The sequence below is a fragment of the Bacteroidota bacterium genome (genome assembly GCA_016195025.1).
Taxonomy (GTDB): Bacteria; Bacteroidota; Bacteroidia; order Palsa-948; family Palsa-948; genus Palsa-948.
In genome coordinates this window covers 1-57,671 of sequence record JACQAL010000017.1, presented here as the reverse complement: position 1 = coordinate 57,671, position 57,671 = coordinate 1, and the positions used below count along the sequence as shown (strand labels likewise).

Genomic DNA, 57,671 nt, shown 5'->3' with positions numbered 1-57,671 from the left:
TTATACCCGGTATTTTTCTCTCTCACCAACTGCCAAAAAACATTTTCAGCTTCAGTTGGAACATTTCTATGTGTGGTAACAAATTCTTTTAGCAGTTTATACATCATCGGGTCGGCAGTTTCGTAACCAAAACCCTCTGTGTTCCCCCCTTCGGGGGGAGGGGGGGCAGCGTGAAACCAATAGATATCTCCGCTCACAACGCTTTTGGGTTTATACAATCCGAAACTTTCCGGAAACACTTTCATGATTTCATCCGGGTCGGGAAGAATGGAGCGCTGAATTATTTTTGCGTAGTTAATGCTGTCGGTGATTTCTTTATTTATTTCTTCAATCTTTTGTTTTTGCGCTTCGGCTTCTTCTTTTTGTCTGCTGATGATGATGTTCGCTTTTTTCTTGGCAATGTAACTTCTGAAAGCAAGAAATAAAAGCGTGAGCGCAATAAGAATTCCAATAATGAGAATGGTGGTAACAATTTTCTGATTATGTTCTTTTTCTTCTGCAATGGCTTTGCGTTTGTCTTCTTCCAGTTTCAGGAGTTTCATTTTTTCTTCAAACGCTCCCTGCAATTCTTCGCGCGAATTTTTTTCAATGGCGCTGCGGTTGGTGATGCTGTCTTTCACCGACATTAATTTCTTGAAATAGAAAAGCGCTTTGGCATTGTTGCCGGTTTTTTCATACGCTTCGCCCAGCCATTCCACGGCATACTTCACACGCTCCCACGATTTTGTTTTCAGCGCGAGCGAATACGCTTCTTTCCCGTAGGAATCGAGCAAGTCCTTTCGCCCTTCCATCGCATACATATAAGCAAGGTTCACCGCACCCACCGAAATTGCCGATACGGCATTTTTCTTCTTCTGAATTTCGTATGCTTTCGTGTAATAGTCAATTGACTTTTTATTTTCTTTCGTGTAATAAAACACATCGCCCATGTCGGTATATACCTGCGCAATGCCATCCGAATCTTTGATGGCGGAAAAAAGTTCGAGCGCTTTGGTTGAATATTCCACGCTCTTGCCGTATTGTTTTCTTCCTGCGTAGACCTCATTCATGCTGCGGTAATAATCGGCAATGTTGGAAGTATCTTTAGCGAAAAGCGCAAACGCGCGCGAAAGAGTATAATATATTTCTGCCGAGTCGAGGTTTCTTAATTCTTTTCGCGTAAAAATATGCCCGATGCCGGAATAAATGCGGTAAAGCAATCCGTTGTCTTTTAATTCACCGCTCAAAGATTTTGCTTTCTTAAACCAGAGAAATGATTCATCGTAATTTCCTTTATCAAAAAATGCTTCGGCAACATTCACCGTGATTTCCATTTTCAGATGCGCATCGGAAATGTTTTTTGCCGCTTCATACGCTTTGCGGAAATAAAAAACTTCTTTATCGGCATCATCCATGTCGTCATAAATGAGTCCGATTTTCTGGTAGGACTTTGCAATATGAAGCGTATCTTTTTGCCGGTGGCTTGCTTCGGCAGCCAGAAACGCATAGTTCAGCGCTGAATCGGAATTTGTTTTCAATACGTTTTCACTTCTGGAAAGAAGCGCATCTATGTTCTGTGAAAAAGAACAGGGAGCGGAAAATAAAAAGCAGAGAGAAAGAAAAAATAGTTGAGTGAAGCGAAGCATGGAAACCCGAATGTATGAATTATCATTATACGCAGGGAAATTTCCATCCTGTTATCTGAACCTTTTTATTATATTCGCGCCTCAAATTTAAAAAACATGTCACAGATTTGCCAAATCACCGGAAAGCGCGCATTGGTGGGAAACAATGTTTCGCACGCCAACAACAAGCGCAAGCGCATTTTTATTCCTAACCTGAGAGTGCAGCGTTTCTTTTTGCAGGAAGAAAACAAATGGATTACGCTGAAGGTTTCTGCTGCCGGATTGAAACATATTCATAAGAAAGGTTTATACGCCTGCGTGAAAGAAGCGCGCGAAAACGGCTGGCTGCCCCGCCCTAAAGGGTGATAAAGCAAAAGCGAAATGTTTCTCATCCTTCCTAAAGCGCTGACAAAAAATGTCAGGGCTTTTTTATTTTCATCAGTACTTCTGATTTTATTTACTCCCTTCAGGGCAGGGGCTCAGAATAGTTACGACATAGATTTACTCACCAAAGAATTTCATTCCGGCAGAAGAGATGCGCTCAGAAAATTAATGGACGATAGTTCCGTGGCGGTATTTTTTTCCGCAACCATCAAGAACCGCTCGAACGATGTGGATTACGAATTTCATCAGGACCCGAACTTTTATTATTTAACAGGACTGAATGAAGAAAATGCACTGCTGCTGGTTTTCAAAAATGATGTGCAGATTGGCAGCGCAGCAGCAAATGAGTTTTTATTTCTTGAAGACAGAGACCCGAAAACAGAAAGATGGACGGGAAAGAAGATGGGAATTGACGGAGCAAAAACAATTCTTGGAATTCAGAATGCTTTTTCTTCTTCTTCATTTGCAGATTTCAAAATTGATTTATCCCGATTCAAAAAGGTTTACTGCCTGAAAGAAAACGAAACACAACTATTCACGGGTTTCCTGTCAACTATTCTTTCGCTGACAACGCTCGATTCATACGCCACCAAAGAAATGACGGCAAAACTCCGCGAACTGAAAACAAAAGAAGAACTTGATTTAATGCGCAAGGCAATTTCAATTACCTGCGATGGAATTAAAGAAGCAATGAAAGCCCTTGAGCCGGGAATGTATGAATACAATGCCGAAGCAATTGGCGAATATGTTTTCAAAAGCAAAGGCGCGGAAGATGTCGGTTATCCTTCAATTGTTGGGGGCGGAGAAAACTCCTGCATTCTTCACTATGAAACCAACCGCAAAAAACTTTCTGCGAAAGATATGCTGGTGTGCGATATTGGCGCGGAATATCACGGCTACAGCGCGGATGTTACGCGTACTTTTCCCGTGAGCGGAAAATTTTCTGATGAGCAGAAAACAATTTACAACATCGTTCTTGAAGCGCAGCAGGCAGGAATTGCTAAATGCAGGGCGGGAGAGGACTTCCGCGCACCGCATAAAGAAGCAACTGCCATCATTCAGAAAAGATTGCTTGAACTCGGAATAATAAAACAACCGAATGAAGTAAATAAATATTTTTTTCACGGCACTTCGCATTATCTCGGGTTGGATGTTCACGATGTGGGAATATATGGAAAACTAAAACCGAATTCTGTCATCACCGTTGAGCCGGGCATTTACATTCCCTTCGGCTCTGATTGCGATGAAAAATGGTGGAACATCGGCATCAGAATTGAAGACGATGTGCTCATCACGGAAACTGAGCCGGATGTTCTTTCTTCCTGCGTTCCAAAAACCACAGAAGAAATTGAAGCGCTGATGAAGCAGGAAAGTTTGTTCAACCTGATGAAGAAGTAATTTATGCCGGTAACGGAAACTTAATTATCTTCGCACTCCTTAAAACGAAACACTATGGCAAAGAAAAAAGGCAACCGCATACAAGTGATTCTTGAATGCACCGAACACGCAGCATCCGGCAAACCCGGAACTTCGCGTTACATTACTACGAAGAACCGCAAGAATGACCCTGAAAGAATGGAACTGAAAAAGTATAATCCCATTCTCAGGAAAATGACTGTGCACAAAGAAATTAAATAACAAGTATTAAGTACAAAGTACAACGTATTACGAAATTCATTGTACTTGCTACTCGATACATAATACTTCTAACAAATGGCAAAAAAAGTAGTTGCAACATTGAAAACCGGCAAAGGCAAGGACTTTACCCGCGTAATTAAAATGGTGAAATCACCCAAGACAGGCGCGTATTCATTCAGAGAACAAGTGGTGCACTCTTCGCACGTGCAGGATTTCATGAAGCAGAAATAAGAAGGTATAAGGAATAAGGAATAGGGTATAGGGAAAAACCTTATACCCTTTTTCATTTCCTTATTCGCAGATTCGTAAAGATCAGTTATCCGCACTATGGGAATCTTCGACCTCTTCGCAAAGAAAAAACTGGACAGCGGCTTGCTGCGCACGCGCGAAGGATTTCTTTCCCGCCTGGGAAAAATTATTACAGGCAAAACTGTGGTTGATGAGGAAGTGCTCGCTCAGTTGGAGGAAACATTAATCACTGCCGATGTAGGAACCGAAACAACGCTGAAAATTATTTCGAACATTCAGAAAAGAATTGAGAAAGAAAAAAACCTGCCTGCCGGCAGGCAGGGATTGGTTACAGGTCGCCTGCATGAAATTCTGAAAGAAGAAATTTCTTCGCTGCTGATTGATAATCCGGTTAAAGATTTCGTTTCTCTTTCGGAAAAGCCGCATGTGATTTTAGTGGTAGGCGTGAACGGAGTAGGGAAGACCACTACCATCGGCAAACTCGCGCATAACTTCAGGAAGGCAGGAAAGAATGTTTTGCTGGGCGCGGCAGATACTTTCCGTGCGGCAGCAGTGGAGCAGTTGGGAATCTGGGCGAAGCGCGCAGAGGTGCAAATCATTTCTCAGGGAGCGAATGCAGACCCTGCATCGGTTGCATTTGATACGGTGAATTCCGCTGTGTCGAAAAATACAGATATTGTTTTAATTGATACTGCGGGGCGCCTGCACAACAAAACAAATTTAATGAACGAACTTTCAAAAATAAAGCGCGTGATTCAAAAAGTAATTCCCGATGCACCGCACGAAGTGTTGCTGGTGCTCGATGCAAGCACCGGGCAAAATGCAATGGAGCAGTGCAAACAATTCACCGAAGTAACAAACGTTACAGGGCTTGCGCTCACCAAACTTGACGGCACTGCAAAAGGCGGAGTGGTGATAGGAATTTCTGACCGCTTCAAAATACCCGTGAAGTTTATCGGAGTGGGCGAGGGCATTGATGATTTGCAGTTGTTCGACAAAGAAGCGTTTGCCGATTCGTTGTTCACTCAGAATAATTAATTTAGCGCAACATTATTTTTCTGCGCCATGCGGAATAAGAGAACTTTCAAAAACAGGATGGATGGAAGAGTGGAAGAATGGATGAATGGAACAACCATCCAATCATCCAGCCATCCAACCATCCTATTGCTTGTTTGCCTTTTCTGCAGTTCAGCAACAATTCTTTTTTCACAAAACGGAACGTGGCTGCGCAAAGCGGACTTCCGCGGCTCTGCGCGCTTAGGCGCTATTGGCTTTTCGGCAGGCAATAAAGGATACATTACCGGAGGAATGGACACTGCGAATCTTCTGAAGAATGATTTGTGGGAGTTCGACCCGCAGGCAAATTCATGGGCGCAGAAAGCAAGTTTTCCGGGCAATGCGCGGCAGTCCGCAGTGGTGTTTTCCATCGGCACGAAAGCATACATCACCACCGGCTACGATGCGAGGCGCGCTAAAAAAGATACGTGGGAATACGATGCGCAGGAAAATTACTGGACGCAGAAAAAGGACTTTGGCGGTGTTGAGCGATTCTCCGCAGTGGCGTTTTCCATAGGAGAAAAAGGATATGTAACAACCGGATTCAAAGAGCCCAACTCCTTCAAAGACCTGTGGGAGTATGACCCTGCCGCTGATGCGTGGACGCAGAAAGCTGACTTTGCCGGCAAAGCAAGAAGCGGAGCCGTTGCTTTTTCCATAGGGAAAAAAGGATATGTGGGCATGGGTTGGAAAGACCCGAACATACTGAAAGATTTATGGGAATACTCACCGGAGAATAATTCATGGACGCAGAAAGCCAACCTCACGGGCACTGCGCGCTACGGAGCGGTGGCTTTTTCCGCGGGCGATAAAGGATATGTATGCGCAGGCGATGACGGAGAAGAATATAAAAACGATGCATGGCAGTACGACCCCGCCACTGATTCGTGGGCAGCCATGAGCGCGTTTACTGACTTGGGAAGATGGGGAGCTGTGGGATTTTCGGTGGGCGAGAAGGGATACATTGGCACGGGATTCATAGGGAGAAGGCGAAAAGAAATTTCGCTGCGCGACTTCTGGGAATTTCAGCCGCCCGCCAAGGCGTCATTCATTGCCAAGAAAAGAAATGCATGCACCGGAAAAATTTTATACAGCACCTGCTCGAAAGAAGGTCCCGCGAAGGTGAAAATTCTGCTGCTGAACGGGAGCGATTCGCTGCTGCAAACATCTTCCACCGATTCTGCCGGAATGTTCCGCTTTGAAAAACTATCGCCCGATGAATCCTACACACTCCGCATTGAAGACAACGACTCGCTGCTGATTAACCAGAAAAAATTATTTCTTGCCGACAGCGCAGGGCGCATTGTGCGCAGCGTTCGCAAAGGCGCGGGAAGGAATTTCAGTTTCGCGCATCTGCCTTCTGACCTTGCGCAACTCACTTCATTTTCCGAAATAGACCCCTCGCTGAAGAACTTTTCCATGGCGGGAAACTTTTACATTGGCGCTGACATGGCTCCGTTTGAAAATGCGCGCGTGAACCTGCTGAATGAAAAGGGAGAAATAATCCGCAAAGCCGTTACCAATCCTTTCGGTTCATTTGTGTTTGCCAATTTGCCCAGCGACCAGAATTTTTCGGTGGCGCTGGATGAAACCGACCCGCAACTGCTGGCGCAGATGGTTTATTTCACCAGCAAAAACGGGGTGGTGCTGTACAAAGGAGAAATGAAAATGTTTCGCTTTGCCATTCTTGCCTCCGATGCGCAAACGCTTGCAACGCTTACGGTGGATGACAACGAACTTATTGCTGATTTGCACGGCAAATTATTTTCTTCTGTGGGTTCGGATTTAAAATCCGAACCAGCGCCTTTGCGCAACGTAAAAATTGCGCTGCTCAACGAGAGGTGCGAAGTGGAAACCGTTGATTCAACCGATGCGGATGGAAATTTTACGCTCGAAGGAATTCCTGCCACCCATCTTTATTTAACGCTGCTGCAGAAAGGCGATGCTTCTGTTGTTGGCAAAAATGTTTTTCTTGCCAGCAGCGATAAAACTATTCTCGGCATTCTGAAATCATCTGCCGGAAAACTTTTCCGCTATGAAATTTTGCCGGTGGAAGAAAACAATCTCGCCTCCATTTATTTCAACGACCCGTGGCTGATGGTGGCGCAGATGAATTCGCAGAAGAAAAAAGACAGCGTGCTGGTGATAAGCGAAAATATTTATTACGAAACCAACAAATGGAATGTGCTGCCTTCGGCCGTGCCGGTGCTCAACAAGGTGGCGGAGTTGATGAAAAAGAATTCCCTGCTGCGCATTGAAATTATTTCGCACACCGATTGCCGCGGCACCAGCGAACATAATTTAACGCTGAGCGAAAAGCGCGCGCAAACTGCCGTGAAATATATCTGCACAAAGGGCGTTGACAAAGCGCGGCTCAGCGCCACGGGCATGGGCGAAACCAAACCGGTGAACCGCTGCAAAGATGGCGTGGACTGCACGGAAGAAGAGTTGGCAAAAAACAGAAGAACGGAATTTAAAATCAGGTAAACCAATGATACAGGACTTACGCTCCGACTGCCTTCGGCTGTACGGAGTCCGTATTCCATCGGACAGAAGTTTAGTGAGTAGTGTCATTTCGACCATAGGGAGAAATCTCGTATGTTTGGCACAAAGGAGATTCCTCGCTTCGCTCGGAATGACACCGTTTTGCGTAAGTTCAATGATAATAGGATATAAATGAAAACCACCCTTCAAGAATTAAATCAATTGTTCGGCTTAAAGAGCACTGATTTCAAGACCATTAAAAAAGGGCTTGTGAACAAAATTAAAGTGGTTGACGCTGATAACGTGGAGGTAACAGACGAAGGCGTAAAAGAACTTCTTGAAAAATTCAGAAACGGAGGCGCGTGTGATGCAGAAGAAGCAGCCAAACTTTTTCACATTTCAAAAGGAAAAATTTTGGAACTTGCAAAAAAGCGGCTCATTCCGAGTTATGAATTGCATGCATCGAAGGGAAGCAAAACATTATTTCTGAAAGCGGAACTTGAAAAAGAAAATACCCTGCGGCTTGTTCATTATAATAGACAGAACTATGAAAAGTTTGCTGAGTTTTTAAAAAATATTTTTTCCAACATAGCGAAAGAACGGCAATTCGACCAGAGGAAATTTGAAATGTACAGAATGCATTATTTCGAGTACCTCACGCTCGAGGAAATTGCCAGCGAAATGGGTATTACACGAGAAAGAGTGCGCGCTTGCACTGAGTACATCCGCAGAAAAATTATCAGCGCCATGAGCCATTACGAAACGGTGTATAAAAGAAATAAAGAACTTGAAATACTGAACGCAGAGTTGCAAAACTTTATTGAGAAACAACTTAAGATAAACAAATTTTTCCTTTTCACCGAAGAGGATATTGCCCGCCTGAAACAAAATGTTTTCCTGAGCGAAGCCCAGATTGAGCACCTGAAACAAACGGGTTTTTTCACCCAAGAGCAGATTGCCCTGCTGATAGAAAGCGCTGGCAAGATAGAAGCCGAAGCAGCAGCGAGGGCAGCATCGCCAAAAATCATTGACATGGATATATCTGTTCGCATACTGAATTGCCTTAAAGCAGCCGACATTGAAACACTCTATGATTTGCGGAAATATAAAAAAGAGGATATGCTAAAGTTCAGAAACATCGGCAAAAAATCCTTAGCCGAATTAACAGAAGTGATGAGAAGATACGGCATAGAGTGGTAGGCAGCAGGGCGCTGTTCATTATATTTCTGGCTGGCAACGCGCTGGTAACGAATTAACGAATCACTTTACGAATGTAACGAATAACAGCAGCATTCGTAAAATTTGTAATAAGATTCGTTCATTCGTTACCAGTCAAGTCAAGCCGCAGGCGCGCTCGTTTCATCCTGCAGGTTCACATCCACTTTAATGGACGGAGAAGGGTCTCCCAATTTGCCGGTTGAACTTTCGTAACGCGCAATATACCACGCCCACATTTTCACATTGGGGTCAAGACCGAGGTCGGAAAAATGGCTGAGCGCTTTTCCGCGTTTGGCATTCGCCACAAAAATATAATCGTCAATGCTGGAGGGCGGCTTGGTGCCGATGAAGCGGTACACTTTCAAAAATTTCATTCCTTTGGGAATGGCTTTGCTTTTTTCCTTGTCGTTGTTGGTGGCGCGCAGCAAATGTTCGCCCACATTGTTTTTGCGCACGCTGAGCACGGGAATGAGTGTGCCCGTATCTCCGCTGGTTTTGGTAACGCTTTTTGCCAGCGCGGTGCCGCGCTTCACCCGAAAGGTTTCGCAATCGCTGGTGGTGCCATTGAGCGCAACTTTATCGAGCAGGTGATGCCCGCTCAGTTTATCGTGGTCGTATGCTTTCACATTCTTGATGAGAATTTTCATCTGGTCTTTTAAATCGCTCGTTGATTTTTTCTTGTCGCTCACCTGCTGAAAAAGTTTATCGCTCTGCTTGCGGAAGGCGGTCCACTGCGCGCTTTCGGCTGCCGTCCAGCCAAACTTCTGAAAGTTCTGCGCGGGCGGAGGGGCGGGGTTGGCTGCCAGTTGAAGGTCATCGGTGTTGTCCATGTAAGGAGCAAACTGTTCCGGTCGGGTAGGGATGCGGGTTCCTGCGGGCATAGTAGTAAAGTTTAAGGGTTAAGGTTGTTGGTGTAGGGTGAAGGATGAAATTATTTCTGAAATTGAAGTTTGGTGTGGCGCAACAGAGGGAAAAACTCTTTTCCCCTTTGGTTCATTTAGTGTGCGTGAGGGAAAATTCAGTTTCCCCTTCACTTCATTTGCTGTAACGGAGGGAAGAATAAATTTCCCCTTCGCTTGCGCTGCGTTTCCCTTCGTTTCATTTGCTGTAACGGAGGGAAAAATAAGTTTCCCCTTCGTTTCATTTGCTGTGCGTGAGGGAAAAATAAGTTTCCCCTTATGCTGAGTACTTGTTTTGCTGCTGAACATACTTGTGTATGACTTACGCAGTTTCGCCACTAAAACACTAAAGCACCAAATCCCACTAAACTTTGGTGTGTATTTTTTTGTGCTTTTGTGCTTTTGTGGCATTGCTTTTTGTTTTTGCGTAAGTCCTATTGTCAATAAAGAGAGCAAATATATCTGCCTTCGCATCCTTGTCAAGCAAAAGGGGTTAGTATTAATACTAAAAAGTAAAAATACTTTCTTAGTTATATTGCCGGTGCAATCAATACCTGCTGTTCATGAAAGCGCTGAAAATATATTTGCCGAATGCGGACGAGAAAAAAATAATTCTGCACTCCGCCTGTGGAAAAAGCGATGGCGAGATTGCCGATGAACTGGATGAGAACGGGCAGTGGCTTGCTCCGCTCAGGCCGGGCGAAAAACGAAACACGCTTCTCTATGAACTGCACAGCAAGAATAAAAAATGGATAACCAACACCACTGCCGCGCTCTATGATAAAATGGATTTGCACAACATGAAAGAAGTGATAGCGGTTTGCCTGCTAAGCGGATTCATCACCGAAAAAGATTTTCAGGCGCTTGGCGAAAATGCAATTTGCCTGGCGGCAGAACTACTGCGCGCGTTATGCGCTCAGGGAAATAAAAAATAAAAGTAATTTTGTGGAAAACAATGCAACGCTGGGCAGCAACTTTGCAGATTAATAGTGGACATTATTCAAAATAAGAAACTATGTGTATGTTGTCATTTCGACCGAAGGGAGAAATCTCCTCATTCAGGGGGAGATTTCTCACCCTCAAAGCAGGGTTCGAAATGACAAACCTATATAAACATCTAATCTGAATAATGTCTAGTATGAAAAAACTTTTACTCGGTTCGGCAGTTGCTTTCATCGTGACAGTTTCTCCCTCTTGTTTCCTCCGCATACCCATAAAAGTTGAAAGAGAATATTACCGATCAGGCAATATAAAAATAAAGCATTGGTATTATGCGCACGGAGTGAGAGAGAGGGTAAGATACTATTCTGACAATAAAACCCGCACCAAAACCAAAAAGGGGAAAATAGTATATCAGCAAAAGCCCGAGAAGAAGTAATCAGGAAAGTTACCAATGACCAATTTAGGACTTACGCAAAAACAAAAAGCAATGCCACAAAAGCACAAAAGCACAAAAAAATACACACCAAAGTTTAGTGGGATTTGGTGCTTTAGTGTTTTAGTGGCGAAACTGCGTAAGTCCTACAATTAACACTTTAAATCACAACTCAACACACTAAGAGAAAAACGGCAATGCAGCGATGGTTTGCCCATTATAGTTCAACAATCTTAACTCCAATGAAAAAAGAAAAAAACCTTAGCGATAAGGAAGTAATCGAATCCCTGACAGAATTTTCTGAACAACTCTTGAGCGAGATACACGCTTTTCCAAAAGAAGAAATTGATTTCCTGCAAAAATTATTTAAAGAAGAAGGAGAAGCGCGGGATCGTAACAAAACAGGTTTTCTCTCTCTTCATGTAAAAACGCTGCAAGGCAAAGCCACCGCAGATGAAATTAAACAAGTGAATGCGGTGCGGAAAAAAATAAAGGACTTTGATTATAAAATTAACCGGCTTTGGAACTATTTTGAAGTGAAGATAATGTTTATGGCATATACGAAAGGATATAAAATTGAAGATGCTTTTAATGCTGTTGCCAACGACCTTCCGTTGAATAAAATGAGGAAAGATAATAAAGGCATTCCCAATTAGCGGTTGCTGCTTTCACTTCACCGCCATCACCGATATTTCCACATTCACTTTTTTAGGCAGCGCGCTCACCTGCACGGTTTCGCGCGCGGGCGGGTTCTCGGGAAAATAAGTGCCGTACACGGCATTCATCTTCGCAAAGTTGTTCATGTCGGTAAGGTAAATGGTAACTTTCACCACATCATTCATTTTCATTCCGGCCGCCTCAACAATTGCTTTAATGTTTTCCATCACCTGTTTTGTTTCGTTCTCAATGGAAGAAGAATCCACCGCGCCTGTGGCGGGATTAATTCCCACCTGCCCCGAAACAAACAGCGCATTGCCGCGCATCACCGCCTGCGAATACGGACCAATGGGCTTGGGCGCTTTTTCTGTAAAAATAATTTTTGTGCTTTGCATGGCTTTGTGTTTTGAAAAGTAAATATAAAAAGTGAAGGCAACAATAACGAAACAACCAATGACGAAAAAGATTTGCTTCATGCCGCGAAGATAAAAGGAATAAGCAATTGACTTACGCAGAAGTTTAGTGAGTATTGTCATTTCGACCAGAGGGAGAAATCTCCTATGTTTAGCACAAAGGAGATTCCTCGCTTCGCTCGGAATGACACCGTTTTGCGTAAGTCCTAAAGCAAATAAAATGAAAGTGAAACAAGGAGAAAGTGTGAAAGTGAGACAAGGAGAAAGTGAGAAAGGGGGCTGTTTCGCTCACCTGCTCACTTTCCCGCTTTCACACCTGCTCACTTTCACTGTTGTTTACTTGGCTTTTCTCGTAGGAAACATTTTGCGCAGCACTGACATTTCTGCGTTTGTCTTGGTGAACACGCCCTTGCTCACTCCGCGAATGTCTTCAATGGAATAAAAAATATCCGGCTCGTGCTTTTCAATGAGCGCGGTAACTTCTTCCAGATTTTTGCGCTTCACCACAATTAAAATGATTTGCACGGGTCCTTTTGCTCCCTGTGCATTCAGCAGTGTGGTGCCGTGGTTTGCTTTCTGCATAGCGTTGAGCAATGCGGTGCAGTCGCGGTTAGTAATCATGCGGATGAGTTGCATTCCGAAGGCGAGTTTTTCCTCTATGAGCAGCCCCACGTAAGAGCCCGTTGCAAACCCGCCCGCCCAGGCAATATAGCAGGCAACGTTGTTCAGTTGCTTCATCACCTGGCTCACCACCACAATCCAGATGAGCACTTCAAAAAAACCCAGCACCGGAACCAGGCGCGTGTTGCCGCGCGCCATCAGCACATGCCGCAGCGTGCCCAGCGTTACATCGCAGATGCGCGAAAAGAAAATAATCAGCGGAAGAATGAGCCAGTTATAGTAATCGAAGCCGTTCACAAAGGTCTATCTGCTCAAAATTATTTTTTTAGTCACTGTCATTTCACCGGTTGTAATTCTGAGTTCATACAATCCTTCGCCCAGAGAAGAAACATCAATGGAAGAATGAGCAACGGAAGAAGAAACCGAGCGGTACACTTCTTTTCCGAACATATCATACATTCTTATTTCTCCGGAAGAAGGAGAGGGCAAAGCAAGTTCAATGAACAGTTGCGATTTTGCAGGAACAGGATACACGCGCAGTAAATTGTTTTCACTCATTGCGTTTATTCCTGTTGCATTCTGCACGGTAATGGTATCACACTTTTTGCAGTTGTTGGCATCGGTAACGCAAATGGTATACGTGCCGGGAACAAGCCCCGTGGCAGTTTGAGTGGTTGCTCCCCCGGGCGACCATGCATACGTGTAGGTAGGCATTCCGGTGGTAACATACACGGTGGCGCTTCCGTTGGGGCAACTGCTGCACGTGGCGGGATACGAAGTCATGCTGTCAATCTTGAATTGCGCGGAGCCGTTCACAGTTATGGGCGACTTAATGGCGGTGCATCCGCTGGCATCGGTTACCTGCACCGAGTATTGCCCTGCCGAGCACAATCCCGTGCAGGCGCTCTTTGTGCATCCGTTGCTCCATAAATAGGTATAAGGAGTGGTTCCGCCAATCACATTGGCGCTCATGCTTCCGTTGCACGAGCAGGCGGTGGTAACCGCAGAGGTGTTGGTTGAAAACACCTGCAGTGTTGCGGGCGAATTAATGGTGCAGGTGGTTTGCTTGGTGCAGCCATCGGCATCGGTTATTGTAAGCGAATACGTTGCCGCGCATAAACCGGAAACAGAGGAAGTGGTTGCGCCATTGCTCCACGAATACGTGTACGGAGAATTTCCTCCCGTAATAGTCACTGCAGTGCTTCCATCGCAAAGCCCGTTGCACGAAACAGAAATGCAGGTTGTGCTGACATTCATTGGCGCGGGAAGAATGGAAACCGTATTGGTCAGGGAACATCCTTTGCTGTCGGTAACGGTAATGGAATAAGTAGTGCCTCCGCATAAGCCGGTAACTGCCGAAGTTGTTTTTCCTCCGGGAGACCATGCATACGTATACGCAGGCGTTCCGCCCGAAGGAGAAATGCTTGCCGAGCCATCGCAGGTGCACACATTCGATGCGTTGGCAGAAGTGAGCGAAGCGGTGAGCGCGGTTGGCTGCGTAACGGTGGCGGTGTTGGTGTTGGAGCATCCTTTCGAGTCGGAAATTTTTATGGTGTACGTTCCCGCGCAAAGCCCCGTGGCAGTGGTGGTGGAACTCACGCTCGGTGTCCAAACGTAGGTATAAGGCGGAGTGGCGCCCGATGCCGATACATTAATTTTTCCATTGCACATTGAATTGCACGAAGCGTTGGTAATGGTGGTAACTGTTCCCACAAGAGCAGTGGGCTGCGTAACGGTAACGGTGGCGGTTTTGCTGCAGCCGCCTGCATCATTCACAGTTACTGTATAATTTCCCGCAGCAATAGTTGAAATGGCGGAAGTAGTTCCTCCCGTGTTCCACGAATAAGTAAAAGGCGAAGTGCCGTTGGAGGTTGTAACAAAAGCAGAGCCGTTGCTTCCTCCGTTGCACGAGGGCGAAGTGGGAGTGATGGTGGCGCTTAAACTGCATAAGTCATACATGTACCAGGTGTTTACCTGGCTGCCGGAAGCATAACCCATTCCGCAGTAACCGTAATTTCCTATAGCGAAACCGTTCGTATAACTTGCCGGAAAGCCAATGAAGTTTGCAATGGCGCTCCACGAATTGCCGGCAGGGTCATACTTGTAGAAGTTATTGTATAATGTTGCATTGTTTGCCGATTCGCCTGTGCCAACATAACCAAAACTATTAATGACAAAAGCCGATGCGCCCGCACGTGCGGCTCCTGTGTAACTTGTCTTTGCAGTCCAACTGTTTCCGGTTGGGTTGTATTGATACATGGTATTGTAATAAGTGGAAGAAGTAGCATTTTTTCCCAGCGCAAAATATCCCATTCCGCTCACGGCAAAACCGGTGGCTCCGCAGCGCGCTGTTCCTGTGAAACTGGTTTTTGTTGTCCATGCATCGCCAACAGGGTCGTATTGATAAAAATCAGTGTAGGTATTAGTTCCATCGGTGCCGGTTCCCACGTAAGCATAACTTCCAATGACAAAGGCGGCTGCTAATTCGCGCGCTGTGCCGGGAAAGTTTGCAACAGGAGTCCATGAGTTGCCTGCCGGGTCGTATTTATAAAAATCATTTACATAAGGACCCGCCCCGTCAAAGCCCAAACCCATATATCCATAGCCGTTCACTGAAAATCCGGTTGCTCCGGAGCGTGCCGTGCCGGGGAAATTTACTATTTGTGTCCACGTGTTGGCAACAGGGTCATATTTCCAGAAATCATTTTTCTGGGTGCCGTTATATCCTGTTCCTATATAACCGTAGCCGTTTAATTCAAACCCTGCCGCCTGGCTTCTTGCGTCTGTAGTTATGCCAAGGTTCGCTTTCTGATACCATGTTCCCTGCGCACAGAGGAATACAGAAAGCAGAAGGCAGAAGGTGAGGAGAAGTTTTTTCATAAAATAAAATTTATTCTAACTGTTTTTTATTCGAATAGTCGCAGAATATTTGTTATCCGCATTGCAACAAATATAAGATAACTTCTGAAAGAAAAAGGTTGTATTTATACCCGCTTATTTTACCCGCGTGTAGGAATAATTCTCAAACTTCATAATTCCCACTCCTTTATTTTCGTAACCGCTTGCAATATCCGATTGAACGAAGTTAAATTCGGTTTGAATTCCTTTTTGTTTCAGTTCAGGAAGTTTTGATTGAAGAGCGGTTCCGTATTTCTGCAAGCCGCTTAAATAAAAATACCCCGCATCAAATCCTGAAAACACATAGCGCGTGGGCTCGGTTTTATAATCGCTTCGGTAGTTGAGAATAATCTTTTTCGTTTGCGGATTATTGTAATCAACCAATTCATAGGAAGAAATGATGACGTGCAGTGCATTCAGATAGCCAAAATCCAAACTTTCTATTTCCTGAAAGTTGCTCATGCCAAGCACGATTATGCTGTCCCCATTCTGCTGCGTATAGAGAAATAATTTATTCACCGCTTCCGTTACAATGGACGGATTGGTAGAAGGAATCACCACAATGTTCGGCTTTGCGCTCAGCACCTTGAATGTTTTTATTTCCTTGTTCGGATTGGGCTGCGTTTCGGCATGAATGAGAAAATCCTTGAGCGTGGTGAACGTAACTTCTTTCACCGTGTCGGCATTTGCTTTTTTCAGCAGCGGGTTAATCGTTTTTCGGAACATGTTTATATACGGCTTGTCCTTCGCGCTTGCGCTGTTGAACAGAATAATATTTTGCCCGGCAAATTTTTCTGCCGCGTATTTTGCCAGCGCTTCCGCCTGCGTGGCATACGAGGGAGTTGTTTTGCTCACATTCGGATTTCCGAGGAGAATAGTATTTCCCTGCAGAGTGGGGGAGACGATGTTGATTTTATTTTCTCTGGCAATCTTCAGCACGGCTTCAAACTTTTTTGACGAAAGCGGACCGATGAACAAATTCATTGTCTTCAGTTCAGGTTTGGAAAGAAGTTTCGCCATTCCCGCTGAGTCAACGCCTGCATCGTAAATATGCAGATGACCTTTGAAGCCCTGCTTCTTCAGTGAATCGTATGCCATTTTTATTCCTTCGTAGAACTCAATTCCCATTTTTGTTTCTTCGGGAAAATTTTCCGCGTTCCTGTTTTCCATAGCGGAAAGGGAAAGCGGAAGAAAAACCGCCACGTGAATGTCTGCGATGGGTTTCACAACGGTGTCTTTGTTCTGAAGGGGAATAGTGGGAATAGTGGAAGCAGTGGAAACAGGGTGAATAATGTTTTCCTTTATATCTTTTATTGCCGTTATTTCCTTCTTCGCTTCAGCAAGGAAAGGAATTTTTAATTTATCTCCGGCTTTCAATCCGTCAATGGCATCGGGATTGTTTGAGAGAACAATGTCAACGGTTGTTCCATATGTTTTGGCAATAGAGTAGAGGGTTTGACTTTTTTCTACGTGATGGATGTAAAATTTTTTTCCGTCAATGGTTTCTATCTTCTCTGATTTTTTTATTGGAGTTGGCTGGAATTGCTGTGAAAAAGATGCTTCGACTCCACTCAGCATGACAGCCAAAAGCAAAAAACAATTTATAATTTTTAATTTATAATTTATAATTTCCATTTACTCCCATTCAATTGTTGCGGGCGGTTTTGAACTTATATCGTACACCACGCGGTTCACGCCTTTTACTTTATTAATTATTTCGCTCGAAACTTTTGCAAGAAACTCATAGGGAAGATGGCACCAATCGGCAGTCATTCCATCGGTGGAAGTTACCGCGCGCAGCGCAACCACATTTTCATACGTGCGTTCATCGCCCATCACCCCAACGCTTTTGATAGGAGTAAGAATTGTACCCGCCTGCCAAACATTATTATAAAGCCCTGCTGTTTTTAATCCGTCAATAAAAATGTGGTCAACCTCTTGCAAGATGCGTACTTTTTCTTCCGTTACTTCTCCCAATATTCTGATTCCGAGGCCGGGACCGGGGAAGGGATGCCTGCCAAGTATAAATCCTTCAATGCCAAGTTCCTTTCCAACTCTTCTTACTTCATCCTTGAATAGTGTGTTCAGCGGTTCAACAACCTTCATTTTCATTTTCTTGGGAAGCCCGCCAACGTTGTGATGCGATTTAATGGTTGCCGAAGGACCTTTTACAGAAATGCTTTCAATCACATCGGGATAAATGGTGCCTTGCCCGAGCCAGTTTACATTTTTTATTTTATGCGCTTCTTTGTCGAACACTTCAATGAAAGTTTTTCCGATTGCTTTGCGTTTTGCTTCCGGGTCTTTTTTCCCTTTGAGCGCTTTGTAAAAAAGTTTCTTCGCTTCCACTCCTTTTATGTTTAAGCCCATGTCCTTGTAAGAGTGCAGCACGTTTTTGAATTCATCTTTGCGCAGAAGTCCGTTATCCACAAAAATGCAGAAGAGATGTTTGCCGATGGCTTTGTGCAGCAGCATTGCCGCCACCGTGGAATCCACTCCGCCTGAAAGCGCCATCACCACTTTATCCTCTCCGAGTTTCAGTTGTAATTCTTCAACGGTGGTTTCAATGAAAGAAGAAGGAGTCCATGATTGCGAACATTTACAAATATCAACTACAAAGTTTTTCAGCAGCGTTAATCCTTCCGTGGTGTGATACACTTCGGGATGAAATTGTATGCCGTACGTTTTTTCTCCTTGAATGTGAAAGCCCGCATACTTCACGTCATTTGTATTTGCAACTATTTCAAAATTCTCAGGCGCGCTGATAATGGTATCGGCATGGCTCATCCATACCTGCGAGTGGAGGGAAATATTTTTGAACAGAAGCGAATCATTATTCACGAACGAAAGATTTGCTCTTCCGTATTCACGGTGCTTCGATGGCTGAACTTCTCCGCCACACTGATGGGCGAGCAATTGCGCGCCATAACAAACTCCGAGCACGGGAATCTTTCCTCTGAGCAAATTCAAATCGGGTTGGGGAGAATTTTTCTGGCGAACCGAGAAAGGGCTGCCGGATAAAATTATTCCTTTGTAATTTGTTATTTGGAAATTGTGATTTTCAACAAAGTTGAATGGATGAATTTCGCAATACACATTCAACTCGCGCACCTTGCGCGCAATCAACTGCGTGTATTGAGAACCGAAATCAAGAATGAGAATGGTTTGCTGCATAGGGTGCGATGCTTGGGCAAAGATAGAAATAGTTAACGAAGGCGCCCGCAATTCAATCTCTACTCCCTTTATAGAGTTAAGCGATATTTTCCGTTCACTCATCTATATTTTTTCTTCACCCGTCTAAATTCCCAAAACCAATGCAACCTTTTTTCAAAACGGGCGTTCTACAGGGAAAGTAATTGTTACGAACCCCATCATGTTGTTGTTGAATGTAAAATTTTTTGCTGTAAACCGGAGCGTAATTCTTCAGGGAGTATGGAAGCAAACGAAAACACAACGCTGGTGCGCTACCTGCACAAAGAGGCAGAACGGCTGCAGCAGGCAATAACCAAAGCCGAAAAAGAAGAACAGTACGGCAGAGCGGCACATCATAAGTTATCTCTGCGCGCCTATCAGAAATTTTTAGAAAACATTTCCACCGCTTCCGGCAAAGCAGCATTTTTCTTTTTCAACCCTATTGCACTCGCCCTGCTTTTGCTTTTATCCTGTTCTTCCGTTTCGGTGAAAGAAGACCCTGCGCTTTCGGGAAAAATCTTCAGCGTTGAACTCTTTCAAAAAGGAAAAGAAGCCCCCGGGCAGCAGCTTCCTTACCTGCTCTTTTTCAAGAACGGAAAATTATATTCACAGCCCGATTCTGAAAAAAAGAAGGAAGCGCTCATCACCGGCTTTTTGCCCGGCTGCTATTCGCGCATGGTAGATTCTTCAGGAGTAGAAACAACAATCATTTTTGCCGCCATGAGTAAAAAACGAAACGGAGAAACATTGCTCTGGCAGGGGTCAATCACCGGTGAAAAAATACAAGGCGCCCTGCACTGGGCAGCCGGACAACACTATAAAATATTTTCTTTTAACGGCACGCTCAAATACCTCAACAGTTCCTACGGCAAATTTTAACACGCATTATATAATGTATATGGCAGAAGATAAAAACACGCGCGAAGAACTCAAAGACAAATTCTATGAAATGGAAACAAAGTTTCATAAAATAGAAAACATATTTTACGAACTCGAGCGCAAAATTCACGAGCCCCATGCCGGCTTCCAAAAAGACGAAACCATGTTTTTAGCCCTTAAAAATTTGTTCACCCGAATGGAAATCATGTTTGAAAGCACCGAAAAAATGTTTCACGAATTTGAAAAAATGAATAAAGAGGTATGACAAAGAAAACAAAAAATGAAAACAATCAGCGCATCTGAACAAAAACAAATTTATGACGAGTTCATCAGCGGCACACACTGGAAAACACTCGCGCAGAAACATCAATTAACCGCAGATGAACTTGCCGACATCATTCGCAGGCAAATAAACAAAGAGAACAAAAACAAGTAAACCAGTGAACATGCGTAAGAAAAAAAAACAACCGGTGAACTACTTTACCAAAGAAGAGGAAAAAGAAGTTTACGACTTATTCATTCTCAACATAAGCCGCAAAACAATCATGCGCAAATATAAATTAACCTTTCAGCAGTTCAGCGATATTATCAAACACGGGATAGAAAGAGAAAACGATGAAAAAGAAAAATCACAAAAACCAACACCATGAGCAACAATCCGGTTCTTGAAGCCATTGAACAATCCATCAACCACGTGCAAGAAAAACTGCAGAAGCAAAGCAAGAATTACGGCAGCACAGACGGCAGCGAAACCCTGCGCGAGTGGCTGAAATGCCTGCATGAAAAGCGCAATGAATTGTTAAAGCAGCAACACGAAACAATACACGAAGACGCAACCCCATGAAGCAACTTCACCAACATACCAAACGCTTCAGCCAATTCGCGCAACCCTCTGCCGAACATGCCAGAGGTCTTGGCGAACATGCCGAAGGTTTTGGCGAACATGCCAGATGTCTTGGCGAACATGCCAGAGGTCTTGGCAAACATGCCAAAGGTCTTGGCGAACATGCCAAAGGTCTTGGCAAACATCCCAAATGCCCAAAAGTGCAAAAATCATACTATACCGAAGGTAGTCAGGTTTCCGAAAATGGGACAAGGGACATGGGGCAAGTGGCAAGGGAAATTCACCCGTCCCCTGTCCTCTGTCACTTGTCCCTCCGTTCGCAAAGCCGATTTGCTTTGGTATATATATTAACCTTTAAAACATAAACACCATGTCAAAAAACAAAAAACCACAACAGGAAGAATGGCTCAAAGGCACCGATGCCCAGTTTGATTCAGGTCAAAAGGGCTTCATGAACCTTGTAAACGCCAACTACGTGGCATGGGGCATTACCCCGGGCGATGTAAGCAACCTCCAAACCCTGCAAGCAAACTGGAACACCGCCTATACCGCAGGCGGAAGCGGGCAAAAAGCCACCCGCAACGAAGGCGACACCAAAACCAAGCAGGATGCCCGCAGGGATTATGTAAAAGCCATCCGCCAGTTCATTGCCCAATGGCTGAAAAAAAATAAATCGGTCACCGATGCGCAGCGCAAACTCCTTCGCATTACCGTGCCCGACCTTACCAAAACCAAACACAAAGACGGCATTAAGGCAGATATTTTTTACCGCGAGAAAAACATGGGCGGAGGCAAGCACGAATTCACCTGCAACACCTTTAAAGACCCCACCAAAGCCAGCACTGCCGAAGGAGCCGATGGCGTAATCATTTCCTATTCCATAGTAGATAAAAGAGGGCTGCAGGCAAGAGCCGATACGCTGGCAGAAGAAACGCAGGAAAATCCCACGGCAAAAACAAACAAACAAATAACCGATGCGCTGACGCAAATGAACCCGCCTGCCGGACCCGATGAATGCGACAAACAGAAAACATTTTCAGGAGCAAAATTTATTCTTGACCTCAAAAGCGCCAACATCGGCAAAACGCTCTATGCCTTTTTACAATGGAACGACAGCAAAAACCCCGGACGCGTGAGCGCCCCGGGCAGTTTGATAACGATTGTGATATAATTGGAAGTCCCGATAACTATCGGGAGGAAGATTGAAATAAAAAAACGCTGCATCCGGGATGGTGAAACAGCGGCTGAATGAAAAGAGCACGACAGCCGGTCTCGGGGAAATGAGGGTTTCCCATCCCCATGCAGCACAACGCCAACTGAAAATGAACCGCGAAGAACTCATGCAAGGGATAAGAGAAAATGATGCGGTATATGAAACTGTCAATTTATTAACGCAAGTTGCTACCTTCAATAATGGTCATTTATATGGATAACATCATGCGAAAAATGCGAATGTATGCGAACACTGCGAACAAAAATTCGCGGTGTTCGCATTTGTTCGCGGCATTTGCATTATTTTATCAACATAAACATTCTAAATCATACTATATATGTACACCAAAGAAAGCACCCACAGCAGCCGCTCCACCCACGCGCTCATAGTGGCATACATTGCGCTGGGCTTGGCACTTTTTATTTTATATTATATTTTTATATGAATAACTCTTGTAAAATGTATGAATAAAATAAAAACACTTGCCGCAGTTCTCACCCTTCTTCTTCTGACAGTAACTTCTTTTGCGCAAAAAAACCTCAACATGCAATTTGTAATTCAGCCCGGCAACTCCTTCATCAGCGGGCAGTGGAGAAACCTTGCGGCTTACAATGCGCCACCCTTCAAGCGAGGCATCACGCCCGCCCTCGATGCAGGCATCACCACCGGCTTTAAGTTCAAAGGAAAGGCGGGGAAAAAAGTAGTGTACGATGATATGTACGAATCGGGTTTTTACCTTGCCGATAAAATAGGAATCAGCACAGGGCTGTTTTATTCTTTCTGCGGAGAGAACTATAAAAAAATGCAGCAGCAGGAGATTGCCTGGCAGCGAAACCTCCGCCTGCAATATCTCAAAGTTCCGCTGCGCGTTGAATTCATCAAAGGGAAAAAAGAAGAGAACCAACTTATCTACACTCTCGGATTTTATGCAGCATACCTCACGTGGTACAAAGAAACAAACACCGTTACCAGCAAGGATGAGCAATCTTCCGCAGTAACAAAAGGCACTTCCACGGTTGTTACCTATACGGCAACAGGCATTCCGCCCGCATCGGCTTATTACAACTTGCAAAGCAAACCTTACAACCCTTTTGACTATGGCGCATTGCTGGGAGTGGGCATGCAGAAAAAATTAAACTCCGACTGGCAATTGCAACTCATGGTAATGGGGCAAAAAGGATTTGCAGATATAAAAAATAAAAATGCGCAGTACAGCAATGGCAGCAACAGCGAACTCTACTTTCCCGCCAATGTAAATAATACTATCAGCCATACCAATTCATTTATTGAAGTAATGGTGGGAATGAAAAAAACTTTTCAGTACACGCCCAAACCAAAAGAAGAACGCAAACGATGGAGAATATTCAGGTTAAAACTATAAAAGAACAGGAAGCAGGAAAAGCATTCAAACAGTTACAAACAAAAAAGTGTTCGCAAATTCATCTACATAACTATCTCTTTCATCGGAGAAAACAGTAGTTTGGTCGAAAACTACATAATAAGGTAGGAATTAACAAAACATTGTTCGTATTATTGTATTAATAAGTGAAACAAAATCAACCCTAACGAAGTAAAAACTACAAAAGCCGCTCTTACTTTTTTGCTTATGAAAAGAAAAAAAACAAACAGAAGTTTTCTTTCAGGCACGGGTGTATTCCTGCGCCTCGTTTTCTTTTTTTGTTTTCTCCTGCTGAGTGAAAAAGGTTTTTCCGCCACCTATTACGCTATAGAAACCGGTTCCGGGTTATGGAGCGACCCCACTGCATGGTCAGCCGTTTCCTCTACGGGCGCATCGTGCGGATGCGTTCCCGCAGCAACGGATAACGTAATTATTGAAGGCAAGAACGTGAATAATACCATGACGGTGGATGGAGTTTTTTCCATCACCGATGTAACCATCGGAAGCGGTGGCGGCAACGATAAAAAGTTTGCAACGCTCACCGTGAATGCAGCCGCTTCGCTCACCATGACCGGTGATTTGCAAATAAACGTTGGCAACTCAGGACAAACATATATTCTTGATGCAGGCGGAGGAACCATTAATGTAAACGGAACTTTTTCTTATTGGGGAACAGGAGGACAGGATAATATTACTATTTCCACCGGCACCATCACATTTGTTCCCGTTGTAAACCTTACCGGTGGCGGGCAGAATATTATTTTCAGCGGGGCGGGAATCATAAATTTCAATAATGATTTTACTTACGCGCTTGACCAGACCAGTTTTGTTACCGTGGCGGGCTCCACCGTAAATTTTGCCGGCAACTACACGCAGAACTCCAAGAACATGACCTTTAATGCTGCGTCAATTGAAAACTTTACGGTCACAGGAAAAACAATTACTCCCAATAAAAATATTTTCTTTGGAATCGTGAACATTGCAAGCAGCGTAACTACCACGCTTGCTTCCGCTGCGGGGCAAACAGAAGTTCAGGGCAACTTCACGCTTAATTCAAGTGCAGCATTCACCGCCAACGCATGGACCACTTGCGCAGGAGGCAATGCGCTGAAATGTTTTTATGTGCTGGGAGATGTTACGCTGAACTCCGGTTCCACTTTCACGCTGAATGAAAACATGAAAATAGCCGGCAACTGGACAAACAATGGCGCAACTTTTTCCGGAGGAGGAAATGAAGTTACGTTTGAGGGCTTCGGAATTTCTATTGGAGGAACTTCTGCCACCACTTTTCCCACACTGAATATTGGAGACAAGGTAAACAATATTAACGTAACGCTTAACCAGAATTGCACCTGCTCTTACCTGGTGATGGATGCGGATAACAGCGTACGAACATTAACCTTTGGTCCTTCCAATCCCACCATGACGGTAACCAATGATGTTACCATTAATCAGCCCACAGGGGGATTTACTGATTTACTGGATGTGGCGGGAGGAACGCTTACGGTGAACGGCAATCTTGTTTTTGCGGGGAACAATAATACTACTAACCGCATAGGCAAATTAAATGTATCAAGCGGCACTTTCACGCTCAGCGGAAATGTAACCTGGATGGCAAATGCAGTGGAAGCCACCGAAGTAATTTCTCTCGGAAGCGGAAGCATGACCTTTGCCAATTCGCTGAGCATGCCGCAGCAATCAGGAACGTTTAACATTACCGGAAGCGGAACAGTAAACTTTAACGGAGCCGCTGCGCCATCTTTCGATTTAAATCAAACGAGCGGAGGAGTTCCCAATGCTGTATTCAGCAACTCATTCGGTTCAACAATTAATTTTAATAACGGATTCAGAAATGCGAATGCAGCAGTGGTTCTTGCCGATGGAAGCACTGCCGTATTTACCGGCAGCGGAACGGTTACTCCTTCAGCCGCCATCACGTTCGGCAATGTTCAAATCAATGCAGCGTCAACAGTAACACTTGCAGGAAATATTTCTGTAACCGATAACTGGACTAATCTCGGAGGAACATTTACTCCCGGAACAAACACAGTTACATTTAACGGAACTGCCGCGCAAACAATTACCAAAGCAGGAGGAGAAATATTTTACAGCGTTACATCAAATTGCACAGGTCCGGTCACACTTGCTAATGACGTAACGGTTACCAATACGCTCACCATGACTGCGGGCAATTACAATTTGAACGGAAAAACTCTTACGCTTGGCAATGCGGCTGCTTCTTCAACACTGTCTTATACTAATGGTATTGCGTATGGAGGCACATTCCGCAGGTCGTGGGTTTCAGGAACAGCAGTTACCAGCACCAACTATGGTTTATTTCCTGTTGGAACTTCCACCGATTACAGGCCTGTTAAAATTTACAGCGGCACTCCAACGGCTAACGCATATATATCGGCTACGCATACGGATGCCATTTCTTCCACCGATGTTTCTTTCAACGAACCGCCTTTGGTGATGCGTGTACACAATATGAAATCCACCCTTTCTTATTCGGCAAATCCCGGAGGCACCTATAGTATAGATGTTTATTTTACCGCATTATCCAGTATAGGAACTACCTCCGATATGCGCCTGATGACCTATACCGGAGCAGTTGTTGGAGCAAAAGGAACGCATGCCGCTGCCGGTGGAACTGTTTCCGCTCCTATTGGAAAAAGAACTTCACTGGCGGGCGCTGATTTGCAAAACGACTGGGTGATTGGAACCATTAACAGCGACCCTGTTACAGGAACTCCGCTTCGTCAGCCCTATTACTCAATAAAACCTTCGGGCAACTGGAGCGATGCTACTCCAGGCAATGCAACATGGTCGTTTACTTACGGTGGTCCGAGTTGCGATTGTATGCCTACACCTGGAGCATTAGTAGTTGTTACAACAGGAAATCCGGTTATACTTAATGTTGCTGCATCTCCAGATTATCTCATTATAGAAAATGGTTCTAACTTGGTAGGCACATCAAACCTTACTGTGAATTACGATTTGCAGGTTCAGGGCACAGGATATTTTGCACCCACAGGCGGAACATGGGCGGTTACGAAGAATTTGACTTTTACAGGTGGAAGTTCGTCAACAACCACTCCTGCGGCAACCATGACGGTAGGGCAGGAATTAACTATGCCGGTGGGATCCACATTGACTCTCGGTCAAAATTTTTCGGTGAGCGGAAGCGTACTACTTGATGGAACCATTGCAGGCGGAACAAGAACCATCACGCTGAATGGAGTTTCAAAAAACATTAGCGGTGCAGGAAGCGTAACCGGAAGCGGAACCATCAGCGTTACAGGAGATAAAAGTATTCTTTCCGGCTCCATCTTAACATTTGGAAGTTCCACATCTTCTGCCTTTTCAATTGCAGATGCAGTAACCACTGTTACTAATAATGGAACTGTTACCTTATCTGGCAATCTGACCGGAAATGCAGCCGGTTCTACCTGGACGAATGCTGCCAACTCCACATTAAATATTGCGCGTGCATTACTAGCAACGGGCACGCTTGATGCTTCGGCATCGCCCAATACTGTTAATTATAATGGAAGTGTTGCCCAAACAATTAAAAATTCTTCGACCTATTATAATCTTATTGCATCCAATGCAGCAACAAAAACTTCTTCCGGTACGCTCACAGTTAATAACGGTACCGTAACAATAACAGGGGCTGCTAACTTATCAGATAATGGAGGAACAATAACAGGAACAGCCAGTTTGACAATGAATGGTACGGGTATATTTTTTATTGGAAGCGGTGGGAATCCTGGACTCAACTTATCGGGCACCTACAACCTCACAAGCGGAACAGTTAATTATAATCGGGCTGGTAACCAAAATGTAAGAAGCGTAGGAGTAAATGGTCCTGCCCCTTCTGCCTATTATAATGTTACCTTTTCAGGTTCGGGGCTTAAAACTTTATATCTGGGTGGTATTACCGTTCAAAAAGATTTACTTATTTCAGGAACAGCACAACTTGATGCAAGCGGATCAAACTATCCGATTTCCCTGTATGGAAACTGGACAGCAACAAGCACCAATGCAAATCCCTTTGTAGAACGCAGCGGAACAGTATCGTTATTAGGTTCTGCCCAGCAAACTGTTTCCACTGTTCTTGCGGGAGGAGAAACATTTTATAATCTTATAACAAACAATTCAACTCCTGCGCAGGCAATTCAATTATCTTCTCCTGTTACAGTTTCAAAGAATTTAAATCTCACCGATGGGCATATTCTCACTACTTCAACTAATTTACTTACGATGGATGCTGGCTCTACTGTTACACTGGGTTCAACTCCACAAGACAGCAGTTTTGTAAAAGGTCCCATGGCGTATACTGTTAACTCAAGCATTGGAACTACTAAAACTTTTCCAGTTGGAAAAAATAATGATTACCGGCCAATACAAGTATTCATTGACCAATCAAATAATAATGTAACCACCTACACTGCTGAAATGTTTAACAGTTCGGCAAGAACTTTTGGTTATACATTGCCCGGCACACTCACATGGGTTTCTGATGTGAGATACCACACCGTTACGCAATCGCCAGCCACGGCTTTGGACCCGAATCAGCAAGTAAGAATGTATTATCAATGCACTCAGAACACTGATTTTGTGCAAGACCCACCTAATCTTCGCATCGCGCAATGGGATGGAGCAACTGCATGGATTGACAGGGCAGGAGTCGTAGGCGGGCCTCCGGGGTTATGCAACGGAACGGATTATGCTGGAGATATTTTATCCGGAACTTTTAACACATACAACGGAAATAAATTTACTTTGGCAAATGCTACCGGAGGAACAAATCCTCTTCCCATTGAACTGCTCTCATTCGATGCAAAGCCGAATGGAAATGTGGTGGACGTTACCTGGAAAACTTCTTCTGAAACAAACAGCGATTATTTTATGGTGCAGCGCTCGAAAGATGGAAATGCTTTTGAAGATGTGGAAAAAATTAAGGCGGCTGGCAACAGCACCACTACCCGAAATTATTCTTCTACCGATTATGACCCTTATAGCGGTGTTTCCTATTACAGGTTAAAACAGGTTGATAAAGACGGAAAGTATAAATATAGTATAATGATTGCCGTTAATTTTTCCGCAAGCAATGGCATTGCAGTATATCCTAATCCTTCCAGCGGCCCGTTCAATGTAAGCGTAAGAGCCAATGCTGGCGATGAAATTCTTATTGTTGTTCGTGATGTGCTTGGAAAAGAATTTTATTCCAAGGTAGTTATTCTTTCAAACGATAAGGAAGTAGTAGCCATTGACCCTGACGGAAAACTTGCTTCTGGTGTTTATATTGTTGTTGCATCTTCTAACGATACTATTTACGAAAAGAAAATTGTGATTCAGTAATCACACTGCCACATCAAAATCCCTCAGCGCATTATTTAAAGAAGTTTTTAAATCTGTGCTTGCTTTTCTCTGTCCGATGATGAGCGCGCACTGCACATTGTAATCTCCCGCAGGAAATTTTTTTGTGTACGTTCCTGAGATTACCACTGAGCGCGGAGGAACTACTCCTTTATATTCTTTCGGAGAACTTCCTGATACATCAATAATTTTTGTGCTCATGGTCAGAACCACATTCGCGCCAAGCACTGCTTCTTTTTCCACGCGAACTCCTTCCACAACAATGCAGCGTGAGCCGATGAATGCTCCATCTTCAATAATTACAGGCGCTGCCTGAACCGGTTCGAGCACTCCGCCAATTCCAACGCCACCACTGAGGTGAACATTTTTTCCGATCTGTGCGCAGGAGCCAACGGTTGCCCAGGTATCCACCATCGTTCCGCTGTCCACATACGCGCCAATATTTACATACGAAGGCATTAGGATTACTCCCGGAGCAAGATATGCACCGTAACGCGCAACCGCATGCGGCACAACTCTCACTCCTAATTTTTTATAGTTGGATTTTAATTTCATTTTATCGTGAAACTCCAGCGGACCAGCATTAAATGTTTCCATTTTCTGAATTGGAAAATAAAGTATGACAGCTTTTTTAATCCATTCATTTACCTGCCACCCCGAAGAAGTTGGTTCAGCTACGCGGATTTTTCCTTTATCCAATTGTTCAATTACTTCACGAATAGCATTCTGAATTTTTTCTTGCTTCAGAAGTTCGCGATTATTCCATGCGGATTCAATAATTTCTTTCATCGAAAAATATTTTTGCAAATATAAACCGATTAACTTTGTCAGCGATGCCAAGAATTCTTGCAATAGATTTTGGAATGAAGCGCTGCGGAATTGCGGTGACGGATAATCTGAAAATGATTGCAACTTCTCTTGATACAATTTCAACGAAAGAAGTAATTCTATTTCTTCAGAATTATTTTAAGAAGGAAGAAGTGGAAACAATCGTAATTGGCAAGCCGGTTAATTTGGATAATACAGAACAGGAAATAGAAAAAAGCATTCAATCTTTTATTGTAGATTTGAAAAAAAATTTTCCTGACCTAAAAATTGAACGCTTGGACGAACGCTTTACTTCAAAACTCGCTCAACGCACAATTCGCGAAGCAGGAATAAAAAAAATGAACAGAAGGAATAAATCGCTGGTGGATAAAGTAAGTGCAACTATTATTCTTCAGAATTTTTTGGAACTTTCATCTTAAAATATGATTTTACCCATTCTTGCTTATGGTGATCCCATTCTCAGAAAACCTGGCACCGACATAGATAAAAATTATCCTGATCTGCAGAAACTTATTGCCGATATGTTCGACACCATGAATAATGCAAAAGGAGTCGGGCTTGCCGCTCCGCAGGTTGGAAAATCAATCCGCCTTTTTATTGTGGATGGAAGCCCCTTTAACGAAGACAATGAACATCCTGAATTAAAAGATTTCAAAAAAATTTTTATCAATCCGAAAATCATAGAGGAAAAAGGGGAGGAGTGGAAATACAACGAAGGTTGTTTGAGCATTCCTAAAATACGTGAAGATGTGCAGCGCAAGCCGACAATAACAATTAAATACGTTGATGCAAATTTTGTTGAACATGAAGAAACCTTTACCGGAATTTCCGCGCGCATTATTGAACACGAATACGACCATATTGAAGGAAAACTTTTTATTGACAGAATAAACCCGCTGAGAAGAACACTTCTTAAAAGCCGATTGAATGATATTGCGAAAGGAAAAGTGGAGATAGAATATAAAATGAAATTTCCGCTTTAAAAATAATTCTATGAAAAAAAAATTTGTTTATTGTTTATTGTTTGCCGTTTACTGTCTTTCTTCCTGCTCGAATAATTCAAAAGAGATGGACGAAAAGCAAAGCATGATTGCGCAAATTGATTCCATCAACAAAAAAATGTTCGATGGGCAAAACATGACTCTTGATAAAGAACTTGCATCAAAAGAAATTTCTTCCTATGAGGATTTTGTAAAAAAGTTTTCCAATGATTCGCTGAGTCCTGAATATTTATTTCGCGCAGCTGATTTGCAGCGTGCTTTGAATGATAACATAAAAGCCATTGCAACGCTTGCGGATATTTGTAAGAACTATCCGAACTATAAACGTATTCCCGATTGCATTTTCCTGCAGGGATATTATTACCAGGAATTTTTTAATGATACCATCTCTGCGAAAATTTTTTATATGGAACTTATTTCAAAATATCCGAATCATGCTTTTGCAGATGATGCCAAAGCGCTCATGAGCATGTTCGGGAAATCAGATGCAGATATTATTAAAAGTTTCGAGAAGAAAGAGAAAAAATAGTTTCCAGTCTACAGTTTACAGTGGTTGGCTTTTAATTGTAGACCGTAAACTAAAAACTATAAACCGATTACGACATTTCCATTTCAATTCTTTGTTTCAACTTTTCCGGGCTGAGCGCATTTTCAATCCATCCTTCTTTGGCGAGAGAAATTTCTCCCGTTTGTTCCGAAACAATAATTGCGAGCGCATCGCTTGCTTCGGTGATACCTGCTGCCGCGCGGTGGCGCATGCCGAGATGGCTTGGAAAATCATCGCGCTCGGTAATAGGAAGCACGCAGCGTGCCGCGCGGATTTTTCCGTTGGAAATTATTACCGCACCATCGTGAAGCGGAGAATTTTTGTAGAAAATACTTTCCAAAGTTTTTGCGGAAACTTTTGCGTCCATCTGCTCGCCTGTCTTAATATAAAATCCCAAATCAGAATTGGTGGCAAGAATAATCAGCGCTCCGGTTTTTGTTTCGCTCATTTCTTTGCATGCTTTTATAATAGATTGCAAATCGGAAGAAAATATTTTCTTTTTTGTTTTGAAAAATTTATTCCAGAAAGCAAACCTCTCCAGAATTTCCGGAGTGCCGATGAGCAGAAGAAATCTTCTTAACTCCGGCTGAAACACAATCAGCAGTGCGATAATTCCCACATCAATGAACTTGCCGATGATTTCGCTGAGCATTTGCATTTTCAGCGCTTCCACAATTTTCCAAACGAAATAAACCGCAAGAATACCTATGAAAATATTCATTGCCACTGTTCCTTGCACCAAACGGTACAACTGGTAAAGCAGAATGGCGACAAGAAATATGTCGAGCAAATCAATCCAGGTGAAAGAGAGAAAATCCATTTATGATTTTTGTGTAAAGTTAAAAATCTTCACCGCCTCTTTCGCTTCCTTCACATCATGCACTCGCAAAATATTTGCTCCGTTCATTAATGCTATGGTGTTTGCAGCTGTGGTTCCGTTCAATGCCTCTTCCGGATTTATGCCAAGCACTTTTTGTATCATTCCTTTTCTTGAAATGCCAACGAGAATTGGTAAGCCAAAACTTTTAAACTCTGAAAGATTTTTCAACAACGTATAATTATGTTCTAAATTTTTTCCGAAACCAAATCCTGGGTCGATAATAATTTGCGTTACCCCAATTTTTTGCAGTCGAGAAATTTTTTCCGAGAAATATTTCTTCACTTCTTTCACTACATTTTTATAGTGCGGATTTTTTTGCATCATCTGCGGTGTTCCTTGTATGTGCATGAGCACGTAAGGGACTTTTAGTTTGGCAATTGTTTCGAACATGCTGTGAGATTGCTTCGCTCCGCTCACAATGACGGAGCCACCGGAAATATCATTAATCATATCCGCACCGGCATTTATGGCTTCTTCGGCAACTTTACTTCTGAATGTATCGGCAGAAATAATTGCAGAAGGAAATTTTTTTCGCACGAGTTTAATCGCTGGAATCAATCGTTTCAATTCTTCTTCCTCGGAAACATCGGGAGCATTCGGGCGGGTGGAAACTCCGCCAATGTCAATAATATCTCCGCCTTCTGAAATTATTTCTTCGGTACGGAGTAAAATATTTTTTTCGTTTGTAAATTTTCCTCCGTCAAAAAAAGAATCAGGAGTAACATTTAATATTCCCATCACAGTGGGAGCAGAAAGGTTAAGCGTCTTATTTTTGAAAACAATTTTCACTTCAGTAATCCTGATAAAAGATTAAATTTGTGCAACATTTCCCTATGAGCAAAACTTCTTCGCAGTTTGATTCAGTCATTAAGCAGTGCAAAGATATTTTTATTAAAAAGATGATGGATTACGGCTCGGCATGGCGCGTGATGCGTACACCGAGCATCGTTGATCAGATTTTTATCAAGACGCAGCGCATCCGCACGATTGACGATAAGGGAACTCAAAAAATAAAAGAAGATATTGGTTCGGATTATATCGGCATTGTGAATTATTCCATTATCGGTTTGATTCAACTCGAACTTGAGAATGATTCCCGCCATGAAATTCCGGTGGAAGAAGCGGGCAAGATGTTTGATAAGTTTTCTATCCAAGCAAAAGCATTAATGGAAAATAAAAATCACGATTACGGTGAAGCATGGCGAGAGATGCGGATAAGTTCGTTTGCAGATTTAATCCTGATGAAACTGTTGCGCGTTCGCCAGATAGAAGACCACAAAGGAAAAACTTTAATCTCAGAAGGCATTGATGCGAATTATTTAGACGTGATTAATTATGCTGTGTTTGCGTTGATAAAGTTGGAAGAAAAAGAACATCACGCTGTATGAAAATACTCATAGTCATTTTTCGAATTTTAGTTGGACTGCTTTTTATTTTTTCCGGACTCATCAAAGCCAATGACCCGCTCGGCTTTGCATACAAGTTGGATGAATATTGGGAAGTTTTCGGAATGGAATGGCTCAAACCGCTTTCACTTTCCATTTCTATTTTCATGTGTGCGCTCGAAGTTTTGCTTGGCTACATGCTTCTGCTCGGCTCACGAATTAAACTTACGCTCTGGCTTTTGCTACTGATGATTTTATTTTTTGCGGGATTAAATTTTTATTCCGGCTATTACGATGCAGTGAAAGAATGCGGATGTTTCGGTGACGCAATCAAAATGACTCCGTGGCAGGAATTTCGAAACAATATTATTATGCTGGTGATGACGATTGTTATGCTGCTCAAAAACTCTTATATCCGTCCGGTTTTTTCCGGAGCGATTGAAAAAATTTTTCTCGCGATTGGAATTATTACTTCACTTTCGTTTCCGCTTTACACCTACAATTATCTTCCCATAAAAGATTTTCGTCCGTATGCGATTGGAAAAAATATTCAGGATGGAATGAAACTTCCGCCCAATGCAAAAACCGACAGCATTCAGATGGTTTTCATCTATGAAAAAAATGGCAAGCAAATTGAACTCACGCCCGAACAAATTAAAACGATTGACTCCACTTATAAATACATTGACAGGAAAGATAAAGTGATTCGCGAAGGAGATAAACCCGCTATTCACGATTTTAGTATTACTTCTCTTGATGGCAGCGATTACACGGAGCAAATTCTGAATTACAATGGATATTATTTTTTTCTTGTATGTTACGATTTGGATAAAACAAACAAAAATATTTTTGGAAAAGTGAATGACTTCGTGAAACTTTGTCACTCAGATAAAGTTCCCATCATTTGCCTTACTGCTTCAGCCGACCAGATTGAATCTTTCAAAAAAGAAACCAGAGCGGATATTGATTTTTATCTGACGGATGGAACGCAACTCAAAACAATGATTCGTTCAAATCCCGGGCTGATGCTTCTGAAAAAAGGAACGGTGATTGATATCTGGCATTATCATTCGTTTCCATCATATAGTTCTGTTCAGGAAAAGTTTTTTAAGAAATAAATGTTAATGATTTTTATTTTGCAATCTACAATCCATAATCTATAATCTTAAATTCGCCTTGTGGGAAGATTTATTTTCAAGCGGCTCTTCTACGGTTTCCTCGTAATGTGGGGAGTGATTACAATTGTTTTTTTTCTTTTCAATATTCTTCCCGGTGACCCCGCGCGCATGATGCTCGGGCAAAATGCAACGAAGGAACAAATTGAGGCCATCAATAAAGATATCGGAAGAGACAAGCCGGTTCTCGTGCAATATCTTCTTTACCTGAATGATATTTCGCCTTTTTCTGTTCACGAAACAAAAAACACCGAAAGTTCTTTTTACCTGAATCCGAAAAAATATTCTTCGGTGATAAAACTTTTTCAGGTTTCTTCCTCGAAAGAATTTGTTTTGAAAATGCCATATCTCAGGCGCTCGTATATTTCGCGCAGACCGGTTTCCGATATTCTTGCAGATACGCTTCCCGAAACTGCAGTGCTCGCATTTGCAGCCATGCTGTTTGCATCCATCATTGGAATTTTGCTTGGCATTCTTTCCGCTGTGAAAAAAGGAACTTGGCTCGACACCGGTTCGCTTTTTTTTGCGGTGCTCGGAATGTCCGGACCATCTTTTTATATCGGCTTGATTGTAGCGATGACATTCGGTTATCTCTGGTCAAAACAATTTCCTTTTCCCACAATCGTACTTTTATTTTTTCTTATGGGAGGGATAATTGGCTCGGTGGTTGGAATCATGCGATTGAAAAAGAAAAAAAACGAAGGCAAAAAAGGCGACATTATTATTCTGCAATTTCTCCGCTGGGGATTCATTGGTTTTGTGATTTGGTTTTCGGGCTATCTCATAAATCTTGCGTGGGATGTGATTCCGTTTATTCATAACTATATTATTTTTCCCGGAACCGGATTGAACAACGAAGGAAGTTTATTCATCATTGATGATTACGGAAACGAACATCTCTCTCTGAAAAATATAATTCTTCCTGCGCTCACGCTAGGAATTCGCCCGCTCGCAATTATTGTGCAGCTCACGCGAAGTTCGTTGCTCGATGTGATGGGGCAAGATTATATCCGCACGGCAAAAGCGAAAGGGCTGAGTTATTACACAATTATTTTCAAACACGCGCTGAAAAATTCTTTAAACCCGGTTGTGACGGCAATCTCCGGATGGTTTGCCGGACTCATGGCGGGCGCTGTGTTTGTAGAATATGTTTTCGGCTGGCGCGGCATCGGTTCCGAAATTGTAAACGCGCTCGACAAACAAGATTTGCCCATCATCATGGGCGGAGTTTTGGTGATTGGATTTATTTACGTGGTGATAAATATTGTGGTTGATATTGTCTATGGAATTTTGGATCCACGCGTCCGTATTCAATAGAAATTAATTTGTAATATTCGTAACAAAATTCGTTACTTCGTTACCAGAATAAAATAGATGAGAAAAAAAATAGTTGCCGGCAACTGGAAGATGAATAAAACCCACGATGAGGGAAGAGATTTCATTGTGGAATTATTTGAGTTGATTGAACAGGAAGAAATTCTATTGGAAGATTCCGGTAAAAAACTTCCTGAGATTGTAATTGCGCCACCGTTCATTCTGCTTTCTGATGCTGGAGGATTAGTGCAGGCATGGGAAGGAAAAATTGCCGCGCAGAATTGTTCTGCGGAAAATAACGGAGCATTTACGGGAGAAGTTTCCGCAGCGATGTTGAAGTCCATCAATGTGGATTATGTGATCATCGGGCACTCGGAACGAAGAAATATTTTTGGAGAGACAAATCAAATTGTTGCAAAGAAAATAGACTCTGCTCTTGAAAATAATTTATCCGTGATTTGCTGTATTGGTGAAACATTATCGGAACGAGAATCAGGAAAAGAATTTCAAACCATCACGCATCAAATTGAAGAATGTCTTTTTCACCTCAGCAATGAACACATAAAAAATATTGTGATTGCATACGAACCTGTTTGGGCAATCGGCACAGGGAAGAACGCCACTCCTGAACAAGCGCAGGAAATGCATAACTATATCCGTTCGGTGATTTCGGGAAAATTTGGAAAAGAAATTTCTGAAAACATTTCCATTCTCTATGGCGGCAGTTGCAATCCGCAAAATGCAAAATCAATTTTTTCGCAGCCCGATGTTGACGGAGGATTAATCGGAGGCGCTTCGCTTATTGCGAAAGATTTTGTGGAAGTTATTAAAGCGACAGTTCAATAATATCAATATGCCTAAAATAGCTCTTTATAAATATCTTTCTTTTTTTATCGTGTCGTATGATTTAAAAGAACGATTGCACTTGCACATTATCAAAACAAAAGGGAAAAATAGCCGGGTAGCTAAAATATGGCTCGAACCTATTAAGGTTTTTGATGCGGGCGATTTATCCAAATCAGAAATAAATTTGGCTGTGAAACTGATAGAGAAAAATAAAGACGAAATAAAAAGTAAAATTCTTAACTTTGCTGAAGGAAAGAAATCAAAACCTCTTTCTTTGAAACTAAAATGAAACCTGAAGGCATTATTAATACTTCTCCGGTAATTGATAAAATAGATTTTCCTGATAAAGGAAGTATTCGTCTTTTTCTTAAGGATGGACGGATAATTATTGTTCCTCTCAAATATTTTCCATCACTCAAACACCTTCGTGAAAAAGAAAGAAAGAAGTATCATATTGGCGATGGACAAATATTAATTTTTGATAACTGTGATGAAGTGTTTCACATAGAACAGTTTTTAGGAAAAGAACAGCGGTACCGCTATCATTTTGAAACCACCATTGCTGCCGAGTCAATGCCAAAGTATGGCAAGAAATAAAAGATCTTCTCTGAATGCAAAAGATTTTGTGGAAGTGATTAGGGCAGCGATTTAATTTTTCTCCAATTCTTTTTTCTTCACAGAAATATTCGGTTCAGTGGCATGCCCGTTCTGTTTTTTATCAGGTTCCAGAAATGGATAACGATAATCAGTAGGAGGAACAAAAAGTTCTTTTATAGTTCTCGGGGCAACCCAGCGCAGAAGGTTAATCATGTGCCCTGCTTTATCGCATGTGCCGGATGCACGTGAACCTCCAAACGGCTGCTGGCCAACCACTGCGCCCGTGCATTTATCATTGATGTAAAAATTTCCTGCAGCGTGAACTAATTTTTTTTCTGCGAGCGAAATTGCATATCTGTCCTGCGCAATGATAGAACCTGTGAGCGCGTAAGGAGAAGTAGTATTTACAAGGTCAAGTGTCTTTTCAAATTTATTTTCATCATATACATGAACCGTGAGCACCGGACCAAAAATTTCTTCGCACATGGTTCGGTAAGTTGGATTTTTTGCCTGTATAATTGTGGGTTGAATAAAATATCCCTTGCTCTTGTCATAATTTCCACCGACAATTATTTGTGTTTCCTTTCTGTCTTTTTTCGCGCGGTCAATGTAGCCGACAATTTTATCGAACGATGCTTCATCAATCACCGCGTTAATGAAGTTTCCTAAATCTTCAGTCGGCCCCATTTTCATAGTAGACATTTCTTCTACAAAAATCTTTTTCACTTCTCTCCACAAGTTGGAAGGAATATAAGCGCGCGAGCAGGCGGAACATTTTTGTCCTTGGAATTCAAACGCGCCTCGCATGATTGCCGTTGCCAAAACTTTTGGGTCAGCGGAACAGTGCCCGATGATAAAATCTTTTCCTCCTGTTTCGCCAACAATTCTCGGATACGATTTATAAATATGAATGTTCTCTCCGATTTTTTTCCAGATGCTTCTGAAAACTTCTGTGGAGCCGGTGAAATGAATTCCTCCGAAGTCGGGAGAATTTAAAACCACATTGGCAGTTTCTGCGCCTCCGCAATGAATCCAGTTGATTACTCCTGCAGGCAATCCTGCTTTGCGGAAAACTTCCATAATCACATTTGCAGAGTAAATTGCCGTGTTGGATTGTTTCCACACAACCGTATTTCCCATCATGGCGCAGGAAGAAGTTAAGTTCAATCCAATCGCAGTGAAGTTAAACGGAGTGAGCGCCCAGATGAAACCTTCGAGCGGGCGCCACTCTAAACGATTCCACATAGCAGAAGTTGAATCCACTTGCTGCTGGTAAATTTCTGTCATGTATTTTACATTGAAGCGCAAAAAATCTATTGACTCGCATGCTGCGTCAATCTCCGCCTGGAAAACATTTTTAGATTGTCCGAGCATGGTAGCGGCAACAATTTTATATCGGTAAGGACCCGCAAGCAGCTCAGCGGCTTTAAGGAAAATAGCAGCGCGGTGTTCCCACGGCATTTCCATCCATTTCTTTTTCGCCTTCATCGCAGCGGCAATCGCTTGCTTCACGTGAGTTTTATCTCCCTTGTGATAATATCCTAAAATATGTTTATAGTCGTGCGGGCAGATGAGCGTAACTTTTTTTCCGGTGCGAACTTCTTTATTGCCAATATACATGGGAATGTCAACTTTCTGCGAACGCATTTCTGCGAGCGTTTTTTTCAGAAGTTCTCTGTCAATGCTTCCGGGAGCGAATTGTTTGATGGGTTCGTTTACTGCGACTGGGATTTTGAATGTGCCGTTCATTGGGTTTTAAGTTTTATTTTTTATCTACTAATTTACTAATCGGTACTAATCTACTAATAACAGCCAGCGTGCAATTTGAATTTTGGTTTTCATTGGTACATTAGTACTCATTCGTAAATTAGTAGATTCAGTTTAGTCGTTGTGGAGCGATTAATTTAAATTCAGGAATCTCTACTAAAAATTTTTCTTTGTCAATAATTCTCATCATCTCATACACGCCTTTCATTTTTCCCATGTCAGTTACTAAGTTGCAAGCGGATTCATATTCGTAAATTTCATTTGGTGTCAGAACTGGTTGCTGACCGACAACGCCATCACCTTCTACCACTCGGTGCTCACCGTTCGAATCAAAAATGTTCCACTTGCGTCTTAGAAGTTGAACAGTGTACTCACTTCGGTTTTCAATCATGATTTTATATGTGAAAAGAAAGTGCCTTGTTTCAGGACGGGAAAATGCATCCTGAAATTTTGTTCGGACAGTAATCTTAACGCCTTTTGTTATTTGAGAAATCATTTCCCGAAATTACAAAGTATTATAATTGGCAGGCAAGAAAATCATAAACAAAAAAACCCCCTCCGAAAAGCGGAGAGGGTCTCATTTAAATTAATCCTACCGGGAAAATTAACTCAGGTGCTTGAGGTTAACACCGTACATGATAATGAATGCAATAGCAAAAATTGCTGTTGCTATTCCCATTGCGCCAGCCATCATTCCACCTACAACAATAAAAGGAACAGCAACGGAAGCAACCTGTCCAAGCGTGTAAATGTAGAATCCGGTTTTTTTCAGTTTCCACATCATAAAAGCGCCTGCAAAAATTACAATGTTAAGTAATGCAACAATTAAAGCGCTTGTAGCTTGCTTGTGCGGGTCAAGTCCCATCATGTTCATAGCATCGCTTGCACTTCCCATAGCGGCAGCCGCATCAGTACCGCTCGCGCCAGCATCTTTCATGGCATCGCCCATGGCTCCGCCCATTCCTTCCATTAACTTAGAAGCAGCATTCAATGCCCACCAGCTCCATAATCCGCTGATTAAGCCCAAGCCGGTGCCAATGAATGAAAGGATACACAGTACCTTTAAAAATCCCGGACGCTTTGGTCCTTCTGTAGTTGTTTGTTCCATTTTAATTTAGGTTTTGGTTTTTGTTTTTGGAAATTTAATTATACAAAGCACGAATTTTTTTGGGAATCAGCACTAATAAACTTATTAACAATAAAAGAATAAATGTTAGTATTCATTTTTTAAAATTTTCTTTTCGACCATGAAGTAAAGTTTTTCATTTGGTTTTCGGTGGGGGTCAGTGTCTTTTGAACATAATGAACTTTATAATATTCCTCAGATGAAGGCGCGAACGAAATCATTCTCACTTTTCCGGCATTACTCACAATTAATTTTATTTCACCGGCACCAAAGTAGCGCGCCCATTCCCCAAAATTATTTTTTACCGCATAGCCATTGATGGAAATAATTTCATCGTTTAACTGAATGCCCGCTTTCTCCGCAACGGAATTGGGAGAAATAGCAATTACTTTTGTAACGGGAAGGTTCTCGCTTATCTTAAAACCATAATGCTTTTCATGAAACTTTTTTGAAGAAGCCGTCATAAGTTGCAGACCGATGTAATCAATACATTCCCTTAAAGCATTTTCATACGAAGCGGGTTTATAAACATAAGTGCTGAAAAATTCTTCGAGCGGATGACCTGCGAACTTTTCGCAAACATTTTTATAATCTATTTCTGTATATCCTTTTCCTTTCTTTGCAAACTCATTATATAAATGACGCATCACGTCATCCAACGATTTTTCGTTGTCGGAATATTTTCGAATGAGTAAATCGGTCATCAACGCAATTAAACATCCTTCAGAATAAATAGAAGTTTTTCTATGAGGAACAATTTCTGAATATCCATCTAGCCAGGAATCAAAAGAAGAATCCGCAACGCTGAGATTATATCTTCCAAAGTTGTCGAAATGATTTTGCAAGTGCTTTGAGAGAACGCGGTTTACTTCAAACTCAGAATAAATTCCCGAGCGGAACAAAAAGAAATCTCCATAGTAAGTTGTTACGCCTTCCGCCACAAAACCTAAGCGCGAATAATTTTCTTTTGTGTAATCATACGGAAACATTTCTGCCGGGCGAATTGCTTTTATGTTCCACGAATGAAAAAGTTCGTGCGAGCTCACGCTGAGAAATTCCAGGAAAGCATCTCCGCGCATGATTTCATACGAAGGTCCGAGCGTAATCACGGTGGAAGAAAGATGTTCAACACCGTGATGAAATTTATAGGGAAGAATCTGAAAAAGGAAATGGTATTCATCCGAAGGAATCGTTCCTTTCATTGTAACAAACTGTTCGTTGATGAAAATAAAAAAGTCATTGATGATTTTCGGCCAGTTGGGTTTGCACTCTCCGTTGAACCATAAATTAAATTCCACGCCATCGAGCACAAAGATATTATGCTGAATGGTGGCGCTCACAATTAAAGGAGAATCGGCCAACTCATGGTAAGATGTTGCCCCGACCCTAAAGGGAGAAACGGTTTTGTCTTTTCTCTTTAAAGAAGTGGCGAGCAAATAATTTTTTGGTGTGTGAATTTCTACTTCGCAAGCGTCATTAATTCTTTCAGGAATATACACGCAGCAGTTCACAGGATTAACGTAAAGCTGCTTTTCATCCAGATAAGTTGAGCCCGCATTCAAATCAACCGCGTAGTAAGAATATTTTATGTGAAGTTCTTTTACTCCTTTTGTCTGAATCTTCCAGCAATCTTTTGTGATTTTGTGAAATGAAAGTTGATTTCCTTTTTCATCAAACGCGGAAAATGTTTTTACATTCTTGGCGAAGTTTCCGAGCTCATATCTTCCCGGACGCCATGCAGGAAGTTGAATCAACGTTTCATCGGCAGAAATTTTATCAGCGATAAATTCAATATCTATTAAATGTTTTTGCGGCTCGGAATATGAAAATATATATTTCAAACTGAAAAGAATGGATTGCGAATTTATAAATCTTTGCCGACTGTTTACTGCAAACTGCCAACTGATTTTTTTCTACTTTCGCAAAGAATTTATAATTCATAATCTATAATTCATAATTTCTAAAAATGTCTTACGATTTAATTATCATCGGTTCCGGCCCCGGAGGATATGTTGCCGCCATTCGCGCATCACAGCTCGGAATGAAAACAGCAATCGTTGAACGCTCTGAGTTGGGCGGAATCTGTTTGAACTGGGGATGCATTCCCACAAAAGCGCTTTTGAAATCCGCGCAGGTGTTTGAATATCTGAAACACGCTGCCGATTACGGAATCAAAGTGAACGGAGGCGAAGCGGATTTTTCCGCGGTAGTGAAACGTTCCAGAGATGTGGCGGATGGAATGAGCAAAGGAGTTCAGTTCCTGATGAAGAAAAATAAAATTGATGTGATAAAAGGAACTGGAAAGGTTAAGGCGGGAAAGAAGGTTGAGGTTAAGGATGAAAGCGGAAAGATAAATACCGTTGAATCAAAAAATATTTTAATTGCCGTTGGCGCTCGTTCGCGTGCGCTTCCCAATCTTCCGCAGGACGGCAAAAAAATTATCGGTTACCGCGAAGCAATGATTCTTCCAAAAATGCCGAAGTCAATGGTGGTAGTTGGTTCAGGTGCGATTGGAAGCGAGTTCGCCTATTTTTATTCTGCAATGGGAACAAAAGTTACGCTCGTAGAATTTTTACCAAATGTAGTTCCTGTAGAAGATGAAGAAGTTTCAAAACAATTGGAGCGCTCTTTCAAAAAAATGGGAATGGAAGTTTTAACTTCTGCAGAAGTTCTTTCGGTTGATACAAAAGGTGAGGGCTGCAAAGTGAAAATTAAATCTTCCAAAGATGCAACTGAAATTCTCCGCGACTGTGATGTGGTTCTTTCCGCAGTAGGAATTGCCGCCAACCTTGAAAACATAGGGCTGGAAGAAGTTGGAATTGCAACTGACAAAGGTAAAATTTTAACCAATCCATATTACCAGACAAACATTCCCTGCTACTATGCAATTGGCGATTGCGTAGGCGGACAAGCCCTTGCGCACGTTGCATCTGCTGAAGGAATTATCTGCGTAGAAAAAATTGCGGGGCATAATCCCGAGCCGCTCAACTATAATAATATTCCCGGCTGCACTTATACTTCTCCTGAAATTGCCTCGGTGGGTTTTACCGAAAAGCAAGCGAAGGAAAAAGGTTTTGAAATTAAGATTGGAAAGTTTCCTTATTCCGCCTCGGGTAAAGCCAGCGCAGCAGGAGCGAAGGACGGTTTTGTGAAATTAATTTTTGATGCCAAGTACGGAGAGGTTCTCGGTGCACACATGATTGGTTTCAATGTAACCGAAATGATTGCCGAAATTGTTGTCGCAAGAAAACTTGAAACCACCGGGCATGAAATGATTAAATCGGTTCATCCGCATCCGACCATGAGCGAAGCCATCATGGAAGCCGCAGCGCAGGCATACGGGGAGGTGATTCATTTGTAAAATTATTTTACATAACTCCACGCCCACCAAATCAAAACCGGCTGAAGAGGAAGCCGGAGTAGTGTAAGCCAGAAATAGTTGCTTTTTCTTTTTCGGAAGTCAGTCATCATTTGAATGTTTGCCGGAAAAATAGCAACCAGCATTGCAATGAGAAACCATGCGCCAATAGTTCTTGTCATTTCCGGAATCAACAGTAAAGCAAAAACAATTTCGCAAACACCGCTGAAATAAATCATCATGTAGTGAAATGGAATCCACGGAGGCATTATTCGTTTATATGCTTTGGGAAAAACAAAATGCAGTATGCCTGCAATTACATATCCTGTTATCATTATGTAAAAGGAAAAGAGTTGCATAACCAAAAGTAATATTTTTGCTTTGAATTCTTTGCGGTTGCTATTCCGAAACCAATATATTTGCACCGGCTAAGTGAAGGAGTATGAAGCAGAAAGCTTTATTCGCGCTGTTTGCAGCGGTGTTATTCGCTTTTCAAGCATGCGAAAAGTGCATTGAATGCAAATATAAAAGCAATGCAGGCGATGAGCGCGTGGCGCATCACTGCGGAAAAGGAAATGATTCTTACAAGCAGCAGTTTCAGCATGAGTTTTGCGACACTGCCAAGAATGCCGCTTCCTGCGGATGTGTTGATGTTTCTCCCTGATTATTGCATCTGAAAACTTCCTTCCGAATCTCTTTTTCTATTCACATTTTTTAACGAAGAAGTGTTCATAATTATAGTTGTTTTACTACCTTCATCCACTGTTCAAAAGGAGTATTTTCGGGCAGTTAAAAACAACAACTTTTCATAGATAAACCCCTATGGCAGAAGATAAAATCATTCCCGTAAATATTGAAGACGAAATGAAAGTCGCTTACATTGATTATTCAATGTCTGTGATTGTTTCGCGCGCATTGCCCGATGTGCGCGATGGATTAAAACCCGTGCACCGCAGAGTTTTGTATGGAATGCAAGACCTCGGAGTTTTTTCAAATCGTCCCTATAAAAAGAGTGCGCGCATTGTCGGGGAAGTTCTCGGCAAATATCATCCGCACGGGGATTCCTCTGTTTACGATACGATGGTTCGCATGGCTCAGCCCTGGTCATTGCGTTATCCGCTCGTTGACGGACAGGGAAATTACGGAAGCGTGGATGGCGATCCTCCTGCGGCAATGCGTTATACCGAAGCGCGCATGCGCAAGATTGCAGAAGAAATGCTTGCCGATATTGAAAAAGATACCGTTGACTTCCGCCCGAATTTTGATGACTCGCTCACCGAGCCGACTGTTCTTCCTACGAGAATTCCAAACTTATTAGTGAATGGCGCTTCGGGAATTGCAGTGGGAATGGCAACCAACATGCCTCCGCATAACCTCACAGAAATTGTAAATGCAACCATCGCTTATATAGACAACCGCGACATTACGGTGGAAGACATGATGAAAATGGTGAAAGCGCCCGACTTTCCTACAGGTGGAATTATTTACGGATACGAAGGCGTGAAAGAAGCATTTGAAACCGGAAGAGGAAGAATTGTGATGCGCGCCAAGTATGAAGTGGAAGAACATAAAGGAAGAGAAAGAATAATTGTTTCTGAAATTCCTTACCTGATTAACAAAGCGAAACTGATTGAAGACACCGCGAATCTTATCCAGGATAAAGTGATGGAAGGCATTTCTGAAATCCGCGATGAATCAGACAGAGACGGAATGCGCATTGTATATGAACTGAAAAAAGAAGCCATCGCGAAAGTGGTGGTTAATAATCTTTTCAAGCGCACCGAACTTCAATCAAGTTTCAGCGTGAACAATGTTGCGCTGATTAACGGCAGACCGCAACTTCTCAATCTCAAACAACTCATCGCAAGTTTTGTTGACTTCCGCCACGAAGTGGTGGTGCGCAGAACAAAATTTGAATTAGCCGAAGCCGAAAAGCGCGCGCATATATTGGAAGGATATTTAATCGCGATTGACAATTTAGACGAAGTCATAAGAATAATCCGCGCTGCTAAAACTCCTGAGATTGCGAAAGAGGGTTTGATGGAAAGTTTCAAACTTTCCGAAGAACAGGCGAAAGCAATTCTTGAATTGCGTCTGCGTGTTCTCACCGGACTTGAGCGCGATAAAATCCGTGCGGAATACGAAGACCTGATGAAGATGATTGCGTTCTTAAAAGATGTATTAGGAGATGAAGTTCTCCGCTATGAAATCATCAAGAACGAACTGAATGAAGTAAAAGAAAAATACGGTGACGAGCGCAGAACAGAAGTTGTTTATGCCGCTGACGAACTGAACATGGAAGCGCTCATTCCCGATGAACAAGTGGTGGTTACAATTTCTCATCTCGGATATATTAAGCGAACAGACCTCACTGCATACCGCAGGCAGAGAAGGGGAGGAGTGGGCGCAAAAGGAAGTGCCACAAGAGAAGAAGATTTTCTCGAGCACATGTTCGTAGCGAGCACTCACAATTATCTTTTGTTCTTCACGCAGAAGGGAAGATGTTTCTGGCTTCGCTGCTATGAAATTCCCGAAGGAGGAAAAGCAACCAAAGGGCGCGCGATTCAAAACGTGATTCAGATTCCGCCCGATGATAAAGTGAAAGCATTCGTTAATGTGAAAAATCTTACCGATGAAGAGTATCTGAAAAATCATTTCGTGGTGATGTGCACCAGACAGGGAACAATTAAAAAGACAACGCTCGAAGCGTATTCGCGTCCTCGCGCAAATGGAATTCACGCCATCAGCATTGATGAAGAAGCAAAAGATGAATTGCTCGAAGCAAAACTCACCGATGGAAAATCTGAAATCATGATTGCATTGAAATCAGGAAAGGCATGCCGCTTCCCTGAATCAAAAGTCCGCCCGATGGGACGCACAGCAGGCGGAGTTCGCGGAATACGACTCGATGAAGAAAAGAAAGGCGATGAAGCAATCGGAATGATTTGTATCAGCAATCCCGAAGTGCAAACCGTTCTTGTTGTGACAGAAAAAGGTTACGGCAAGCGCACGGGAGTAGAGGAATATAGAATTACAAACCGCGGAGGAAAAGGAGTGCGTACGGTAAAAATTACAGACAAGACGGGAAATCTTATTTCAATAAAAGATGTAACGGACAAAGACGACCTGATGATAATCACCGCTGAGGGAATTACCATCCGCATGTCTGTAAAAACATTGCGAGAAATGGGAAGAGCCACACAAGGCGTCCGCCTCATTGATTTGAACGAAGGCGATGAAATTGCAGCCGTGGCAAAAGTGGATATTGAGGAACAGGATGGCGGAGATGAAAAAGAAGAAACTCCATCAATAGAAAATCCACCGGCAAACCCTGAAACTCCAACGGAAGAAAGTTAGAAGTTTGAAGTTAGAGGTTAGAAGTTAAAACATCAAGCATCTAACCTCTGGTCTGACAAATGAAAATAAGAAATTACATAAGGAAAATTATTTTTCTGTTTTTCGTTTGCGCACCCTTCTTTGGTTGCCGCCACACGCGCTATCTTACCGAGCAATACATTAAAACAAATGTTGAAGAGCATAACGGAAATGAATTCAGTCGGCTCGAAACATATTCTATTTTTCAAAAACATTTGCACAATCAAAGCGGCTCATTCAAAGGATTTGCTTATCTGGAACTCACAGGATACAAGCATAAAGGAAAAACCGGAATGGTAATTGGCGCGGAAAAATATCATTTGAACGGAAAAAAACTTTTTAAAATACTTACCTTATCTTCTTCACTGGAAACAAACATTACCTATGTAAATCTTGATTTGAACCAGTGCAAAGCGCTTTTGTCAAATTACAAAGACCTGCGCCAGAAAATAAAAGCCGAAAAACCAAAACCATTTGTGGCAATTTACCAGGACTTCAACGCATCAAAAGATTTTTACATCAGTTACCGCGCAAGTTACAATCCGCTTTTCAACAAACCAAAAACAAAGCATATTGATTTCTGGATTAAAGGAGAAAAATATCATTTGAGAACAAGAATCTTTATGAAAAAATTTATGAACTTTATGAAATATTACGCTTCCGAATGAAAACTCTTTTACTTCTCACCGCATACTGTTTGCCGCTTACTGTTTTTTCCCAGCCGGTTATTCAATGGGAAAAAACTTTTGGTGGGAGCAGTTTTGATTTCGCGCGCTTCCAGCAAAAAACCAGCGATGGAGGATATGTGACTGTGGGTTATTCCAATTCCACCGATGGAGATGTAACAACTAATTACGGAAGTTTTGATATGTGGGCGGTGAAGTTTGATTCCCTCGGAACTATTCAATGGCAGAAATCCATAGGAGGAAACGGATTTGATTTGGCGTGGAATGTTTCGCAAACTTTAGATAAAGGATTTATTCTTTCCGGTTTCACTGATTCAAACGATACACTTATTTCCGGCAATCACGGCATGACCGATGTGCTGATTGTGAAACTTGATTCCGCAGGAAATGTGAAATGGAAAAAAGTGTATGGAGGCAGCAACGATGACGGCAACATTGAATCGGGAATTCTTCCTATGAAAGACGGAAGTTACATGGTTACCGCAAATACTTTTTCAAACGATGGAGACGTGAGCGGAAATCACGGCTCGGGCGATTTCTGGGTTTTCAAAATTGATTCGGTAGGAAATCTCAAATGGCAAAAATGCTTGGGCGGAAGCAGTGATGAAGATTCGCACACCATTGTTCCAACCAACGATGGCGGGTTTGTAATTGCCGGTCATAGCGATTCAAACGATGGAGATGTAGGAACTACCAAAGGATTGGATGACGAGTGGATTGTGAAAATTGATTCAGTTGGAAATATCAAGTGGAGCAAAACTTTTGGCGGAAGCAACGATGATGTGGCGTTTTATCTTACGCAAACCAGCGACAGCGGCTATGCGGTAATCGGCTATACAAATTCCAATGACGGAGATGTTACCAACAATCATGGCGGAATGGATGAGTGGCTGATTAAACTTGATTCAGCCGGAAATCTGAAATGGCAAAAAACTTTTGGCGGAAGCAGCGGTGATTACGGAACAAGAATTCTTACTTCGCCCGATAACGGATTTGTTCTTGCCGGATATTCCAATTCCACCGATGGAGATGTTACCGGCAATCACGGAAGTTTTGATTACTGGATTCTGAAAACAGATTCAATTGGAAATCTTCAATGGGAAAATTCTTTCGGAGGTTCGGGATTGGATGATGCGTATGCGCTTTCTCCCGCGTACAACGGCTATGTGATTTCCGGCTATACAAATTCAAATGATGGAGACATAAGCGGCAATCATGGCGCAATGGATATTTGGTCGCTGAGAATTTGCATAAAGCCCGCTGCGAATTTTATTTCTGATACTTCCGTTTGTCTGAATGATTCCATTCAGTTTATAAATCTTTCCGTTAATTCAAATCAGTGGAACTGGAATTTTGGCGATGCAAATTCTTCCTCCGCTTTTTCTCCTTCGCATGTGTATGCTGCTGCCGGTAATTATACCGTTACGCTCGTTGCTTCCAACGGAACCTGCACGGATACCATAAAGAAAAAAGTAACCGTGAATGTTCTTCCGGTTTCTTCCTTTGCCGATACTACCAATGGCGACACGGCTTACTTTACAAACAACTCCCTTGCCGCTTGTTACTATACTTGGAATTTTGGAGATGGAAATAATTCTTCCGCGCAAAATCCCATTCATACATATTCCGCAAACGGAACCTATTCGGTTTGCCTTACAGTATATTCCTGCGATAGTTGCCAGTCAATTTTCTGCAAGGATGTTTCCATTCTTGTGCTGGGAACAAATGAAGCGGAACAAAATTCTTTTTCTATTCGTCCCACTCTTTTTACCGATGGAATAACAATCAGTTCTTCTTTCAAAAAAGAAATTGAGGTTGCTGTTTACGATTTGCTTTCAAGAGAAGTGTACAGCAAAAAAATTGCAGAGCCGAAAAGTGAAGAATATCTTCCGTTAGGAAATCTGGATAGGGGAGTGTACCTGCTTAAAATTTCTTCATCCGAAAAAATTATTTCTTATAAAATCATCAAGGAATAATTATTTGTACTTATCCGCTTTTTCATTTTCGCCAAGCAATATATAAACTTTGCGCAGGCGCTGCTTGACGGCTGCATCGGGTTTTAACTGGTAATATTTTTCAAAGTAGGTTGCCGCTTTGCGGAAAGTATCGTTGCTCTTTGTTTCATAGTCCTTCGCTTTTGCTTTTTCGCTGGGCGGAAGGTCATTGAGTTTTTTATTCCACTCATTTCCCTGGTTAAAATATTTTGCGCCTAAGTTAAACAAGGCATATTCATTTTTCGGATTGATGTCAATTGCTTCCAGATATTCTTTTTCAGATTTGTCGGGTTCATTTAATTTATCATAGAGGTTTGCAAGAGCGGCATGAAGCATATCGCTGTTCGGATTTATTTCCACTGCGCTTTCAAGTTTCTGTTTCAGCACATCGGTTTTCTTTTGCTTCATCAGAATGTCAATCTGCATTTCAATCAAATCCATATTGTCTTCAAACAGCGCAAGCCCTTTATCGAGCGAAGAGAGAGCGGCAGCCGTATCTTTTTCCGAAAGATTTAATTTCGCCATGCTTGAATAAATGGCAGGAACTTTATAGTTCATTGACATAAGTTTATTCCCCGTCTCTTTCGCTTTTGCATTGTTGCCGGAAGAATAATAGGCGCGGTATTGCGACCACATTATGTTTTCGGCAGTAACGTTTCTGCGCTTTAACAATTCATCGGCATCATACGGCAGGGCGGTTTTCAATAATTCATCTGCGGCAATTGCTTTTTCATATTCTTTATAGGGCAAATAAATTTTTTCCGTTTTGTTCCACAACTCGCCCGCGCTCACCGCCAGTCCGCCTTTCAAATCATCCTTGTAAAATTTTTCTTTGTCGAGTTGATAACAGCGCACAAAACTTTCCACTGCTTTTTCTGCCGCATCGGCATCGAGCGCATTTACTTTCCGGCTGGTATCGGAAAAAATTGCCTTGTAAGCCTGCCCGCGGTAAAGCCATGCTTTCGCCATCTCTTTGGTTTTTTCATTTGCAACAGAAGCATCGGCAGAAGTTTTTGCTTTGGCGTAATTTTTTTCACCCAGATACATGTATGCATTTTGCACTTCAACATTTTGCCCTTCGACTAAACTCAGAGTGACAAAAGCAAATTGAAAGAGAAGAAGAAGAATTATTTTTTTAATCATACTATTCGTTTTATTTATCCAATCATCTATTAATTTACAAATCTGTACTAATGTACTACTAGCAGCCATCAGTTTTTGCATTCCATTAGTACATTGGTAACCATTCGTACTTTGGCAGGTTAACAATTATCAGTCCGATATTTTTTTGAGTTTGATGTTTGAAAGATTGGGAGCGTATTGCGGCTCGGCAGCATATTTTTTCAACTGCGCGTCAATCGCCATTTTATCTCCCACCACCAGCATGTTCAGCGGAGATGTTTTCATGTATTTTTTGATTTGCGCGTTCGCTTCCTCTTTCGTAATGCCTTTCAGAATGTCATTCTGCTTCTGCGTGTAATCTTTTTCCAAATTATATTTCACAATATCCGAAAGGAAAAACAATTTCTGCATGGACGATTCATACTTGATGGCTTCCTGGTTGAGCATGGAATTTTTTGTGTACTCCAGTTCCTTGTCGGTTATTCCGTTGGTATTGTAATTCTTCATCTCCTTCATGATTTCTGCCAGCGAAAGCGCGGTGGATTTCCGTTTCACCGAAGAAGAAATCAGAAACTTTCCGGTGTACGCGTTTCCGCTAAACGCAGAACGAATGCCATACGTATATCCTTTTTCTTCGCGAAGGTTTAAGTTAATGCGGCTGTTGAAATTTCCTCCGAACGCAAAATTAACAATGCGGTTCTTAAAGAAATCTCCGTAGGGCTCATACTTGTTGGAAGCATATCCCATGTAAACCACCGTTGACGGAGCGCCCGCCATGTCATAAATATAAAACTGGTCAGCAGTTTGAGTAACAGGGGCGGGAGGAGCGGGAACAGTAACATTTTTTGAAGGCCACTTGGAAAGAATATCCAATTTTTGTTTGGCAACTTCATTGTTCACATCTCCTACAACAGTAATTTTTGCAAGGGTAGGGGTGTAGTTTTTTTCATAGTAGTCCTTCACATCCTGCAATGAAATTTTATCTACCGATTTCACCGAAGCAGAAAGGCCCAGCGGAGTTTCGCCATAGAGCACATAATCGAAAAGTTTAGTTGCCGTTTGTTCCGGCTGTTTTGCTTCCTGCTGAATGTTATTGCTCATTTCTTTTTTCAGCCGCTTGAAGTCATCTTCTTTGAAAGCAGGGCGGAATAATTTCTCTTCCAGAATTTTCATGGTAGCGTCTAAATTTTCTTTGAGCGAAGAAACCGTAATCACGGTGCTGAGTTTGTTTGCCGAAAAAGAAATATCGCTTCCCAGTTTATCAAGTTCCGCTTCCACTTGTTCGGATGTATAATTTTTTGTGCTTTCGTTCATCATGTTTGCGGTAAGTGATGCAATTCCTGTTTTTTTAGAATCGGCATTCACCAGTTCTCCGCCATCCATTTCAATGCGCAGTTGAACAATGGGTGTTTCGCTGAAAGAAGTTCCAATCACTTTAATTCCGTTGCTGAGCGCAAACTGGAAATAATCCGGAACCTTCACTATTTTGGGAGCGCCCGGAACCGGACGAACTCCTCTGTCAAATCCATCGGGAGTGGGCTGATACGAAAGACCGTTGTATTCAGGATTTGCTGTAAAAGTTTGCCCGGCATAGGGGTTAGAACTCTTGGCAGAATCTTTTGCACTGATGATAGGGTAGGTGTTCAGAATTGCCGCGCCCGCACTTTTAATGTATTTGCTGAACACGCGCGTAATATCTTCTTTCGTCACTTTGTTGTAGCGGTCAATTTCATCCTGAATGGAAGAATTTTTTCCGAGCAGGCGCTCCCATTCCGACATCATGAGCGATTTTTGAAACACACCGTCAAGCCCGTCATAAATGGAAGTAATCTTTTTTGCTTTGGCGCGTTGAAGCGCATCATCGGTGATTCCTGTTTTTTCAAATTCATCGAGCGTGGCTTTCACATTTTTGTCAATCTCTCCGAACAAATTCTCGTAGTTGAAATCATCGGGAGGATAGGCAATCACGCCAATTTGAAATTCACCGCTCAGTTCCTGATTGCTATGTTGCGCAAATGCTGTGGCTGCTTTTTCATTCTTCACAAAGTTTTTATAGAGCAGTGAGTTTTTGCCTGAACCAAACATATCGGCAAGCAAATCCAAAGCCGCTTCATCGCGGTGATATTGCGGAACGGTGGGATATACTCTCAGGTTCAAGGGAAGAAACACGCGGTCGCGGTAAGCGCCATATTTATCCTGCGGCAACACCACCTGCGGAGCGCGCACCTTTTTCACTTCGGGGCATTGCTTCAATGTTCCGTAATATTTATCAATCCATTTCAATGCCTGCGCTTCATCAAAGTCACCGCTCACGGCAAGAATGGCATTGTTAGGTCCGTACCAGCGAAGGAAAAAATTCCTCACATCATTCATGGAAGCGCGGTTCAAATCATCGGTATATCCAATCACGGGCCAACTATAAGGATGCCCTGCAGGATAAAGCAATTCATTTATTTCTTCTTCAAAGCCGAGCGCGTAAGGTTGGTTCTCTACGTTCTGCGATTTTTCATTCTTCACTGCGTCACGCTGGTTTTCAAATTTGCGTTCGTAAAGAGAGTCGAGAAGAAAACCCATTCTGTCTGCTTCCAGCCAAAGTGCGGTTTCAAGATAATTGGAAGGAAGCGTTTCAAAATAAGTGGTCTTGTCGTGCTCGGTAAAACCATTCATGTTTCCGCCTGCGGTCTGAATAATTTTAAAATGTTCTTCATCGGCAATGTGCTTGGAGCCCTGAAACATCATGTGCTCGAAGAAATGCGCGAAGCCGGATTTTCCCAAGTCCTCCCTGTAAGAACCCACTTTATAAGTTACGGCAACGTTCACAATAGGGTCGGAGTGGTCTTCGTGAAGAAGAACAGTCAATCCGTTTGTGAGTTTATATTTTTTATAGGCAATTCCAACCTTACCTGCCGGCACATCTGTTTTTTCAATTAACTGCGGCTGGGCAACTGCAGAAATAATAAATGCGCTGAATGTAACTGAGAGAAGAAATATTTTTTTCATGGTAGTAATTTTTTTGTGGGGCGAATATATAAATCTTTTTATTGCGGGTAGTATCAGGAACTCACCCCGACCCCCGGTCACCCCTCTCTTTTTTGATAGTGTCTCAGTTTGTATTTCTTCGTGTGGTTTTCTTAGTGACTTCGTGTCTTAGTGGCAAAAATAAAGAAAAGCATAGCCACGAAGGCACTAAGACACAAAGGTTCACTAAACAAATTTCAAAATGAGACACTACCTCTTTTTTAAAGAGAGAGGATGGGGGAGAGTTTTTCATACTTTTGGAACCGTTATGAAAAAATACATTCTCATTTTATTTATTGCCGCAGGCGGAATTTCTTATTCCCAAAACAAAAACCTGAACAGCGCCACTGCGCTTTACGAAGATTATAAAAAGTTCAACGATAAAAACTCGCTGCTGCAGGCGAAAGAAAAAATTGACCTTGCCGCAAAAGATGAAACCACGGCAGGCAAGGAGAAAACCTGGTTTTACAGGGGAGAAATATATCTTTCGCTTTTTGATTTGAACCTGAAAAACGAAATGAACAAAAGTGCCGATGGCGACATAAACAAAAAACTGCTGGGCGCTTATCAAGCCGTTTCAATGAATGAACTGGACGAAGCGCTCCAATCGTTTCAGAAGGAAACAGAGTTGGATGAGAAAAAAATTTATTCCGATGATGCCAATCTGAAAATAAAAGTGATTGCAAACGATTACAGCGACCGCGCCTATTCAAGTTTGAGAAATAAAAATTATGCCGATGCAGTTCCGTATTATGAAAAGTCGGTTGAAATGAAATTAAAAATGAACGTTACCGATACAGCGTCCATCAATAACCTGGCGGTTGCCGCTTCGCACGAGAAAGAGTATAAAAAAGCAGAAAAGTATTATGAAAAGTTAATTGCAATCAACTATAAACCCGAAACCAGTTATTTAACCATCATTCAACTATACAAGGATGCAGAGGATACTGCTTCTCTAAGAAAAATCATTCTGAAAGCCAGCGATGCAATGCCCGAAAGTTATTTGCTGCTGATTGAAAAAATAAATCTTTATTTGAAAAGCGGAAAATCAGAAGATGCCATTGCAAGCATTCACCGCGCATTGGAAAAAAATCCCGACAACCACGAACTGCATCTGGTGCTGGGGCAGACCTACAATAAAGTGGCATTTCCGAAAGATGCGGCAGGAAACGATTTGCCGCGGACTGCCAACTCAGCCGGACTGGCGAAAAAAGCAGAAGAAGAATTTAACAAAGCAATAGAGTTGAAGCCCGGTTATTTTGCAGGGCTCTATAGTTTGGGAGTTTTCTACAACAACATGGGCGCAGCCATTATCAATGAAGCGGAAAACACCAAAGACCCAAAGAAAGTAAAAGCCGAAGAAGCAAGAGCCGATTCAATTTTTCAAAAGGCAATTCCGCTGCTGGAAAAAGCGCACGAGTTGGATGCAACCGATAAAGACACCATGCGAACCCTCCGGCAACTCTATGCACGCACAGGACAGGGAGAAACAGAGAAATATAAAAAGTTAGATGCGGAGTTGAAAGGGGGAGGGAAGTAATTCGTTTGATAAAATAATTCCAAAACCTGCCTGCCATACATACGGCAGGTAAACCGGCAGGCAGGCATGAATGTATGCGAATGATGCGAAAAAAAATTCTTCATAAATATCAACAAAGCAACTTGCATGAAATTAATTTAAAATGAAATTCAAAATTATTTTTTCAATTCTTCTTTTATTCATTTCATCTCATTTAATTTTAGGGCAATCACACAATAAATTTGATACCGCAGAAAAAGATATAGCCAGGCAAAAAATTGATTCCATTCGGGAAGCGATTGTTTCAGGAAAAATAGATTTTGCTTCTGCTGCCATTAAATTTTCAATGGACCCCGGTTCTGCGGCAAACGGAGGATTATACAAAAACATTCAGCGTGGAACGTTTGTCTCCGAATTTGAAGCAGTGGCTTTTTCAATAAAAGAGAAAGTAGTTTCAGACGTATTTGAAACAGAATTCGGTTATCATATTCTGATGGTAGATACAAAACAAGGAGATGAGATTAATGTCCGCCATATTCTTATTATTCCCTAAAATATATAATATAGAGTAGTAGGGCATAAATTCGTATTGTTGTAGTATATAGAATTCACATTAACTTTTAAATCTAAAATCACATGGTTTATATAAAAATCGTGGTTATTATTAGGAAATAAGAATTTAATATAATAATAATTATGGTGCAAATCTTGAAAAGAAAGAAAACATGAACGGGCATTCTTTATTAGAAGAACACGAAACAAAAAACTAAGAAAAGGGAGCGAAGCGGCTTAAAAGCCAGGGGAGAGAAAAAGAGCAAGACAATTGCAGTTTGTTCACTCTCCCCCTTTGCCCATAAAAAAAATAAACATGGATAAAAAACTTTTACTCGGGGAAATATGGAAGCAAGTGCCGGTGCGCATAGATATTCTTCAGAATGGTTCTCCGCTTCCGGAAGATGAAGCACGCGCCTGGTTTCCTGAAATAAAATTAAAATACATAAGCTGAATGTTCCCCGAAACCCTTCGCAAATTCCATTGCTGCAATTGCGGGAAAAATTTTCCGGAAGATGGCGATCAGCCCATCGGAACCATCAGCTGCCCGTTTTGCGGAAGCAATAATATTGACAATGCCGAAAATTCCATCCCCGCCCTTCCCTCCCCCATCGGGGGAGGGAATGAGGGAGAGGGCAAGAAACGCTTCATCCTGAAAATTTATTCCGGCATAAAAAACTTTCATCCCATTTATTTTATTTCTCCGGAAGATACCAGCGAAATGCGCCCATTGGGCAACCTGAGCATGAAAGGAATTGAACTTTTGCAGTCCGAAGGAATGCTTACCGAAATTCCAGCCACCGAAATAATAGAAAACTATTTCCGGCATAAATGGCTGCTATCTGAAATACAAAGCAGTAAATATTTTGAATTGAAAATAAAAACCAACTAATAAAAAAATGGAAATACTCGAAAAAGCAAAAACCGAATATCCATCGGCAGACACTAATGGAAAATCTTTACTCAAAAGAATTTTTGGCGAAGACGCCTTCAAAAATAATTCCGATTGGATAGAACTATTCCAAAATTTCTGTAAGAAAAATAATCTCACCATCACGTATGATTATTCAAAGAGAAAAGAAGCGGGATATGCTTATCTCCCGCATGAAAAACTTGTGGATGCCGAAGATGAACACGAAAATGCTTCGTGCATGATTCGGAAAATAATTGCGCTGAATAATAAAGAGAAAAATTTTATACCGGATTATAAAAACAAATCGCAAAGGCGATGGTTTCCTGTTGGAGAAATGACAGAAGCGGGTCTCGTTTTCTCGCATACGTTTTACGAGTATTGGGGTTCGAGTACGCTTGCGTTTGTCGGTTCCCCCTTTGTTTCTCCTACATCAGATGAAGCAAAACGGCTTTTCGTTGAATACCTTTCCATCTATGAAAAATATTTAATAGTAACCCAATAAAACAAATACCGATGAAATCGAAAAAAGAAACGGATATGACAACCTATTGGTATTTAGGCAAAAATCATACTTTTGACAAAACTAATATCAAAAGTAATGAAAACATTAAAATCTCCACAAAGAATAATTCCTTCTTCATTGGCATTTATAGTAGATTGTATTGGATTTTATCAATTCTTTTTCCACAATTCCAATTCCCAAAATCCTATGAATAATATTGATTATACATGGCTTATTATTTCTTGTGTAATTACAATCTTACTTGCAATATTTTATTTTTATTGGAAGATTTCTGATAAGATTGGTTTAGTTAATACTAATATTCTATACAAGATAAATTCTGAAAATATAGAATTGAAAAATAAAATAATCGCATTAAAAAAGTTTAGAGATTTTGAATCTAATGAAGAACAGATTTTTCGTAGAAAATTTTTGTCAGTATTTATAAAGGTAATAACAGAAGCCAAAATTTGGAAATTAGGAACTCCAGACGAATTGACAAATATAACGGGCAAACAATTAACCAAATTAATTGAAGAAAAAGTTTTAGAATACAACAAATATTTTTCAGAAGAAAAAGAATATAAAAGAGAAGAATAATGAACATAGTAGAAATATCGGATATAACAATTAATTGGTATTTAGGCAAAAACCATACTTTTGATGAAACTAAACTCAAAAGTAATGAAAAATATTTTAAAAATCATAGGAATAATTTATTTATCAGTAGAAATTCTGGCAAACCTTGATGGTGCATT

General features: G+C 42.0%; 58 protein-coding genes (1 of these 58 running past the window's edge). 40 read left to right on the top strand and 18 right to left on the bottom strand.

The genetic code is table 11. The features are described 5' to 3' along the window. Positions 1 to 1,625, bottom strand: the 5' portion of a protein-coding gene (locus HY063_03520; GenBank protein ID MBI3500841.1) for a DUF559 domain-containing protein. 934 nt of this gene lie to the left of the window's left edge; 1,625 of the gene's 2,559 nt are visible here — the first part of the coding sequence; it begins with the start codon at positions 1,623 to 1,625; its stop codon lies beyond the left edge, outside the window. A gap of 96 nt (positions 1,626 to 1,721) precedes the next feature. On the opposite strand from HY063_03520, the gene rpmB reads away from it, so the two are divergent. The 7 genes from rpmB (at position 1,722) to HY063_03485 (ending at position 8,615) form a co-directional block, all read left to right on the top strand. Then, the gene (rpmB, locus tag HY063_03515) at positions 1,722 to 1,970 is read left to right on the top strand and encodes a 50S ribosomal protein L28 (protein MBI3500840.1); all 249 of its coding nucleotides are present in this window, start codon (positions 1,722 to 1,724) and stop codon (positions 1,968 to 1,970) included. A 15-nt stretch (positions 1,971 to 1,985) separates the two neighbouring features. Beyond that, positions 1,986 to 3,386 carry an aminopeptidase P N-terminal domain-containing protein gene (locus HY063_03510; protein MBI3500839.1) on the top strand — a complete coding sequence of 467 codons (1,401 nt, stop codon included), beginning with the start codon at positions 1,986 to 1,988 and terminating at the stop codon, positions 3,384 to 3,386. 54 nt (positions 3,387 to 3,440) lie between these two features. Continuing rightward, the gene (rpmG, locus tag HY063_03505; protein ID MBI3500838.1) at positions 3,441 to 3,626 is read left to right on the top strand and encodes a 50S ribosomal protein L33; all 186 of its coding nucleotides are present in this window, start codon (positions 3,441 to 3,443) and stop codon (positions 3,624 to 3,626) included. Positions 3,627 to 3,701: 75 nt separating this feature from the next. After that, the gene (locus HY063_03500) at positions 3,702 to 3,857 is read left to right on the top strand and encodes a DUF4295 domain-containing protein (protein MBI3500837.1); all 156 of its coding nucleotides are present in this window, start codon (positions 3,702 to 3,704) and stop codon (positions 3,855 to 3,857) included. Positions 3,858 to 3,953: 96 nt separating this feature from the next. Next, the gene (gene ftsY / locus HY063_03495) at positions 3,954 to 4,913 is read left to right on the top strand and encodes a signal recognition particle-docking protein FtsY (protein MBI3500836.1); all 960 of its coding nucleotides are present in this window, start codon (positions 3,954 to 3,956) and stop codon (positions 4,911 to 4,913) included. 27 nt (positions 4,914 to 4,940) lie between these two features. Next, complete coding sequence (locus HY063_03490; GenBank protein MBI3500835.1) at positions 4,941 to 7,418, top strand: OmpA family protein; 2,478 nt, start codon at positions 4,941 to 4,943, stop codon at positions 7,416 to 7,418. Between the two features lie 624 nt (positions 7,419 to 8,042). Beyond that, positions 8,043 to 8,615, top strand: a complete 573-nt coding sequence (locus HY063_03485) for a hypothetical protein (GenBank protein ID MBI3500834.1) — start codon at positions 8,043 to 8,045, stop codon at positions 8,613 to 8,615. Positions 8,616 to 8,752: 137 nt separating this feature from the next. On the opposite strand, the gene HY063_03480 is transcribed toward HY063_03485, so the two are convergent. Further along, positions 8,753 to 9,514: a hypothetical protein gene (locus HY063_03480; GenBank protein MBI3500833.1), complete on the bottom strand. Its 762-nt coding sequence runs from the start codon at positions 9,512 to 9,514 to the stop codon at positions 8,753 to 8,755. Positions 9,515 to 9,532: 18 nt separating this feature from the next. After that, positions 9,533 to 9,841 carry a hypothetical protein gene (locus HY063_03475; GenBank protein ID MBI3500832.1) on the bottom strand — a complete coding sequence of 103 codons (309 nt, stop codon included), beginning with the start codon at positions 9,839 to 9,841 and terminating at the stop codon, positions 9,533 to 9,535. Positions 9,842 to 10,095: 254 nt separating this feature from the next. Here HY063_03475 and HY063_03470 point away from each other — a divergent pair, with 254 nt between their 5' ends. The 3 genes from HY063_03470 (at position 10,096) to HY063_03460 (ending at position 11,563) form a co-directional block, all read left to right on the top strand. Beyond that, positions 10,096 to 10,467, top strand: a complete 372-nt coding sequence (locus tag HY063_03470; protein MBI3500831.1) for a hypothetical protein — start codon at positions 10,096 to 10,098, stop codon at positions 10,465 to 10,467. 203 nt (positions 10,468 to 10,670) lie between these two features. Next, a complete protein-coding gene (locus HY063_03465; GenBank protein ID MBI3500830.1) occupies positions 10,671 to 10,910 on the top strand; it encodes a hypothetical protein in 240 nt (79 codons plus the stop codon). 239 nt (positions 10,911 to 11,149) lie between these two features. Next, a complete protein-coding gene (locus HY063_03460) occupies positions 11,150 to 11,563 on the top strand; it encodes a hypothetical protein (protein MBI3500829.1) in 414 nt (137 codons plus the stop codon). Positions 11,564 to 11,575: 12 nt separating this feature from the next. On the opposite strand, the gene HY063_03455 is transcribed toward HY063_03460, so the two are convergent. From HY063_03455 to guaA, 5 genes are all read right to left on the bottom strand, one after another. Then, positions 11,576 to 11,959, bottom strand: a complete 384-nt coding sequence (locus tag HY063_03455) for a RidA family protein (protein MBI3500828.1) — start codon at positions 11,957 to 11,959, stop codon at positions 11,576 to 11,578. 354 nt (positions 11,960 to 12,313) lie between these two features. Further along, positions 12,314 to 12,895 (bottom strand): DUF2179 domain-containing protein, encoded by a 582-nt coding sequence (locus HY063_03450; protein ID MBI3500827.1) that lies wholly within the window; start codon positions 12,893 to 12,895, stop codon positions 12,314 to 12,316. A 6-nt stretch (positions 12,896 to 12,901) separates the two neighbouring features. After that, positions 12,902 to 15,478, bottom strand: coding sequence for a T9SS type A sorting domain-containing protein (locus HY063_03445; GenBank protein MBI3500826.1), 2,577 nt, complete (start codon positions 15,476 to 15,478; stop codon positions 12,902 to 12,904). 114 nt (positions 15,479 to 15,592) lie between these two features. Then, positions 15,593 to 17,131, bottom strand: a complete 1,539-nt coding sequence (locus HY063_03440; protein MBI3500825.1) for an ABC transporter substrate-binding protein — start codon at positions 17,129 to 17,131, stop codon at positions 15,593 to 15,595. After that, the gene (gene guaA / locus HY063_03435; GenBank protein ID MBI3500824.1) at positions 17,132 to 18,670 is read right to left on the bottom strand and encodes a glutamine-hydrolyzing GMP synthase; all 1,539 of its coding nucleotides are present in this window, start codon (positions 18,668 to 18,670) and stop codon (positions 17,132 to 17,134) included. Positions 18,671 to 18,928: 258 nt separating this feature from the next. Here guaA and HY063_03430 point away from each other — a divergent pair, with 258 nt between their 5' ends. The 10 genes from HY063_03430 to HY063_03385 all read left to right on the top strand — a co-directional run bounded on the left by HY063_03430 (position 18,929) and on the right by HY063_03385 (position 28,390). Then, positions 18,929 to 19,567 (top strand): hypothetical protein, encoded by a 639-nt coding sequence (locus HY063_03430; protein MBI3500823.1) that lies wholly within the window; start codon positions 18,929 to 18,931, stop codon positions 19,565 to 19,567. Between the two features lie 19 nt (positions 19,568 to 19,586). After that, positions 19,587 to 19,832, top strand: a complete 246-nt coding sequence (locus HY063_03425) for a hypothetical protein (protein MBI3500822.1) — start codon at positions 19,587 to 19,589, stop codon at positions 19,830 to 19,832. A 15-nt stretch (positions 19,833 to 19,847) separates the two neighbouring features. Next, positions 19,848 to 20,003, top strand: coding sequence for a hypothetical protein (locus HY063_03420; GenBank protein ID MBI3500821.1), 156 nt, complete (start codon positions 19,848 to 19,850; stop codon positions 20,001 to 20,003). 10 nt (positions 20,004 to 20,013) lie between these two features. Then, the gene (locus HY063_03415) at positions 20,014 to 20,217 is read left to right on the top strand and encodes a hypothetical protein (protein ID MBI3500820.1); all 204 of its coding nucleotides are present in this window, start codon (positions 20,014 to 20,016) and stop codon (positions 20,215 to 20,217) included. Continuing rightward, positions 20,214 to 20,411: a hypothetical protein gene (locus tag HY063_03410; protein ID MBI3500819.1), complete on the top strand. Its 198-nt coding sequence runs from the start codon at positions 20,214 to 20,216 to the stop codon at positions 20,409 to 20,411. Before HY063_03415 ends, HY063_03410 begins: the two co-directional genes overlap by 4 nt. Beyond that, entirely contained in the window at positions 20,408 to 20,776 is a 369-nt protein-coding gene (locus tag HY063_03405; protein MBI3500818.1) for a hypothetical protein, read from the top strand. The genes HY063_03410 and HY063_03405 overlap by 4 nt, the downstream gene beginning before the upstream one ends. A 5-nt stretch (positions 20,777 to 20,781) precedes the next feature. After that, positions 20,782 to 21,582, top strand: coding sequence for a hypothetical protein (locus HY063_03400; GenBank protein ID MBI3500817.1), 801 nt, complete (start codon positions 20,782 to 20,784; stop codon positions 21,580 to 21,582). Positions 21,583 to 21,640: 58 nt separating this feature from the next. Further along, complete coding sequence (locus tag HY063_03395; GenBank protein ID MBI3500816.1) at positions 21,641 to 21,844, top strand: hypothetical protein; 204 nt, start codon at positions 21,641 to 21,643, stop codon at positions 21,842 to 21,844. A gap of 243 nt (positions 21,845 to 22,087) precedes the next feature. Next, the gene (locus HY063_03390) at positions 22,088 to 23,005 is read left to right on the top strand and encodes a hypothetical protein (GenBank protein ID MBI3500815.1); all 918 of its coding nucleotides are present in this window, start codon (positions 22,088 to 22,090) and stop codon (positions 23,003 to 23,005) included. 225 nt (positions 23,006 to 23,230) lie between these two features. Then, positions 23,231 to 28,390 (top strand): T9SS type A sorting domain-containing protein, encoded by a 5,160-nt coding sequence (locus HY063_03385; GenBank protein ID MBI3500814.1) that lies wholly within the window; start codon positions 23,231 to 23,233, stop codon positions 28,388 to 28,390. Here the strand turns inward: HY063_03385 and HY063_03380 are convergent, their stop codons facing one another. Then, a complete protein-coding gene (locus tag HY063_03380; protein MBI3500813.1) occupies positions 28,391 to 29,197 on the bottom strand; it encodes a 2,3,4,5-tetrahydropyridine-2,6-dicarboxylate N-succinyltransferase in 807 nt (268 codons plus the stop codon). A 44-nt stretch (positions 29,198 to 29,241) separates the two neighbouring features. Between HY063_03380 and ruvX the strand changes: the two genes are divergently transcribed. From ruvX to HY063_03365, 3 genes are read left to right on the top strand one after another with little or no spacing between them, the layout of a single operon-like run. Then, a complete protein-coding gene (gene ruvX / locus HY063_03375) occupies positions 29,242 to 29,655 on the top strand; it encodes a Holliday junction resolvase RuvX (protein ID MBI3500812.1) in 414 nt (137 codons plus the stop codon). Positions 29,656 to 29,658: 3 nt separating this feature from the next. Next, the gene (locus HY063_03370) at positions 29,659 to 30,219 is read left to right on the top strand and encodes a peptide deformylase (protein MBI3500811.1); all 561 of its coding nucleotides are present in this window, start codon (positions 29,659 to 29,661) and stop codon (positions 30,217 to 30,219) included. Positions 30,220 to 30,229: 10 nt separating this feature from the next. Then, entirely contained in the window at positions 30,230 to 30,766 is a 537-nt protein-coding gene (locus HY063_03365; protein ID MBI3500810.1) for a tetratricopeptide repeat protein, read from the top strand. 67 nt (positions 30,767 to 30,833) lie between these two features. Here the strand turns inward: HY063_03365 and HY063_03360 are convergent, their stop codons facing one another. After that, positions 30,834 to 31,604: a TIGR00159 family protein gene (locus HY063_03360; GenBank protein ID MBI3500809.1), complete on the bottom strand. Its 771-nt coding sequence runs from the start codon at positions 31,602 to 31,604 to the stop codon at positions 30,834 to 30,836. Next, on the bottom strand, positions 31,605 to 32,402 hold the full coding sequence (folP, locus tag HY063_03355) for a dihydropteroate synthase (protein MBI3500808.1): 798 nt from the start codon (positions 32,400 to 32,402) through the stop codon (positions 31,605 to 31,607). A 95-nt stretch (positions 32,403 to 32,497) separates the two neighbouring features. Here folP and HY063_03350 point away from each other — a divergent pair, with 95 nt between their 5' ends. The 6 genes from HY063_03350 to HY063_03325 are packed head-to-tail and all read left to right on the top strand — an operon-like array spanning position 32,498 to position 36,981. Then, positions 32,498 to 33,052 carry a DUF1599 domain-containing protein gene (locus HY063_03350; GenBank protein ID MBI3500807.1) on the top strand — a complete coding sequence of 185 codons (555 nt, stop codon included), beginning with the start codon at positions 32,498 to 32,500 and terminating at the stop codon, positions 33,050 to 33,052. Then, complete coding sequence (locus HY063_03345) at positions 33,049 to 34,167, top strand: DoxX family protein (protein MBI3500806.1); 1,119 nt, start codon at positions 33,049 to 33,051, stop codon at positions 34,165 to 34,167. The genes HY063_03350 and HY063_03345 overlap by 4 nt, the downstream gene beginning before the upstream one ends. Before the next feature lie 60 nt (positions 34,168 to 34,227). Beyond that, positions 34,228 to 35,541: an ABC transporter permease gene (locus HY063_03340; GenBank protein ID MBI3500805.1), complete on the top strand. Its 1,314-nt coding sequence runs from the start codon at positions 34,228 to 34,230 to the stop codon at positions 35,539 to 35,541. Positions 35,542 to 35,598: 57 nt separating this feature from the next. Next, positions 35,599 to 36,384 (top strand): triose-phosphate isomerase, encoded by a 786-nt coding sequence (locus HY063_03335; protein ID MBI3500804.1) that lies wholly within the window; start codon positions 35,599 to 35,601, stop codon positions 36,382 to 36,384. Positions 36,385 to 36,391: 7 nt separating this feature from the next. After that, positions 36,392 to 36,673, top strand: coding sequence for a DUF4160 domain-containing protein (locus HY063_03330; GenBank protein ID MBI3500803.1), 282 nt, complete (start codon positions 36,392 to 36,394; stop codon positions 36,671 to 36,673). Next, positions 36,670 to 36,981: a DUF2442 domain-containing protein gene (locus HY063_03325; protein ID MBI3500802.1), complete on the top strand. Its 312-nt coding sequence runs from the start codon at positions 36,670 to 36,672 to the stop codon at positions 36,979 to 36,981. The genes HY063_03330 and HY063_03325 overlap by 4 nt, the downstream gene beginning before the upstream one ends. 51 nt (positions 36,982 to 37,032) lie before the next feature. Here the strand turns inward: HY063_03325 and pruA are convergent, their stop codons facing one another. The 4 genes from pruA to HY063_03305 all read right to left on the bottom strand — a co-directional run bounded on the left by pruA (position 37,033) and on the right by HY063_03305 (position 41,715). Further along, entirely contained in the window at positions 37,033 to 38,730 is a 1,698-nt protein-coding gene (gene pruA, locus HY063_03320) for an L-glutamate gamma-semialdehyde dehydrogenase (protein MBI3500801.1), read from the bottom strand. A 127-nt stretch (positions 38,731 to 38,857) separates the two neighbouring features. Continuing rightward, a complete protein-coding gene (gene apaG, locus HY063_03315; GenBank protein MBI3500800.1) occupies positions 38,858 to 39,244 on the bottom strand; it encodes a Co2+/Mg2+ efflux protein ApaG in 387 nt (128 codons plus the stop codon). 108 nt (positions 39,245 to 39,352) lie between these two features. After that, positions 39,353 to 39,856: a hypothetical protein gene (locus tag HY063_03310; GenBank protein ID MBI3500799.1), complete on the bottom strand. Its 504-nt coding sequence runs from the start codon at positions 39,854 to 39,856 to the stop codon at positions 39,353 to 39,355. Between the two features lie 119 nt (positions 39,857 to 39,975). Continuing rightward, positions 39,976 to 41,715 (bottom strand): M61 family metallopeptidase, encoded by a 1,740-nt coding sequence (locus tag HY063_03305; protein MBI3500798.1) that lies wholly within the window; start codon positions 41,713 to 41,715, stop codon positions 39,976 to 39,978. Between the two features lie 125 nt (positions 41,716 to 41,840). On the opposite strand from HY063_03305, the gene lpdA reads away from it, so the two are divergent. After that, positions 41,841 to 43,235, top strand: a complete 1,395-nt coding sequence (gene lpdA / locus HY063_03300) for a dihydrolipoyl dehydrogenase (GenBank protein MBI3500797.1) — start codon at positions 41,841 to 41,843, stop codon at positions 43,233 to 43,235. Positions 43,236 to 43,237: 2 nt separating this feature from the next. Here the strand turns inward: lpdA and HY063_03295 are convergent, their stop codons facing one another. Continuing rightward, a complete protein-coding gene (locus HY063_03295) occupies positions 43,238 to 43,591 on the bottom strand; it encodes a DoxX family protein (protein ID MBI3500796.1) in 354 nt (117 codons plus the stop codon). Positions 43,592 to 43,674: 83 nt separating this feature from the next. On the opposite strand from HY063_03295, the gene HY063_03290 reads away from it, so the two are divergent. From HY063_03290 to HY063_03275, 4 genes are all read left to right on the top strand, one after another. Next, positions 43,675 to 43,896 carry a hypothetical protein gene (locus tag HY063_03290; GenBank protein ID MBI3500795.1) on the top strand — a complete coding sequence of 74 codons (222 nt, stop codon included), beginning with the start codon at positions 43,675 to 43,677 and terminating at the stop codon, positions 43,894 to 43,896. Positions 43,897 to 44,054: 158 nt separating this feature from the next. Then, the gene (gene gyrA / locus HY063_03285) at positions 44,055 to 46,589 is read left to right on the top strand and encodes a DNA gyrase subunit A (GenBank protein MBI3500794.1); all 2,535 of its coding nucleotides are present in this window, start codon (positions 44,055 to 44,057) and stop codon (positions 46,587 to 46,589) included. 59 nt (positions 46,590 to 46,648) lie between these two features. Further along, positions 46,649 to 47,275: a hypothetical protein gene (locus tag HY063_03280; GenBank protein ID MBI3500793.1), complete on the top strand. Its 627-nt coding sequence runs from the start codon at positions 46,649 to 46,651 to the stop codon at positions 47,273 to 47,275. Next, positions 47,272 to 49,269, top strand: a complete 1,998-nt coding sequence (locus tag HY063_03275) for a PKD domain-containing protein (protein ID MBI3500792.1) — start codon at positions 47,272 to 47,274, stop codon at positions 49,267 to 49,269. The genes HY063_03280 and HY063_03275 overlap by 4 nt, the downstream gene beginning before the upstream one ends. Here the strand turns inward: HY063_03275 and HY063_03270 are convergent, their stop codons facing one another. Together HY063_03270 and HY063_03265 are read right to left on the bottom strand one after the other, a co-directional pair. Further along, on the bottom strand, positions 49,270 to 50,430 hold the full coding sequence (locus HY063_03270; protein MBI3500791.1) for a hypothetical protein: 1,161 nt from the start codon (positions 50,428 to 50,430) through the stop codon (positions 49,270 to 49,272). It abuts the gene before it with no gap. Between the two features lie 129 nt (positions 50,431 to 50,559). After that, positions 50,560 to 53,409 carry an insulinase family protein gene (locus tag HY063_03265; protein ID MBI3500790.1) on the bottom strand — a complete coding sequence of 950 codons (2,850 nt, stop codon included), beginning with the start codon at positions 53,407 to 53,409 and terminating at the stop codon, positions 50,560 to 50,562. A 286-nt stretch (positions 53,410 to 53,695) separates the two neighbouring features. Between HY063_03265 and HY063_03260 the strand changes: the two genes are divergently transcribed. The 6 genes from HY063_03260 to HY063_03235 all read left to right on the top strand — a co-directional run bounded on the left by HY063_03260 (position 53,696) and on the right by HY063_03235 (position 57,513). Next, a complete protein-coding gene (locus HY063_03260) occupies positions 53,696 to 54,967 on the top strand; it encodes a tetratricopeptide repeat protein (protein ID MBI3500789.1) in 1,272 nt (423 codons plus the stop codon). A gap of 142 nt (positions 54,968 to 55,109) precedes the next feature. Then, positions 55,110 to 55,499, top strand: a complete 390-nt coding sequence (locus tag HY063_03255; protein ID MBI3500788.1) for a peptidyl-prolyl cis-trans isomerase — start codon at positions 55,110 to 55,112, stop codon at positions 55,497 to 55,499. A gap of 315 nt (positions 55,500 to 55,814) precedes the next feature. After that, positions 55,815 to 55,952 carry a hypothetical protein gene (locus HY063_03250; GenBank protein MBI3500787.1) on the top strand — a complete coding sequence of 46 codons (138 nt, stop codon included), beginning with the start codon at positions 55,815 to 55,817 and terminating at the stop codon, positions 55,950 to 55,952. Further along, the gene (locus tag HY063_03245) at positions 55,953 to 56,390 is read left to right on the top strand and encodes a hypothetical protein (GenBank protein MBI3500786.1); all 438 of its coding nucleotides are present in this window, start codon (positions 55,953 to 55,955) and stop codon (positions 56,388 to 56,390) included. It abuts the gene before it with no gap. Between the two features lie 7 nt (positions 56,391 to 56,397). Next, complete coding sequence (locus HY063_03240) at positions 56,398 to 56,913, top strand: hypothetical protein (protein MBI3500785.1); 516 nt, start codon at positions 56,398 to 56,400, stop codon at positions 56,911 to 56,913. Positions 56,914 to 57,009: 96 nt separating this feature from the next. After that, positions 57,010 to 57,513: a hypothetical protein gene (locus tag HY063_03235; GenBank protein MBI3500784.1), complete on the top strand. Its 504-nt coding sequence runs from the start codon at positions 57,010 to 57,012 to the stop codon at positions 57,511 to 57,513. Positions 57,514 to 57,671 lie beyond the last annotated feature (158 nt).

Coding starts and splice junctions, on each gene's coding strand:
- rpmB (MBI3500840.1), top strand. CDS start 1,722: ATGTCACAGATTTGCCAAATCACCGGAAAGCGCGCATTGGTGGGAAAC.
- HY063_03510 (MBI3500839.1), top strand. CDS start 1,986: ATGTTTCTCATCCTTCCTAAAGCGCTGACAAAAAATGTCAGGGCTTTT.
- rpmG (MBI3500838.1), top strand. CDS start 3,441: ATGGCAAAGAAAAAAGGCAACCGCATACAAGTGATTCTTGAATGCACC.
- HY063_03500 (MBI3500837.1), top strand. CDS start 3,702: ATGGCAAAAAAAGTAGTTGCAACATTGAAAACCGGCAAAGGCAAGGAC.
- ftsY (MBI3500836.1), top strand. CDS start 3,954: ATGGGAATCTTCGACCTCTTCGCAAAGAAAAAACTGGACAGCGGCTTG.
- HY063_03490 (MBI3500835.1), top strand. CDS start 4,941: ATGCGGAATAAGAGAACTTTCAAAAACAGGATGGATGGAAGAGTGGAA.
- HY063_03485 (MBI3500834.1), top strand. CDS start 8,043: ATGTACAGAATGCATTATTTCGAGTACCTCACGCTCGAGGAAATTGCC.
- HY063_03480 (MBI3500833.1), bottom strand. CDS start 9,514: ATGCCCGCAGGAACCCGCATCCCTACCCGACCGGAACAGTTTGCTCCT.
- HY063_03475 (MBI3500832.1), bottom strand. CDS start 9,841: ATGTTCAGCAGCAAAACAAGTACTCAGCATAAGGGGAAACTTATTTTT.
- HY063_03470 (MBI3500831.1), top strand. CDS start 10,096: ATGAAAGCGCTGAAAATATATTTGCCGAATGCGGACGAGAAAAAAATA.
- HY063_03465 (MBI3500830.1), top strand. CDS start 10,671: ATGAAAAAACTTTTACTCGGTTCGGCAGTTGCTTTCATCGTGACAGTT.
- HY063_03460 (MBI3500829.1), top strand. CDS start 11,150: ATGAAAAAAGAAAAAAACCTTAGCGATAAGGAAGTAATCGAATCCCTG.
- HY063_03455 (MBI3500828.1), bottom strand. CDS start 11,959: ATGCAAAGCACAAAAATTATTTTTACAGAAAAAGCGCCCAAGCCCATT.
- HY063_03445 (MBI3500826.1), bottom strand. CDS start 15,478: ATGAAAAAACTTCTCCTCACCTTCTGCCTTCTGCTTTCTGTATTCCTC.
- HY063_03440 (MBI3500825.1), bottom strand. CDS start 17,131: ATGGAAATTATAAATTATAAATTAAAAATTATAAATTGTTTTTTGCTT.
- guaA (MBI3500824.1), bottom strand. CDS start 18,670: ATGCAGCAAACCATTCTCATTCTTGATTTCGGTTCTCAATACACGCAG.
- HY063_03430 (MBI3500823.1), top strand. CDS start 18,929: ATGGAAGCAAACGAAAACACAACGCTGGTGCGCTACCTGCACAAAGAG.
- HY063_03425 (MBI3500822.1), top strand. CDS start 19,587: ATGGCAGAAGATAAAAACACGCGCGAAGAACTCAAAGACAAATTCTAT.
- HY063_03420 (MBI3500821.1), top strand. CDS start 19,848: ATGAAAACAATCAGCGCATCTGAACAAAAACAAATTTATGACGAGTTC.
- HY063_03415 (MBI3500820.1), top strand. CDS start 20,014: ATGCGTAAGAAAAAAAAACAACCGGTGAACTACTTTACCAAAGAAGAG.
- HY063_03410 (MBI3500819.1), top strand. CDS start 20,214: ATGAGCAACAATCCGGTTCTTGAAGCCATTGAACAATCCATCAACCAC.
- HY063_03405 (MBI3500818.1), top strand. CDS start 20,408: ATGAAGCAACTTCACCAACATACCAAACGCTTCAGCCAATTCGCGCAA.
- HY063_03400 (MBI3500817.1), top strand. CDS start 20,782: ATGTCAAAAAACAAAAAACCACAACAGGAAGAATGGCTCAAAGGCACC.
- HY063_03395 (MBI3500816.1), top strand. CDS start 21,641: ATGGTGAAACAGCGGCTGAATGAAAAGAGCACGACAGCCGGTCTCGGG.
- HY063_03390 (MBI3500815.1), top strand. CDS start 22,088: ATGAATAAAATAAAAACACTTGCCGCAGTTCTCACCCTTCTTCTTCTG.
- HY063_03385 (MBI3500814.1), top strand. CDS start 23,231: ATGAAAAGAAAAAAAACAAACAGAAGTTTTCTTTCAGGCACGGGTGTA.
- HY063_03380 (MBI3500813.1), bottom strand. CDS start 29,197: ATGAAAGAAATTATTGAATCCGCATGGAATAATCGCGAACTTCTGAAG.
- ruvX (MBI3500812.1), top strand. CDS start 29,242: ATGCCAAGAATTCTTGCAATAGATTTTGGAATGAAGCGCTGCGGAATT.
- HY063_03370 (MBI3500811.1), top strand. CDS start 29,659: ATGATTTTACCCATTCTTGCTTATGGTGATCCCATTCTCAGAAAACCT.
- HY063_03365 (MBI3500810.1), top strand. CDS start 30,230: ATGAAAAAAAAATTTGTTTATTGTTTATTGTTTGCCGTTTACTGTCTT.
- HY063_03360 (MBI3500809.1), bottom strand. CDS start 31,604: ATGGATTTTCTCTCTTTCACCTGGATTGATTTGCTCGACATATTTCTT.
- folP (MBI3500808.1), bottom strand. CDS start 32,402: ATGGGAATATTAAATGTTACTCCTGATTCTTTTTTTGACGGAGGAAAA.
- HY063_03350 (MBI3500807.1), top strand. CDS start 32,498: ATGAGCAAAACTTCTTCGCAGTTTGATTCAGTCATTAAGCAGTGCAAA.
- HY063_03345 (MBI3500806.1), top strand. CDS start 33,049: ATGAAAATACTCATAGTCATTTTTCGAATTTTAGTTGGACTGCTTTTT.
- HY063_03335 (MBI3500804.1), top strand. CDS start 35,599: ATGAGAAAAAAAATAGTTGCCGGCAACTGGAAGATGAATAAAACCCAC.
- HY063_03330 (MBI3500803.1), top strand. CDS start 36,392: ATGCCTAAAATAGCTCTTTATAAATATCTTTCTTTTTTTATCGTGTCG.
- HY063_03325 (MBI3500802.1), top strand. CDS start 36,670: ATGAAACCTGAAGGCATTATTAATACTTCTCCGGTAATTGATAAAATA.
- pruA (MBI3500801.1), bottom strand. CDS start 38,730: ATGAACGGCACATTCAAAATCCCAGTCGCAGTAAACGAACCCATCAAA.
- apaG (MBI3500800.1), bottom strand. CDS start 39,244: ATGATTTCTCAAATAACAAAAGGCGTTAAGATTACTGTCCGAACAAAA.
- HY063_03310 (MBI3500799.1), bottom strand. CDS start 39,856: ATGGAACAAACAACTACAGAAGGACCAAAGCGTCCGGGATTTTTAAAG.
- lpdA (MBI3500797.1), top strand. CDS start 41,841: ATGTCTTACGATTTAATTATCATCGGTTCCGGCCCCGGAGGATATGTT.
- HY063_03295 (MBI3500796.1), bottom strand. CDS start 43,591: ATGCAACTCTTTTCCTTTTACATAATGATAACAGGATATGTAATTGCA.
- HY063_03290 (MBI3500795.1), top strand. CDS start 43,675: ATGAAGCAGAAAGCTTTATTCGCGCTGTTTGCAGCGGTGTTATTCGCT.
- gyrA (MBI3500794.1), top strand. CDS start 44,055: ATGGCAGAAGATAAAATCATTCCCGTAAATATTGAAGACGAAATGAAA.
- HY063_03280 (MBI3500793.1), top strand. CDS start 46,649: ATGAAAATAAGAAATTACATAAGGAAAATTATTTTTCTGTTTTTCGTT.
- HY063_03275 (MBI3500792.1), top strand. CDS start 47,272: ATGAAAACTCTTTTACTTCTCACCGCATACTGTTTGCCGCTTACTGTT.
- HY063_03270 (MBI3500791.1), bottom strand. CDS start 50,430: ATGATTAAAAAAATAATTCTTCTTCTTCTCTTTCAATTTGCTTTTGTC.
- HY063_03265 (MBI3500790.1), bottom strand. CDS start 53,409: ATGAAAAAAATATTTCTTCTCTCAGTTACATTCAGCGCATTTATTATT.
- HY063_03260 (MBI3500789.1), top strand. CDS start 53,696: ATGAAAAAATACATTCTCATTTTATTTATTGCCGCAGGCGGAATTTCT.
- HY063_03255 (MBI3500788.1), top strand. CDS start 55,110: ATGAAATTCAAAATTATTTTTTCAATTCTTCTTTTATTCATTTCATCT.
- HY063_03250 (MBI3500787.1), top strand. CDS start 55,815: ATGGATAAAAAACTTTTACTCGGGGAAATATGGAAGCAAGTGCCGGTG.
- HY063_03245 (MBI3500786.1), top strand. CDS start 55,953: ATGTTCCCCGAAACCCTTCGCAAATTCCATTGCTGCAATTGCGGGAAA.
- HY063_03240 (MBI3500785.1), top strand. CDS start 56,398: ATGGAAATACTCGAAAAAGCAAAAACCGAATATCCATCGGCAGACACT.
- HY063_03235 (MBI3500784.1), top strand. CDS start 57,010: ATGAAAACATTAAAATCTCCACAAAGAATAATTCCTTCTTCATTGGCA.